This is a genomic window from Paenibacillus glucanolyticus (genome assembly GCF_037333485.1).
GTDB lineage: Bacteria > Bacillota > Bacilli > Paenibacillales > Paenibacillaceae > Paenibacillus_AQ > Paenibacillus_AQ glucanolyticus.
On record NZ_CP147845.1, the window covers coordinates 6,038,528 to 6,096,198 of the forward strand.

Here is a 57,671-nt window from a genome sequence, read left to right on the forward strand (position 1 = left end):
CACTTCAGCGGGACGGCTGTCCATCCACCAGTTCATGATGTCAAAGTGATGCGTGGACTTGTGCACCAGCAGTCCGCCGCTGTTCTTCATCTCGGCATGCCATCTGCGGAAGTAATCCGCTCCATGCCTTCGGTCCAGAAACCACTCCAGATCCATATGGTAGATCTCGCCGATCGCCCCTTGAAGCAGCAGTTCCTTCACGGCTGCAAAATATGGCGCAAACCGCAGGTTGAAGGTGACCGTCACCTTCTTGCCGCTCGCCTGCTCCGCTTGCAGAATTTCACGGCATTTGTCTTCATCAATCGTCATCGGCTTCTCGCTGATGACATCACACCCGGCGCTCAAAGCTTGCACGATATAAGTGTGGTGCGTATAATCCGTACTCGCCACGATGACCACATCCGGCTTCGCAGCCGCGATCATCTCGTGGAAATCGTCATATACGGGAATTCCTCCACACTCCTCGCTAAGAAGGCGCGCCCGCAGCGGATTGGCATCATATACGCCTTCAAAGGCCGCGATGTGACTCCAGTCCGTTACCATCGGCTTAGCAAACATATACAGCGCTCTGGATCCAGCGCCGACCAGCACGTACTTCTTCATGTCGTAAGTTCCTCCTTCAGCCCTTCATCCCTGTCGAAGCGATACCCTGAACAAATTGCTTCTGCGCGAACAGATAAACCAAGACAACAGGCAGTGTCGTAATGACGGCCCCTGCCATCAGCAGCGCTTGGTTGACATTCTCCGATTTCAGGTAGAGCAAGCCGAGCGGTAATGTATATAATTCCTTGTCTTGCAAGTAAATCAAGGGTCCCAGCGTGTTGTTCCACGCGCCCATGAAGGTGAATACCCCCAGCGCAGCCAGTGCCGGCTTGCACAGCGGCAGATAGATTTTGAAGAATATGCCCGGAGGGCTGCAGCCATCAATCGTAGCCGATTCATACAGCTCTTTAGGCAAGGACTTGATGAACTGGTGCATCAGGAAAATACCGAACGCCCCGCCCAGAAAGCTGGGCACAATCAAAGGGTAATACGAGTTCAATGCGCCAAATTCTTTCCAGATGAAATAGGTTGGAATCATCGTCACTTGAGACGGTATCATCAAGGTTGCCAGCATGATCATATAGATGAGACCCCGCAGACGGAAGGTGAACATCGCAAGCCCAAAGGCCACAAATGCGCTGGAGACCAAGGAACCCACCATCTCGATCGAAACGATGAAAAAACTGTTCATGGTGTAACGACCGAAGTCGATTTTGTTCCATATCGTCATATAGTTATCCCAATTCATCGGATTCGGGATTAACTGCGGCGGCATCTGCGAAATGGCGCCTACCGTTTTCAGCGACGTAGACAACATCCATATGAATGGGAACACCATGAACACCGAACCAACGATCAGCAGCAGGTACATAAGCACCTTAAGTAAGGGGTGAGTGGTCTTAGTCATAGTGCACCCACTTCTTCTCGAAATACTTCTGGAACAGGGTGAAGACTAGAATGATGACAAACAGCAGCCACGCCGTGGCGGATGCAGGGCCCATTTTGAAGAGCAGGAACGCATCCCGGTACACCAGCAGATTCGGAACCATATTCCGTTCCGGGATCCCCGTGGTGATGGACCCGAACAAACCGAGGAACACATCAAATGCCTGAAACGCCGATATGGTCGACAAAATCATCACGAGATACACCATCGGCGTTACCATCGGGAACACAACCTTCGTCAGCTGCTTCCAGCCATTGGCGCCGTCGATTTGCGAGGCTTCCAGCACCTCCTTCGGAACATTTTGCATGCCTGCCAGAATCATGATCATGGATTGTCCTACACCCTTCCAGACCTGAACGATTGCGATGCTGGAGATCACCATCAGCCAATTACTGCTATCAATCCATTTCACAGGGTCGAGCCCCATGGATTCCAGTGCCCAGTTGATGACACCGTATTGGTAGTTGAACATTCATACCCATACCACGCCACCGGCGATCCACGGGGTTACGACGGGCAGGAAGTAGAACAGGCGGAACAATCCCTTGGCCCGAATGGCCTGATTCAGCATAAAGGCGATCACAAACGCCATGATTGTCTGAATCGGTACGAAAATGAGCGCAAACACAAATACATTTCGGATGGACACCCAGAACTCATGTTTGTTCAAGACGCGAACCCAGTTGTCCAGCCCGATCCATCTTGGCGCGTTAAACAAATCCCACTCCGTGAAGGAAATATACGTGGAGAACACAATCGGAAATAAGAGGAATACCACGACGTTAACGACAAATGGCAATGTGAATATATAGCCCCAGTATCCTTGTTTCTGCATGACACACCTACCTTTCGATAGCGGGAAAGAGGTGCAATCCGCTACTTCGTCAAGACTGCACCGGCTCTGATCCCATGAAGCTATTTACTGGAGTCCAACACTTCCTGAACCTTGGTATGAATATCTTTCGCGCCGTCCTCAACTGAAACATTGCCTACCATGATTTCATTGACCACCTGCTGCACCAGAATGCGCCATTCGCTCCAGGTAGCATTTTCATCCAAGGTAACGCCGCCTTCATCAATGCCGTCCGTGAAAGCTGCCTTGTTCAGCGGTTTCGTTGTACTGTCCTTCAATTGATCCAACGCTGACTTCTTCACAGGCAATGTGGAACCCGTCTTGACGATCATGTCCTGTACTTCGTCGCTGAGGTAATATTTCAGGAACTCCCAGGCAGCACCCTTGGATTCCTGCTTCGCTCTGGAGGAGACAAGCCAGGTGTTGGCTACCATCGGAACATAACGCTTGCCGTCAACGCCTTTCGGAATTTTGACAACATCCCAGTTCGTATCCGCAAAGCTCTCGTTCATATTCACCTGCAAACTGTATTGGAGGAAATACATCGCCGCCTTGCCGCTTGCAAATACTTCGAGCTCGCCGCCGTTCGCTTTCAGAAAGTCGATGTCCGCAAAATATCCCTGGTCCAGCCCATCGTACAACTGCTGCAGCCCGGTTGCAGTCTTGGGGTCGTCAAACCGCGATTTCGTCAAGGTATCATCCAGTGCGGATCCGCCTGCCTGCTTGATCCAAGGGAACCATCCGTTGGTTATGGAGAACGATCCGATAAATCCGAATTGACTCGTTCTGTCTCCTTCCTTGACCGTCAGTGCCTTGGAGGCTTCGATCAGATCGTTATAGGTCCAGTCATCCGTCGGCACCGCGACGCCAGCTTTCTCGAAAACATCCTGGTTATACGCGAGTGCAATCGGATTAATGCCATGAGGCACACCCCAGACCTTGCCGTCGGGTGCCTTGGCCGAGAACAAACCGTCGATATATTCGTCTGCCTTCAGATCCGCTTCAATGTAGGAGGATAGATCCTCTGCTACACCGCGCTGTCCGTAGCTAAGTATGGTAGCGTTCTCTTGGAACCAGACATCCGGCATCGTGTTGCCTGCGATTTGTGTGGCGATCTTGGATGTGAAGTCCCCCCACGGCGCTTCTTGAATTTCAACGTTAATGTGCGGATGGGAGGTTATAAATCCATCGATAATTTCCTTGCTCGTCACCTCGTAGCTTCCAGGCAGCCCAATCTTCAGGGTCACTTTCTCTTTATTGTCTGTTGATTGATCAGGTGATGCCTCCCCATCGGTTGACCCGCCGGATGAGGAGCATGCGCTGAAAATCATCATAAACGCCAGCATCAGGGAGATCGCACTAAACTTCTTCGACATTGAAAACCCTCCTTTTTTTGTTTAAAAATAGGATTGCGTGTTTTCTGCTCCAGCTCATTCCAAATGTTTTAAAATTTATAGTAATCGATTTCTGTCCGAGTATAGCATGGAAGCCCTTTCTTGAATAGAGTTTTCTATTATCTAAATAATGATTTTTATTTCACAAGTCCGAGGTCAGGCTTTGTATAAGGTATTACGAGGTTTATTAGGCATAGTTTTCCACATGTTGTTACTGAATGGGATCAAGTCATTATTCAGTAATCGATATCTTTTTAACGCAAAAAATAAAGCCCGAGCAATACCTGCTCAGGCTTTATTCCGCTGCATCATTTCCCCTCGCCCCGGATATCCCGGATCGACTTTCTCTCCAGCAGCTTAGGTTGAAGCATCACGTCAAACATCGGGCTGTCATCGCCCTGCATCATATCCAGCAGCATTTTGCAGGCCATCTTCCCCATCTCATAATCTGGCTGCTTAATCGTCGTGAGCGGCGGATGAATCATCTGTCCCACGTCGATGCCGTCAAACCCCATAACCGAAACCTGCTCCGGCACCTGAATATCGCGCTGGGACAGCTCGTTGATCACACCGAAGGCCATCATGTCATTGCATGCAAAAATCGCCGTCGGCTGCGGCGAGTGCTCCAGCAATTTCTGCGTCAGCTGCTTGCCGGTATCGAATTCGGTGATGGCATTGTACACTTCCTCAGTCTGAGACTCGACCACCAGCGGCTTCAAACCCGCGTCCTTCATGGCCGACATGTAACCCTGGTGAATGCTTCGGCGGCTAGGACGATCCAGCTTGGAAGTAACATAACCAATGCGTTCATGCCCCTTCTCCTGCAGATGCTTGGTCGCCAGGTAGCCTGCTTTATGGTAGTCGAACTCAATCTGATTGACGTTGTCCTCATCGATCTTCTGGTCAATTGCGATGACATTCAAGCCAAGCTTCATCAATTGTGTCAGTTGACTCTTGTCCTTGGAAATCGAGGAGATAATCAAGCCCTTGACCTGTTTCTCCATGATCGTCCTTAAATATTCATCCTCCAGCGCAGGATCTTGCAAGGAATTGCACACGATAACGGTAAAGTTATTCTGCCGGGCTACCTCTTCGATCCCGAAAATGACGGAAGAATAAAACGGATTCACAATAGAAGGAATGATGACTCCGATCGTATTGCTGCTATTCTTCTTCAGCTGTTTACCCAGCATATTCGGGATATAATTGGATTCCTTCGCGATTTGCTGGATACGCTCCTTAAGCTCCTTGCTGACAGGATAGCTGCTGTTGCTCAACACGCGTGAAACCGTCGCCGAAGAAACGTTTGCCATCTTGGCTATATCATGTATCGTGGTCGGCTTCTTCATAGTATCCCTCACTTGTAGTAATCGTTTACTATAGTAAAGTATACAAATAGCTGACATAGAAAGCAATAGAAGCTGGAGGACTTTCGTTTGCCCATCAACTTACTCAGTCAAGCGGCAGCAGACTGATAAATTGAAATGGCGGTACAAGGATTACCCTGAGCACCGCCATTTCTCTATTTAACATTTTTCGGCAACTACTGCTTATCAAGTCCCTCTTTCAGAGCATCCCACATCGGACTGTCGATCTCTATTCGAGGCGGCTGCTCTCCCTTTTCAATTGCCTCCCAGTACTTCCAATTCGGCTTTTTATCTCCCATCTCGTAATCCATCCCGTCCCAAGTGTCTTCTCTGAATGCGTAGAACGCCCAATGCCAGCCATATTCGTTAAATATGGATATCAAATCGGCTAGATATTGATCTGCTCCGGTTACCATCCGGTTAATCCCGAACTCCTCGGCAATAATCCGATTGGCAGGAACGTTATGTTCAGCCGCCCATTTGGCAACGGGCTCCAGAAATTGTTTTAAAGTTTCTTTGTTGAATTCCTTTTCTGTTTGCTGTTCTCCAACCTTCACTTTTCCCGGATATTCAATTGCAAGGCCCTTTTTCTTGTTCTGACTTGTCAGTTCATAAGGCTCATACATATGGAAAGCGTATAACACGTTATCATCCTGCACCGGCTTCAAATATTGGAATGCCCACGGCGTGGCATATAGGCCCGAATTTAAAATAATGGGTGTGTCGGAATCCACCGTTCGAATGGCCTTGACGATAGTATCGTACAGCTTGTTCAAGTCTGCGGCTGTGCCCTCAACCCCCTTATACCATTCGGCATAATCCTCAGTCCAGAAATCGTGAAAGCCCGTCGCCGTTTCGGGATGCGGCTCGTTGATCAGATTGTAACCAATCACCGCCGGGTGATCCTTCAATCGGCTTGCAAGATCTCTCCAGAAAAGTGCTGCTTGTTCATGATAAGTTTCATCTTCCCATATCCGATCATCGTTCTTCTTGTTATTAAACTGCCTCCAGCGGTCTCCCGGGAGACTGAGGACAGTCAGCACTACTTTGGAGCCGCGAGCTTCAGCCGCATCCAGATCGCCCTTTAATTTAGCAAAATCCTCCTCCACCAAACCTTCATATTGATCTGCATTCCCGATAAGGAAGTCACGGTTCGGCTTCAAGTCCGGCTGGTCATTAAACAGAAAATCACGGTCCTTGGCCCATTTGTCCGGGGCAAGCCGAATAAACTCGATATTGCGTTCCTTGGCGGCTTCGTAATTCTCCGGCAGCGATTCGGAGTTCATAAAGTTTGTCCCTTTGCGCTGCTGGTTCCAAAATGTAATTTTGCCCTTGGGCTCCTCTTGTATTTGCCCAGATCCATTCTCCCCATTTACCGGGGGCTTGGTGTTAGGAGCGGGTTCACCGCATCCGGCTACGAGCATTACAATGGATGCCAGGAGGAGCAGCCGGGAGGCTCTCCAGCGCCTCTTCACCCGGTGCCTTACCGCACTTTGGGAACTAACGCGTTGCGAAATACCTCCTGCGTTTCTTTTTTTGAATTGTATTTTCATATCATCACCTCAGAACCTACTCTAACCCCGGTTTGTTACACGAATGTGACAATCCATCATGCCCATTGGTCTTACTGCTGTCTGCATGCACAAAAAAAGACCGCCAGGGTATCCCTGGCGGCAAAATATATGGTGGAGGAAGGAACTTCATCGTTCAGTAGGAATAAGGAGCAGCTAAAAAATGACTGAGATTACACTTCAGGCGTTCCGTAAGTTGCAAACCAGCCTTTGATGGTATTGAAATCATCTGTAAAGGACAGGGAGAGCTGCAGCAGCACACGCGCTTGTTGAGGACTCAGGTTGTCACCTGAAATGATGCCTTCCCCGCCGCCGTATACGCTACCGGAGCCTGTCCGGGTCGTTGTTACGAAAACCACCCCCTTCTCGATCGCTTCTTTACGGGCCGCACTCATCTCTCTCGAGATACCGCCTGCGCCGGTACCGGAAGTGACGATGCCTTTTGCTCCGTCGGCAACAAAGCCTTTAATCGCGCCGCCGCCAGCTTCCTGATAGGAAACCGCAATCTCAACCTTCGCCAAATCCGCTTTCGTGATTTTGCTCAGGTCAAATACCGGCTTCCCTTCTCCCTCTGCCTTCATTGCACGAAGCGGGGCACGATATATCCGGATATTCTCATCATCGATATATCCGACTGCGCCGAGCATCGGCGTTTCGAAAGTGTCGGTGCGGTAGTCATTGGTTTTGGTTACGCCGCGCGCCAGATGGATCGTATCATTCAGCATGAGCACGGTACCGAAGGATTCTGTGCGGCCGCTTCCGGCAAGCTTGATGGCATTGTACAGATTCGCTTGGGCATCGGAACCGATAACCGTCCAAGGTCTCATGGAGCCTGTAATCACCACAGGCTTATCGCTTTGCACGGTCAGATCAAGGAAGTACGCAATCTCTTCCATCGTATCTGTTCCCGTTGTGACAACAACGCTGTCATACCCCTTCAGGGCTTGGTCGACGGTCTGGGATAGATCATACAAATCCGCCATCGTATAGGCGCTGGATCCGGAGTTGCCGAACTGGAGAGTGCTGATATCCGCAATCTTGTCCGTGTTCGGGAGTTCACCCACCATGTCTTCAATCTTCAGCGTACCCGCCCGGTAAGATTGGAAGCTAGTGGCATCTGTCGATTGACCTGCCAATGTCCCGCCTGTCGCAACTACCAGAACGTTAGGTTTCGCCGACTGCTTGGAAGCTTGCGATAATGGAGGAACCGTCGTATTTCTCCCAGGCGCTGCAGGGGTCTGTGCAGGGGCTGGTGTACTAACCGTTCCCTTGACTTCCGTCACCGCAGCAGCGTGCGCCGCATAACTTCCGATCGGGGATAAGGAAATAACAAAAGCAGTTATTGCAGCGGTACTCCAGACGGCTATGGGACGTTTTGACTTTGGTTTCATCATTGCACTCTCCTTTGATGTAAGGTTATGTCATATTAACTGACTCAATAATATGTATTCGTTAGCGTTATTCTATTTAATGTTAGTTAATATAACAAAATTGACATGTAATAGAAAAAGCGTTTACAAATAGAGATATGAAACGATATTCTTATATTTTTAGCCATTTTCAACAAATTGAAAATATTAAATCCCAAGATTCGGGAGGGCTTCTTTTTATATATAAACCTTATCAATGTGTTATATAACATTACATATAAGGTGATGTATTTATCATTGAATAAAAAAAAGGATAGCCCACACCATCCGGTTGGACTATCCTTTTGCAACTCACTCTTTATCCATGTTAATCCGACAACATCGCAGGTTTGCTTCATTCAGCGAATACGCTTCGGCCTCAATCTGCCTGCCCCGGTTTCTCCATAGCCCCTTCCTGTGTCATCCGATACACCCTTATTCAAGTCCTTGCACGGAAGTGTCAACCGGAGGCTCTGCCAAAGGCGGTTTCATTGCTGCATCCTCCCATAACAAGGGCTGACACTGACGCTATCAACATCATTCTAATTTTATTCATAATCCTTACTCTTTATCGTCCTTTGTATTTGTATTCGAGGTAATATGGAACTCTTCCATCATGTTCCGGAAACGTACGCCGAAGCCTTCCGAGGCCTCCAGGAAATACTGCTGCTTCACAACAAAGCTGCCGCCCTGCCCGTTATCAAAAACATAATACCGCACTACCGGATCGTCCCACTCTTTACCGCCGGTTCCGCCAATGGCACGCACTTCCCAGCCTTGAACCGGTTCCTCGACCAGATTCGACTCTACCTTCGGATAGTCTTGCAGCTCACCCTGGATTCGCTCCGCTGCAGCTTTAGGGTCGATGCCCTCCTGCGAGATTTCCATGAACACTTCCGGATAGCGGCCATCCGTCGGCTTCTCCTTCAATTCAATGCGGTCAACGTCCGCTCCATGAACCATCTTAAACCGGCTCTCATCTATATAAATCACGTAATCCGCACCCTCATGCAAGGAATCCACACTCGTTTCCGGCATCCCTTCAAGCTCCTGCTCCACCGTTTTCTCTGGAGCAAACCATTCCTTCACCTGATCGATAAAAGCCTGGACAGGCACCGTCTGAAAACTGACGGCAAACACGATCGCTGCTGCGGCTGCGGTTCCCACGATCCAGCCGGCAGCTCTTCGCCGAGGCCGGCGCCTTACCTTCGACTCGCGCGGAGTGAATGGCGCTTCGGATTCGGCCTTTTGCGGCGCAGGCTCACTATGAATACGCTCTTTAATCGACGTCCATATCTCATCTTTATATTGCATCGCATCATCCGTACCCTTCTCTAAGCTGTCTTTAAGCTGTTTATCCAATGGATCACGTCCCATGCTGATTCCCTCCCCTTTTTTGCAGCATCCATTCCTTTAACTTCTTTCTTGCTCTGAACAATCTGGATTTCACCGTGTTGACGTTCAGCTCCATCATGTCGGCAATATCCTTCTCGGCAAAATCATTCAAATATTTCAGAATCACCGGGATCCGATGCTCGTCATCAAGCCGCTGTACCATCTCGTATACCTCACCATGCCGGTCGAAATCGTAGGTGTCGGTTTCCGAAGGAAGATCCCGCTCCTCCGAAATCTCGGAGGGCACCATCCTCGAATGTTTCTTCAAATACCGGTTGCACTCGTTATAGAGAATCCGGTTGAACCACGGATCGAAGGGCCTGCTCAAATCATAGGATCCCAGATTGCGGTAAACCCGGATAAAGGTTTCCTGGACCACATCGGCAGCGCTTGCCGCACTTCCGGTTACCGCCGTTGCCGTGCGAATCGCCCGATCCGCATATAACCGGTATAGCTCTTCAAAACCTTCATCGCTGTATTCTGTTTTTAGTCGTTGTATAAGGTCGTGTACCAAACCGTGTTTCCCTCCTTCCACTTGGCCAATCACTTATAATACCCTGCCATGTCGGAGAAAAGTTTTCGATATTTATTTTTTTAGTATCTCACAAAAAAAGAATACCTCGATGCCGCACGGCCGAAGTATCCTTTATCAATATTATACCCTGAAATTACACCTGTGCCGGTATCGGCTCGATTGGGATCGTGTGATGGTTCATCGGCTCTGCCTGCTGCTCTGCCTTGCGCAGGTACTTCTGATTGCGCCAGCGGAAGTAAGACAGCGCACCTCTCAGATATTCGTCAGCGATCATGCACGAATATATACCGATCAGTCCCCAGCCCATATGAACGCCGAGCACGTAGGACAGCACCGTGGCGACCAGCCACATCGAGCCAAGGGAAATATACATCGTGAACCTCGTATCGCCCACAGCATTGAGTGAGTTGCCTAGTGCCATGTTGAGCATTTTGCCCGGCTGAAGAATCAGGTTCATGCCCAGCAGAGAGGCCCCGATTGCGATGATGGTCTGATCATTGGTAAACATGCCAAGCAGCTGCTTGCCGAATACAAACAAGATAAAGCCGTTAACAACAACATAAATCGTGCCGAAGCCCAGCGCGCGGTAGGCGCTTCGGTAGGCCTCCTTCGTACGTCCTGCCCCGAACAGATGGGCAATTTGAATTTGGGCGGCCATCGCGATGGACGAGCCAAGCAGGAAGCAGAAGGATTCGAGTGTATTCATATACGTGCGGGCAGCGAGCTCCGCAGCGCCAAGCGTAGCAATGAAGGTGTAAATGATGAGCTGCGAGAACACCCAGCAGGACATATTCACCCCGAGCGGCCAGCCGATTTTTAATACCTCGCCAAACAGCGGACGGTCAAACACTCGGAATTCTCTCCACTTGACCCGGTATTCAAACGAACGCAGGAATATATAGAGCAGCAGCAGCACAGCAAGCAGACGGCTGACCACCGTCGAAATTGCCACACCGGTTAGCCCCCACTGCGGGAAGCCAAAGGCCCCAAAAATAAAGCCGTAGTTCATAATCACGTGGATAATGTTCATCCCAATGGCTACGTACATGGGGGCTCGGGTGTTCCCGGTATTGCGAATGACGGTGCTCATCGTCGCCATCATGGCAATCAGCACCATGCCGCCCCCAACAATCGAGATATAGGTGCCGGCAAGTGGAAGCAGGTTCTCCGGCAATTGAAGCACAGCGGCAATCTGCTCCGGCACAGCAAATAAGATCACGCTGCATACGATGCCGATTAAGGTAGTCACACTTAGTGCCATAATCGCGATCGTTCGGGCATCCCCTGATTTGCTGGAGCCGATTTTTTGCGCAATGAGGATACCGGCACCGCTGGCAACTGTCATAAACAGCGTTGTCATCGCCTGAAAGAGCTGATTGGAGAAGCCTACCACCGCAACCGCGTCATCAGATATACGGCTAACCATCAATGTATCGACTGCTCCAAGCAGAAACTGCAGGAACAGCTCAATAAATATAGGCCACGCAAGGACCCATAGTGTAAATTTGCTTGTGTTTTTATCCAACATTCCAACCTCCACCCATGATGTAAGGGTTAAACACAATTCATGATAAAACGGTCTTTAACCTTCTCAAATTATAGATGGTATACTGGAGTTATAATATCATTTTCCGAACGAAAAATATAAAAATTCAAACCTCGAGGATCACGAAAGGGCTTTCCTATGACCATCCTGAATTTCACCGTTCCGCCGCTTCCGGAATATATCAATAGCGGTCTCACCCGGGCTCCCATCCATGGTGGACATCCCAACCGCAAGAACATCGGCATTTTCGATCTGCTCGTTGTCATGAAGGGTCGGCTTGATGTTACAGAGAATGGCAATCCCTATGAGATCAAACCGGGCATGTATCTCATCCTGCGGCCCGATACGCATCATTTTGGTACAAACGGATGTACCGAAGAGACCGATTATTACTGGCTCCATTTCCAGACCTCCGGGGACTGGCATGCCGACGAGACCGTCCAGGCGCCAAGAAAAGAGGAGGTGCCGGAGCTGAAAGCGATGGCGCCGAACTATTTTACCGTCAAAATCCCCCAGTTCGGCACCCTGCCTCAACCGGAGAAAGCCATGGAGCTTCTGGCAACCATGTCCTCGCTGGTTCAGTACGGCCATCAGGCCAAATTTTTATGGCGGCAGCAGGTGGTTTTTCAAGAGCTCATTGAACAGCTGGCCGCCGCACTCGATACGCCGGTATCCTCGCCTTCGTCCGCTTGCGCCGAACGGGCCGCAGCTTATTTGCGGAAGCATTATCGTGAGGAATTCAAGGTGCAGGAGCTTGGTGACCGCATCAACTTTCACCCTGTGTATATTGCGCGCTGCATGCAGAAGGAATTCGGCTGCTCGCCTGTTGAATATTTGCAGCGCTACCGGATCGAGCAAGCCAAGATGCTGCTGATGCAGACGGATTTCAATATCAGTCGTATCGCAGAGGAGGTCGGATTCAACCATGCGGCCTACTTTACCTCCTGCTTCACGAAGCAGGAAGGCATATCTCCGCGGAAATATAGACAGCGGTTCTTTATGAATTAAAATCATTTTCGACAAATTCGAGAAAGTGACTTGCATCCCGTGCGGGAAGTCTTTATAATGAGAATTAGCCACATGATAATGATTATCATTACCGGACAAGTGAGAATGTGTTGAGAATCTATGCAACACTTGAGGTTACACCTGTTTCGCTTGGAGAGTCTATAGATAAAAGGAGAGCCGATTGACTTATGAAAACGACTTCCCGCCGCTGTTCTCTGCAAATGGATGACTATCTGGACCTGCTGAATCTCGCCATCCAGCTCGGAGACGTGAAATGGCAGAAAGAAATCACCCGCAAAATGGAAATGACGCTGTCCATGCTGGAAACAGCCGCCCAGTAAATATAGAAGACACAAGGATTACATAATCCTGTATATAGGAAAGACACCCATCGCTAATTCCAGGCATGAACCAGGAACCCCGATAAGGTGTCTTTTTTTGCTATGTATGAATGCCTTCTACTTGACCGAATAACCATGAAGATCTTGCTCCAAACGTTTGTTAAGCGCTACCAATCCATCGTAATTGGAGATATTCAGCGTCACCTCGGCACCCTCCTGCGACTCTGGTACATAGTATACCTCGCTCATAAGGGAGAGCAGCGCTTCCGAATCCCGCATGATGAGAGCGTACTTATCCTCGTCAGCTTCCAGGAAACGACCGTTCTCTGCGTAGCTGTCCCGAATGCTATCCGACAAGGCCAGCATCTTCTCCGCAATCGGGTTTAACAATGAAGAATGGACAGCCTTATCCGCCGTCCTGGAGTATGCTTCAATCGCCGCAAGCTTCAATCGAACCTCCGCCAGGCGCGCTTCATGAAGCGGCATCGACTTCAGCTCCAGGATGTCGGTATAGTGGCTCCATATTTGAGCAAGAGACGTCCCCAATACGCTTTGCAGGGTCATTCTCGCCCCCTGCTCCATCCTCTTCTGATGCTCAAGCACAACAACGGTACATACAACAATTAAGGCTATAATCCATACCCAGACCCATTTGGCCGATTTCGACATGACACACCTCCAACTCTATTTATTTTACCATAAAAAGGATAAAGCAAGAGGTTGGATATCTCCTCTCACTTAAAACATCCCGCCATTTTCCAAGCGCAGAAAACGGCAGGATGATAAGGGATGCACAGGAAATGGCAGCCAGGCTATCCCTGCTGCAGCCCGGCATCCGTCTGAACCTTAATCCGGAATTCATGCGGCGAGATCCCTTCAAGCTCCTTGAACACACGTGAGAATTGCTTGATGTTCTCAAACCCGACGGCTTTGCCTATGTCTGTAAGCTTCAGTGTCCCATCCTGGATTAGATCTTTGGCCTTGGCAATCCGCAGCTTCTTGAGAAAGACCACAAAGTTCTCGCCCGTATGAGCCTTGAACGCTTCACTGAAATAGGAATAATTCAAAGAAACATGATTGCTGACCATCGCCATATTAAGCGGTCTATGGAAATTCTCCTCCATGTAACTCACAGCGGCTTTGATCTCGGAATGCTCGCTGTGGGCGGAGCGGATGCCCTTGATGTATTCATTCACGTTAAGCAGCAGATGCTCCAGATTTCTGAAATACGCGTGAAAATGACGGTAATTGTCCATCGTGCCTACCTTGCGGTACAGCTTCAATACCTCCACCATAGACTCCCCGTAAATTCGAAACACTTCATCCAGTACCTGTTCATTAATCCGCTTGCTGACCTGCTCCAAATAATCAATGGCTACATGCGGCATATCCTCGATATGAAAAATATCCAGCAGCAGCGCCTTGATCTCACGCTCGCGTTCTGTACCCAGCATATTGCCCAGCTTGCGGATATCCTCCTCCGGCACCGGATAGGTATGCAGCGCTCCCTGAATATCGTCATGACTCATCAACTTAACGTTAGGATGTATGAACGTATAATTCATCGCGGTCAGGGCTTGCTTGTAGCAAGCCCGGATATCTTCCACTCGGAAACCCTCGCAGCTGATCCCTACGAAGAGCCCGTCCATCTCTCGCTCGGTAAACTGCCGTGCAAGCTCCTCGAATAAACCGTCCGGGCTCCCGATCAGCACAACCTTTCCTGTGCCGTCCAGGAAGCAAGCACTGATTCGCCCTTCGACAGAAGCCATTATATGATCAATCAGTTGCTTGAGCTCATTCTTGTTCATGGCATTGCCGTCTTCATACTTATACTTCATCACTGCAAGTCGGAACGGCTTCATAAACGTATCAAAGCCGATCTCTTTCGCCGCAGCTTCCATATCCTTGAGGGAACCTTCCGGCTGCTCTAACAGCTCCTTCAGGCGATGGGCCTGCAGCTGCTGAAAATACACCTCGCTGGCCGCCATTCGTTTATGCACATCCGCCTGCCAGAGCAACGCTTCTTCCGTCTTTCTCAGCGCGGCGAACAGTTCATCCCGGCGGATCGGCTTAAGCAAATACTCCTTCACCTGATACCGGATCGCTGCCTTCGCATATTCAAAATCATCATAACCACTTAAGATTAGCACGATGGGCTTAACCCCCAGTGTGCTCTCCAGCTCAGTAAATGCCTCAATCAGGCGAATCCCGTCCATGACCGGCATCCGGATGTCTGTAATTACGATATCGGCCGGCTGCTCATGAAAGGAATCCAGCGCTTCCTGTCCCTGTGCAGCTATCCGGATATCGTATTGATCCGGGAACTCCCGTTCAATCATCATTTTCAGTCCATGCCGGATATTCTTCTCATCGTCTACGATCATCAGACTTCTCATGTCCACTGCCTCCTCCTGTTAAAAGAACCTTAGGGAACGTCATGGTCACCTGCGTGAATATTCCTTCTTCGCTCTTCACTTCGAGTCCATAATCGTTTCCGTAGAACAACCGGATTCGCTGGTGCACATTCCGAAGTCCGATTCCTCCAGCCTGTGCCCCTCCCCTTCCGTAGTCCCCGGATGGAAGGTCTTCATTGTCAACCGTGCGCAGACTCTCACCCAGCCTGCCCAGTCGATACGGCTCAATACCGATCCCGTTATCCGTTACGTTAATCGTAATTCGGTCCTCTTCCCATGCAATCACGTTGATCTTAATCCGTTTCTCCTGATCCAGCGCCTCTGGCCAGGCATGCTTGACGGCATTCTCCACAATCGGCTGCAGTGACATCTTCAGCACCTCAAGCTCCATAAACTCAGACGGTATGTTAAGCTCAAGCCATATCGGTTCATCAAAACGGATATTCATCACATCAATATAATTGCGGATATGACGGATCTCATCCCTCAGCTTCACGTACTCTCCCGACCACTTAAAGTTGTAGCGCATCATCCCGCCGAGCGAGGTCAGCGCGTCCGAGATCGTCCGCTGCCCTTCAATTTCCGCCAGCATCTTAATATTCTCAAGTGTATTGTACAGAAAGTGGGAGTCAATCTGACTATGCAGCGTCCGAAGCTCTGCCTCCTTGGTCACCGCTTGCTTCCTTACCCCTTGGGCAATCAGTTCGTTAATGGTTCGGATTAATTTGTTAAAATGATGCGCCAGCTCTCCAACCTCGCCGCCGCCCTGTATGGTCAGGCCCGCAGTGACTTCCCCTTTGCGGACTCTTTTCATTGCCTCCGTTAAACGCCTCAAACTCTTCAGGATGATGGAATTCATGTAGTACGTAATGATCGACAGCAGAATGATCAGCAGGATATTGGCTGCTATAATCTGCCCCTGGGCTTTGGATACGTTATTCAGAGCCCCTTCCAGCGACACGACATTCAGCACGTAAGCATGAAGCCGCTCCACCGGCGTTGCAATCAGCAAGAACGAGGAACCATTCACGCTGAATTGCGCATGCACCGTTTTTTCCAGATCATCGGCCTGCTGCCTCAGGTTAGCGAATTGGACCTCGACCTCTTCCCGCAAGCCCTCATGGCCGGTCATGAACGATTGGCTTCTGTCCATGAACAGCTGCCCCTCCTGATCTACGATCATCATCTGTGAGCTTTCATCCAGGATACCGGCAAAGGTCTTCGGAGCAAAGTACTTGAGCAGCATGTCAACCTGGACCACTCCGCTGTAACTCCCGAGATGGACCTGACGGATCAAAGATACCTTTGGCAATTCCTCGGACACATCCGCTGCGTAACGCTGTAAAATATCAGGGTCACGGTGGTTGAACACCCATAGTTCCCCACCGTTTAATTCCTTGATTTTAGAAAACCAGGGCTCACCGACAATCCGGTTCTCCTGAAATATAATAGGCCACATCTCCGTAACGTTCGGATTATCCGTAAATAAACGAAGGTGGGTAATGTTAGGGTTGTTCGTCTGAATTCGCTGCATGTCCTTAAATGGCCCCCAAGCCAACTCAATCAGCCATGCCGGTTCGGGTTCTTCACTCAACCGCAGATACTCCTTGATTCCATCATCCGAAATCGACAGCTGTGCAGCCATTTCGATCGCCTCAATCTGGTTAAGCATGTTCATCTTCTCGATCTCCAGCAGGAATGAGTTCTGGTTCAGCGCATCGCTAATATAGGTCTCCCGAATCTGCTTGAAAAAATAGTTCGATACGATGATGCTCGGAATGAGCAGAATCAATATATAGGCCGCAACCAGACGGCTCTGCATGGACCTGCGGCCAAACCAATAAGTAAACGATTGAATAAGCGATGCCATTCGTTTCACCATGACTGTCACATCCCGTTTTATGTAATGAACATACCCTAATCCAGAATGGACAAGGACAACAGCATCAGCCGATCGGATACAAATCCTATATTATCTCGTGATGCGACAAAAGGCACCCTATTTCGACAAAATCGAGGATAGGGTACCTAAAGCCTTCATTCTGTTCATCTACCAGATCGTAAACGAAATCCTTATTGCAGGAATTCCTCAAGCTTCTTCACGTTCTCTTCGTATTCTTTCTGTCTGTATTCATGCACTTTGGCAAATCCGAGCGATTCGCGTTTTTCCAAATAACCGTTCCAAATCTGATCAAACTCGGCATCGGTTTTGGCAAAGATCAGTTTCGGCAGTATTTTACCCCACTCGTTCATGACCTTGTCATTTATAATGCCTTCCTCAGAACTTGCATCCGGGTCCAATTGGTCAAATTGCGAGAAGCTTTCCGTTTTGCCGCGTGTCCAGTCTTCCAGCTGCTTGAACGGCTCTACAGCCGGAGGTGCCCAAGCAGGCGTAATATTGGTATCCATCAGCATCCAGAAGGTATGGGATGCTCCGTACTTCTTGTCGAACGCTCCGCGGTCGCTGTTCAGCAGCTGCGCAACTTCAGGTAGGAACTGGTCTTTGCCGTCAATCGTATCCCATGTTACGCCTTTTTCGCCAAGGTAGGTGTCACGCTGTCCTTCTTCGGAGATCAGGTAATCCAGGAAGCGGATGGCACGTGCTTTGTCCTTTACGTTCTTGGAGATCAATGTAACCGTCCAGCCGGAAATCGATGGACCGGACAGGGTCGGCTGATCCAGATTGGAGTTGGCCGGTCCGTCAACCGCGATGTACACGGAGTTCGGATCATTAGCAAACAGCGCGTTCTGCTGGTTCGCCATATCACTGCGCTGGTAGAGCATCGCGAAGTAACGGCCCTGTGCCATTTTCTCTTCCATTTGCGGACGTTTATCCACAAAGATATCTTTGGACATCAGTCCCTTTTCATTAGCAAGACGCAGGGTCTTGAGCCATTTTACATATTCCGGATCTGTCGTGCGGTCATTCAGCTTTCCGTCTTTATCCTGTGGAATGGCCAGAAAGTTCTGCAGGTAGCCTTCCAACGAGCTGTTGCCTTTTTCATGGAAATCATGCAGACCAAACGGAATGAGCGGCTGCCCGTTCACATCCGGGAACATTTTCTTGGCGTCCTCAAGCGCTTTCAGGAAACCTTCCGGTGTGCGCATCTCCGGGCTTCCAAGCGCCTCATACATGTCTTTACGTACCAGGAACGTTTGGTTCGACGTGATGTTGTCGCCAAACTTCTCATAGTCCTTCGGTGATGAGGAAGCATTCGGATAACCGTAGATGTTGCCGTCATCCTTCGTGTACCATGACACTTTTGCAGGGTCGGATACTTTATAGAAATACGGATCATACTGATCGGCCAATTCGTTCAGAGGCAGGACCAGATCGCCTTCAATCATTTTTTTGACAGCGTCTTCATACCATCCCAGCGTAATAAAATCGGGCAAGGTACCGGATGCAATCATCGTATTCATCTTCTCGGCTTCGTTCCCCGCCGGTACGATCAGGTTAAGATTCACCCCGGTCTTCTTGGTTACGTATTGGGAAGTAATATCCTCGCCCCATTTGTTCGGGAACCAGGCAAAGTTGATGTACCAGTCAAACGTAATCGGTGAAGTGTCAACTTGCCACCCCGGCTGATCCTGAGTCAGTTTCACTTCTTCTGCCGGTTTTTCCTCCTCTTTTTCCGACGCGCTATTATCACCGCCGGACGAGCATGCTGTTGTAAAGGCCATGACCAGTGCGAACATCAACAACAGAAGGCTCTTTGGCTTAAGCATCTTGCTCATGTGTTTTCCCCTTTTCTTATTTAAAAATATGATTATATAGAACTCCCGCCGGATGTGGCAAGAGAAGCTACCGCCTGTATCTCTCTCTCCTCCCGGATTTCTCCGGAAGATGGGAGAGGAAAGCTGAACACCGACTTATCCCTTAATGGAACCAATCATCATCCCTTTGACGAAGTACCGCTGCAGGAACGGATATACGAATACAATAGGCGCAGTGGTCACCACCATGGTCGCCATTTTGATTGATTGCGATGTGACCGTCTTGGCAACACCGCCCGGAACCTGGGCCATCATCTGGTTGGAGCTGGATTGAGCCACAACCTTATACAAATACGTCTGGATCGGCTGCAAATCCGTATTGTTAATGTAGATAACCCCGGTGAAATAATCGTTCCACTGGAACACCCCATGAAAAAGTGCGATCGTCGCGATAACCGGCATAGACACTGGCAGCACCACCCGGAGGAAGATCGACCAGTCGTTGGCTCCGTCAATCTTCGCAGCCTCCTCCAGACCGTCCGGGATTTCCCGGAAGAACGTCATGAAGATGATGAGATCGAAGAAGCTGAACATTGCCGGAATGATGTATACCAGGAAGCTGTCCAGCATGTTTAAGTCCTTGATCAGCAGATAGGTAGGAATGAGGCCCCCGCCAAAGAACATGGTCACCGTTCCCATCAGAATATACAACTTGCCGCCAATCAAGCCTTTGCGGGAGAAAGCATACGCAACCATTGCCGTGAAGAGGACGTGGATCAACACGCCGATCACGGTTTTGGCCACGGTAATTCCCATGGCAGTCATGATGCCGGAGCTCTGAAACACCGCGCTGAAATTCTCGAAGCTGAATACCCGTGGCCACCAGTAGATACCTCCGCGCATGGCATCCTGCCCGTCGTTGAAGGCATTCACCAGCACGTACCAGATCGGGTATATCGTCAAAAAGCATACAATCAACATGCCAAAGTTGTTGAATATATCGAAGAAGGCTTCGCCTTTGGTTCTGCGTTTAAGCATGGAATTTCCGTCTCCCTTCCCGTTAGAATAGTGATGTGTCGTTCAGCTTTTTGGTAACCTGGTTCGCGATCAGCAGCAGGATAATGGCAATGACGGACTTGAAGAGTGCGACCGCTTGCGCGTAGGAGTAACGTCCGTTCTGCATCCCGGTGTGGTACACGAAAATATCGATTACGTTACTCGCGCTTTCATTAAGCGAGTTCCGCAGCACCAAAATCTGATCGAAGTTGGAATTGAGCACACCACCGACCGCCAGAATGAAAAGAATGGAGATGGTCGATTTGATACTTGGAAGCGTAATGTACCACATCTTCTGGAACCGTCCTGCACCGTCAATCGTGGATGCCTCGTACATTTCAGGAGAAATGCTGGCGATGGCTGCCAGATAAATAATCGCAGACCAACCAAGCTCCTTCCATATATCCGAGGTGATGATGATTCCCCAGAAATATTTCGGTTCGGCCAGATACGTGATCGGCGCATCAATGATATTCAGAGCCAGCAAGATATTGTTGATAATTCCGATGTCGGCAAGCCAGGTCATCAGAATGCCGCCCAGTATAACCCATGACAAGAAGTGAGGAAGATAAGAGATCGTCTGGATTGTTCTCTTGTAGCGAACAGACCGAATCTCATTCAGGAAAAGCGCAAAGATAATCGGAAGCGGAAAACCGATGAACAGCTTCAGCAAGCTGATGCCGAGTGTGTTCCGCATGACGTTCGTAAAGTCCTCGTCCGAGAAAAACTCCTTAAAATGCTCCAGCCCAACCCATGGGGCCTCGCCAATGGACTTCACAATGTTGAATTCTTTAAATGCGATGATGACACCGTACATGGGAATGTAGTTAAAGATGATCATCCACACAATGCCGAGCAGTGCCATAATTTGAAGATGCCGTTGACCGTAGAGCTTTCGGAGCCATCTTTTTCTATCAAGTTTCTTCTGATCCTGCGCAGAAGGTTCCCTCGATGGACCGACACCGGTTTCGGAAACGTCGGCATGAAGTTGATTTTGCATGGTTATGACCTCCAAGTTGATCCTATCAGATTGAAAACCCTTACATTCTCTATGTTTCTATTGTAGATCGTACTTTCCCTGCATGTAAGGTTTCAGATTTCGTTTCAAGGGGCTCATTTTTCGGGTAAACTCCCTCGATGAGAGCCCTTGTCCTCCCCATAACACAAAAAAAGGCATGAACAGCAGCTTCAAGAGCTGTCATTCATGCCTCAATCCTGCAAATGAATCCTGCTATCCGTGATCTAACCGATCACGTCAGCAGCATTATCCGCTTTTTTCCAACGTATATCAAACGGTTTCCCAGTTAATCCTCTTTGTTTTCCTCACGCTGTTCCTGTTTACTCTCGTGTTCCTGTTGATACTTCTCACGCATCAGCTTCTGCATGATGAATTTCTCCTGATCGTTCAAGCCGCCTTGGTTCTCCTGAATGATCATGTTGTCGATGTTTCGCTTCAGTACCTCGGTTTGCGTGTTCAATACATTTCACTCCTTTGAATTTTGCGACCCCTATGCTGCGAAATCACTCTGAGCTCAGAATGTTAAGGGTACACATATTACTAACCATTCTCCTTCCAATGAAACAGAAATAGACGGATTTACCATAAAATCCGAAGGTAGCTTCAAGAAGAATTCGTATTTGCCCAGCGCTTTCTCTAGGTATTAGCTGCTATTTGCGTTCGATCTGAATCCCCTTAGCCAGAGATTTCTGTTGTTTATTGGTATTAACAAGCTGCGGCAGACTTCTCGATTCCTTGACCATAGGGGAATGACACAAATGGCATACCGGTTCCGTGTCGAACGCAAAATCGTCCCGCATCCACCCTTTGCAGTCTTCCTTTGTGCATGCCCAAACTTCCGTTATTTCTTCAGGAATACTCTCCATCGAGTTTTTACGCGAATACATGAACGCTCCTCCTTATTTTCGTCTTAGAAAACAGAAACGCCGTATAAAAGAAAACTGCCCTTAATGTCTCACATTAAGGGCAGTTTTCAATTGTAATTACAATTTAACAACGTTCTCAGCTTGTGGTCCACGGTTTCCTTCAACAATGTTGAATTCAACGCGTTGGCCTTCGTCAAGCGTTTTGAAGCCGTCGCCTTGGATCGCGCTGAAGTGAACGAATACATCGTTACCGCCTTCAACTTCGATGAAACCAAAGCCCTTTTCAGCATTAAACCATTTAACAGTTCCTGTTTGCATGGGGGAATCCTCCTTGATATATATTTACATGACCTTTTTTCTTCGCAGACGGAATAAAAAAATTCACATATTGCACAAGGTTACCAGAAATGACAACCCTCTACAATATGTGAATTCAGGTCGATTTCGATATTCATATCTTAACACATCTGGCCGCCGATAGCAAATACCAAACCAAAAGATTCTGCGTAAAATTATAAGCTGCCTTATTCGGCATCATTCCGATTAACCACAGCGAGGCATATACAACTCCCGGCATATGCCGGGAGCCATATATAGAGCCTTTATTTCACAAGGAAACGTTTACTTGAGCAGTTCCTCAATCGTTTCCTTCCACCGCCCCAGCACTTCATCCGGGTCGTGGAGCTGGATCTTCACCGCCGAGAGAATGTCGGCATATTTCGCGATATCCTCGCGTACAGCCACCACTTCGGCGGCAAAACGCTGCCGCGGATGCCGGGCATCCGGCAGATCGGGAAGTGCCTGAAGCCGCAGCCGAACATAGTGGGCTGCTCCATCATGAATAGCCACCAGGGTTGCCTGACCTGAGCGCAGAAGGTTCCCGGTTGTCACCGTCCCCGGCCAGAGCGCAAGTCTAAGCCTGCTCCGGTCCAGAGCGACAATCTCTCCTACGCTTATCATCGCCGTATGCGGCCACAGATCTTCCGTTACACTAAGCAGCATCATTGCCGTGCCCTGCTTCGATTCCAGATCGGAGCCGTCCAGCCATTGGTACAGCCCTTCCGATATACCAGCCTGCTCTGTCACAGCCGCATCTCCCCTTTACCATCTAAATTCAACGGGATTCCGAGAACTCCAGCCAATCCAGCTCGATTACGCCTTTGTTCACCATCATCACCACATCGACCGGTCCTTCCTCGACCGGCATAGCCTCAGTCAGCTTATATATTTGCCACTGCCATTCACCGGACTCCGATAACGAGATAACCTCAGGCTCCCGCTCCCCTACCTGAAGCATGATGTCTACGGAACCCGTCGGAAGCTGCGCCCGAATGTCCAGATCGAAGACGCCTGCTGATGCGCTTAGCGCATCATAAGCGAGCCAATCCCCCTCCTGGAGCTGCACGCATACCAAGTTATCCTCTACCCATGGCTTGCCGCCTTCCGGTGCATAACTTGGTTTTTCCATCTTGCCTGTAATCATCCGCATCGGAACACCGTCACGAACCCGAAAGCCGATATCCTGCCTGGCCTTTGCTCCAACATGGTAAGAGAGGCCCTCACCACGATATCCGTAAAACTCTGCCGGGATCTGTATGGGCAGCTGGCGCAGCAGGGACCGGGACACGTTCGGATAGGCATCACATGCTTCCAGCGGAAGATGATCCAGGTATTGGCCCAGAATAGCCTCCGCTTCGGCAGGAGATGGCTTCGCTCCACCTTCCAGATAACCCGTCAGTTGATCCCAGCCCTCCGGCATTCTGATCGAGAACGGCGAGTTTTGAGTGTTCATCTTCTTCCAAGTCCAGAAGTTCCAGGATATATTATGGTCCTCGAACATCCGAAATGCCCCCGTGTACCACTGCGGGTTGTTCTCGCCGCCCTCCCCCATGAAGATCGGCACATTCCATTCCTCGCGCAGATCAAGATACTTCTGAATGCTCTCCGTATCGGGATTATTCCAGTACTTATGGAATTGCAACATGAGGTTGTCATCAAATTTATCGTCGAAAATACTCCAGTCCGTAGACCAGTGCACTCCTTCCAAAATAATCATATGCCGCTTGTCCACTTCGCGTATCGCTGCGGTGATCTCCTTGTACAGCGGCATCACCCGGTCATTGTACTCGCTGAACCAATCCGGCAGCGGCTCATTGAGCAGGTCGTAACCGGCAACGATCCATTCATCTTTATATCGCTCGGCCAGCATCCGCCACAGTGCCACGGTACGCGTTGCGTTCAGCGGGTCGGTGAACAGCTCCGGTAAATCCCGCTCGGAATCGTCTATATTCGCACCCGTCTGTCCGCCAGGTGCGCCGTGCAAATCCAGAATAACATACAGCGAATACGTCCTGCACCAATCGATGACCCGGTCGATCATCTTCAAATGACCTTCGTGATATGCAAAAGGCGGCCGCTGCCCCTCCTCCATAATGAACCTGGCATTGATGGGCACCCGAATCGAGTTGTAGCCCTCATGGGCTATTTGCCGAATATCAGCTTCGGCGATATACCGTTCATAATAGGTTTCCCAGAACGCCGATGCCTTCTCCTCTCCGATCAGATCTTTGACCATGCCTTCGATGCGCCGCGGACGGTCTCCCTGCTCCGGCAGCTTCCACATATATCCTTCCGGCAACAGCCAGCTTCCCAGTCCGACGCCCTGCAGCAAAATCTCCTGACCATCCCCATTAATAATCCGTTTGCCATCCGCCTTAATGAAACCGCTTACTATTTGATTTCTGCTACCACTCATATTGCCATTCCCTCGCTTTCATGTATGTAACGAATGTGGTTGACCTGTGTTTAAAACAAAATATAACATGACATTCGGACAGCTTAACCTCATTCCGAAAATCAGGGAGTCATTCTGAAATATCGCCACCTGAAGCCAAAAGAAAAAGGCGCTCTCCCCTGCCGAGGAAAGCACCTTATTAAATCCACAGATTTCTACGATGATGTCTCTGTAAGAGGCGGCGCCTGAACCGGTGACCCCGTAGCTCGTCCCGGCCGCAGGTTTCCCGGCAGCTTGCCAAAGAAGATCCATGTCCAGCGGCCAAGGCGGCTGATGCTGTATACCACCATGTACGAAACGGCCAGCGCACTGACCAGCCCCCCTGCATACCACGCCAGCAGCAGCCAGGAGTTCTCTGTATGGGGAGGGAAATCCCGGTAGATCAGCAAAACCAAAGGATGAACCAGATAAATACCGAAGGAATATACCCCGATCCGCCTGAATCCGTTCAGCCACCACGCACGCTTATTCCCGAAGCTCAGCGCTACTTGGAGCATAACCAGCGCGGTCGTTAATGTGTGTACATTCCAGAACGCATCGTAGAGCAGCGGGTGATATTCCATGCCCAGCAGCCGCTGATTGTATCGAAGACCTATATGCACCAGCGCGGCGCCCAGCCACACTGCCCAAAGCGCGACCCAGCCCAGCTTGCGCAGCGTTGGCGTTGCGGTCACCTGTGCTGAAGTCAGCCAATCTTTTACCCGGTCATAATAGATGCCAATCCATGCCCCGAGAAAATAATACGACAAAAATGACAGCGACCAGCTGTTGCGGTTGGTCACGTCCCACCAGGCATCATTGCCGAGATAGAACAGCCATTGCAGTACGATGCCCACCAGCACGCTCGACGCCGCGAAGCCGCGGAACCGCTTCAGCAGCATCAGCACCAGCGGGAACAGCACATAGAACTGAATGTTAATGAAGATGAAATATAAGTGCGTGTAAGATTTTCCCGTCAACAGCTTGGGCCAGAAGCTCTCTAGCATCGCTGCTAGATTCGACTCGCCCCCGCGATGATACCAGGCCACGGTAAAGAACAGAATCGAGAACAGCAGATACGGGACCAGAATATACATCAGCCGGTTCTTGAAGAACCGCGCAAGATCGCTGCCCTTGAACGGACGATGGTAATAGTTATAGAACAGCACAAAGCTGCTCAGGAAAATAAATGTTGTCGTTCCGACCTTCGAAAAAATGTTCAGGAAGTTATATAAGCCAAAAAAATCGTCCCCGCGCATCTGAACTGTGGCGAATGAAGTTGCATGCACCATCAGCACACCCATCATCGCAAAGCCCCGAACCAGGTCGATTTCGGTCAATTTTGCACGTTTATCCATGTTGCCTCCTTCATCCTAATGACGCACCCTATTATATCTCACTCCCCACCGCTTGGATACTAAATTTTCCTAAAAGTGGCATGGAACAAGCTCCCTTTGCCATACCAGTGTAAAAAGGGCCTGGCACCAAGACAGGACAAAAGCTTACATGCCTGCAGCGTCATTTTAAAGTGAATAGGAGGGGATTTCTACTGATCGAATTCAGCCGAGTCAACAAATTTTTCGGAACCTTCCATGTTCTGAAAGAAATCGACCTGACCATTTCCCAGGGGGAAGTCGTTGTCATCGTGGGGCCATCCGGCTCCGGAAAAAGCACGCTGCTGCGCTGCATCAACCGACTCGAAGGCATAAGCGATGGCGAGCTTGTTGTGAATGGAGTCAAGCTTCATGACCGAAAGATCGACATTAATAAATTCCGACGGGATATCGGCATGGTGTTCCAGCATTTCAATCTGTATCCGCACAGGAAGGTAATCGACAACATCATCCTTGCACCCATGAAGGTGCTGGGAATGACCAAAGCGGAAGCCACGGAAAAAGCGATGACGTACCTGCAGCGGGTCGGGATTGCGGACAAAGCGGACAGCTATCCCTCCCAGCTCTCAGGCGGCCAGCAGCAGCGGGTTGCCATTGCCCGCGGATTGACGATGAACCCGAAAATCATGCTGTTTGATGAACCAACATCCGCACTCGACCCGGAAATGATAGGCGAAGTGCTGGATGTCATGCGTTCGCTCGCTCACCAAGGCATGACCATGGCCGTGGTTACGCATGAGATGGGCTTCGCCCGTGAAGCCGCAGACCGGGTCGTCTTTATGGATGAAGGGCGCATCATTGAGGATGCCGCTTCCTCCGAATTCTTCAATCAACCGCGGGAAGAAAGAGCGCGGGCATTCCTGAGTCGTCTGCTGCACCACTAACCGCCGACCATGTTACGGCTAGCATAACCGCTTTCAGTAGAACCGGCTGTGAGAAATTATATCTTTGAGGGGGATCTGAAGTATGAAGAACAGGTTTACAAGGAAGTTCCGATGGAGCGCGGCGATTCTGTCGCTAATTATGATGCTGATCGCATCAGGATGCGGAGGCTCCGGCAATACAGACACCCTGGATGCCATCAAGAAACGGGGCAAACTGGTGGCGGGCGTGAAATATGATACGAAGCTGTTTGGACTTCAGGACCCGGCCACCGGCAATGTGGAGGGTTTTGATATCGACATCGCCAAAGCGCTTGCCAAGAAGATTCTTGGTGATGAAACCAAAGTCGAGCTGAAGGAGGTTACCTCCAAAACGCGGATCGATATGCTCAAGAACGGGGACATCGATATCATTATCGCCACCATGACCATTACGGAGGAACGCAAGGAACAGGTGGATTTCAGCGATGTGTATTTTGAAGCTGGCCAATCCTTGCTGGTGAAAAAGGGCAGCCCCATTACAGGACTCGAAAGCCTGAACAAGGATACGAAGGTACTCACCGTGAAGGGCTCCACCTCCGCGCAGAACATCCGTGAGAAAGCCCCTGACGCCGTAATCCTGGAATTCGAGAATTACCAGGATGCCTTTACCGCTCTCAAAGCAGGGCAGGGTGATGCCCTGACCACCGACAATTCAATTTTGCTCGGCATGCAGCAGCAGGACCCCAGCTTTGAACTAGTCGGCGGCAACTTTACGGATGAGCCATACGGCATGGCAATCAAGAAAGGGAATCCCGAGTTTGTGAAAACCGTTAACGAGCTGTTGAAGGAAATGAAGGATAGCGGCGATTACGACAAGCTGTACGAACAGTGGATGGGCGTTAAACCGGAATAACTGTCACATGTAATGGCCGGGTCGGTTCCAGAAGACTTGCTTCTAATGATAAGGGATCTCCCTTAGGAAGGGGACCTTCTCTTCCGACCGGCCCATCAATTTTAATCCCCAATTGGAGGTGAGGCATTTTGACCTTGTGGGATTTTAACATTCTGGTTGAGCATTGGGATCAATTCATGGCAGGCCTGGGCCAGACTATTCTGGCCAGCCTGTTCGGGCTGATTGGCAGCTTGGTGCTGGGCACACTCATTGCCATTCTGCGCATTGCCCCATTCCGCATACTAAAGGCCATCGGTGCCATCTATGTGGAGTTTATCCGCAACATTCCGCTCCTGGTGGTTGTATTTTTCTTTTTCCTGGGTCTCCCTGCTCTGGGTGTGCCGGTTGATCCGTTCACCTCAGGGACGCTCGGATTGATGGTGTATACAGCGGCCTTCATCGCCGAAGCCATTCGGGCAGGCATTCAGGCGGTACCGTCAGGACAGACCGAGGCCGCACGGTCCTCCGGGCTGAGTTATGTCCAGAACATGCGCTACATCATTCTTCCCCAGGCGGTCAAAATCGTACTCCCGGCTATCGGCAATCAATTGATTAATTTAGTTAAGAACTCCTCTGTTTTGGGCGTTATCGCAGGACTCGATCTGATGTATTATGCCGATCTTATTAATCTAAGCACCTTTAAGGGCATACCTGTCTACACGTTTGTAGCCCTGTTCTATCTTCTCCTGACCGTTCCGCTCAGTCTGGCCGTCCACTACATGGAGCGCCGATTTGCGAGAAGCAATTGACGTTAACACGAAGTTCGCCTATTAAACAGGAGGTGGCATGAGATGGATTTTATCGGTGCGTACTCCTGGCCGAATCTGCGATATCTCCTTCAAGGCTTTTGGATCACGGTGCAGGTTGCCGGCTTATCGATTATATTCAGCTTCATTATTGGAACCGTACTCGGGACTGTAAGGTATACGCGAACCCCCTTCCTATCACGGACAACGGCCTTTTTCGTGGATATAATCCGCAACCTGCCGCTGCTGCTGATCATTTTCTTCATCGGCATGGTGCTGCCGCAGACAGGGATTCGCATTCCAACCTTTTGGGCGGCTGTGGTCGGGCTGAGCATTTTCGAAGGGGCCATGATAGCGGAGATTGTCCGCAGCGGTCTTGTATCGGTAGATAAAGGCCAGATCGAGGCGGCACGGGCCTCGGGTCTCTCTTATATGCAGACATTGAGGCATGTGATTCTCCCGCTGGCACTGCGCCGAATGTCCCCGCCCATGGTCAGCCAGTTCATTTCGCTCATTAAGGATACTTCGCTCGCTGTCATCATCTCGCTGCCTGAGCTGATGCGTAACGTGCAGATTCTAAGCGGCTCCAGCTATTCCTACGTTATACCGGCCCTTGTCTTTGCATCGCTATTGTACTTCACGCTGAATTATCTTCTGTCCATCATCGCCAAACAGCTGGAAGCCAGGCAAATTTAACCCTGATTTCAGTTCTTGGGTCATACTATCGTTATTGACCACCAACCGATTTTCGGGAATGAACTCCATCCAGCTCCGCAGGCCGGCCGGCTTGCGGAGTATTTGGCTTATGCGTGAAACAGTTACACTCCCTTATCATTTTCATAAGGCTGCAACAATGCCCCTATCGGACACGTCTACATATGTATCCATCTCCCAAAAAAAAGGAGCACTCCAAAATGAAAAAGGGCATCCTCATTGCGGTCAGTCTGTCCCTCGTTGTCGGATTATGGCTTGGCATCGATAACACCGACGTTTCTGCGCTATCTTGTGCCGAGCCTAGAGAGGTTACCGAGGAGTTGAAAATATCAGACGCGGTATTTAGGGGCACCTTGACCTCATCTAACCCCGAAGCCGACATGTCCAAAACCCATTATGAGTTTCAGGTATCCGAATGGTGGAAAGGAGAGCATACCTCCTCCACCGTCAAGCTGTATTCCAATGGCTGGGAATCCTTCGAGCCGGGCAAAGAATATATCGTATTCGTGGACAAGAGCGAGAAGAGACTCACACCCCGTCTATGCGGAAATACCGGTCTTTTCTCATCCGTTGACGTTACGGCTTTGGGTGAAGGCATTCTGCCGGAGAAGCTCGTCCAATCATCCGGTAATCCAAGGCCCGACGGTCTTCTTCAAGTTTTCATGGAATGGATCCGCGATCTGCTGGGCAAAATCTAACCCCCTTCTCTCGCTAACCCATTCCTCGGAAATCCAGCTGTCCGCCTTTTTTACTAGGGAACCCCCAGCCTCATCCTTATAAAAAAATACAACCATTGTCTGAGTCATCCGTATACAACCTATAAGAACTTGCTGTTTATACAGGAGGATGAGAGATGATCAAAAGATTATTGTTAATTTCACTTGTTCTGGGTGTCCTCTCCGGCTGTTCATTGGTGGACAATGTGAACAATTCGCTGGATTACACTCAAGAAGCAACCACTTTTATGAATGAGGCTGCCCAGTTCGCCGAGTCCATTCCGGAGCTCGCACAACAGGCTGCAACAAATGCAGACGCTCAGGAAACGCTAACCAAGGAACTTGAAGCGATGAAAACCCGAATCTCGGAGTTTAACGGGATTGAAGCTCCTGCCTTTGCGAAGACGATCCATGAACAGCTTGTCGCATTAAACGACACTTTGCTGACGGACATTAACGGCTACATGGATCAAATCCAGAACGGGGTCACCGATTTCCAGAACTCCAACATCGCTCAGACCATCAATAAAATAAACGAAACCATGGATAAACTCCAAAATCTTCAGCCGTGATGGTGCCTTACATTAAGACATGGAACCCCTGCTCTTCATGAGCAGGGGTTCCTGTGCTGTACTCGATTATGTAGGTAGTTAGTCCATCATCTGAAAAATGATTCCAAATTGGCTGTAAGCGCCTGCCTCACCACATACCGGCTTTCGTCCCCGCCGGGAGCCATGATCCAGTATGTTCCCTGATAACTTGCTTCACCCTCCGAACCCCAAGCCACAATGAATTGCCAGGCTGAACCAAAACGCTTATCGAATTCCACTCTATAATTTTCGGCAATGTTCTCCTTCGAAACAGGTTCGATCCGGACATGCTGTACGCTCTCAAAAGACTTCATCCATTCCGTAAACTCCACCATGTCCTGGACATAATGACCGGAGAAATAACCTTCGGCACCCCCCGATATGGCGTAAAAGGTCTCCTGATCCTCGGCTTGAGCCGCCTGATACAGCAAAGAAACCGTCTGCACCGGGGTCAAGACAGGCATCTTCGCTTTCGCTGCCAGAAATGCCCTGTCTTCCGCGGTATGACGAATCTCCACAGCAATGAGCTCCTCCATCGCCGCCTCTCTGCCAAGCTCGTAAGCTCCCGGGTAAATCGTGGATTGCTCTACCACTTTAAGCCCATCCGTGAACGCCGTCACGAACCACAGGTTGTGGTCCCCCTGACTGAGCTCCTCCAGCACAATCTCGGCCTGACTGCCGTACGTAATCGCAAGCAGCTGGCGGCTTGCCTGATCCAGCATCTCTTTATCGAAAACCATGAAGCGTTCCGGCCGCACTTCCCGTTTGCCGGCCTCTTCGATTAATACCTTCAGCTTGGCCGGGGAAATCCGGACACTCGGAATGTCGGCATGCTGGAAATACGATTCGGAATCGTCAGCCTGAAGCGCCTCGTACATTCGGAGAACCGCCTCAATCGGATTCCTGTTGGTATCCCCTTTTGGCTCGGACCCTTGCTCCGCCTGGCGATCGACTTGTTCTTCTTGCCGGAATGCCGTACGCACCGATTCCTTAGCCGATGCTGACGTCTCCGATTCTTCTCTGACGGATTTCCCGGCATTCGGTATGGAGGCAGCGGACGTTGGCTGCACAGATGATGGCTCCTCCTTGCTGCAAGCAACTGTTAACAGGATCGTCAGTACAGCCAAAGCAAGAGTCAGTCCATACTGCTTATACAGCTTGCCGATATTCAATTCATTCACCCCCTATATATAGATAATGACCCCACTGTATTTAGGATTTGTACTGCCATCTATCTCTTTATATTCATCATCGTCATTCCGCAAGGGAATGTTTATTGTTATAAGCAAAAAAGCTCCCGCCTCAGATCTTGAGACCTTGAGTGAGAGCTCTTACGCGTACCCTGGATAACTTAAAACTGATTATAGCTTACAAATTCCAATACCGGCTTGCGATAGCCGCGGGGGCGGGGCTTTCTGGTATCCTCCTTGCCGATGGCAATCAACATCGCAGGTACGTAGGAATTCGGAACATTTAATGTCTTCCGCAAAACTTCAGGATCAAATCCGATCATCGGGCAGGTATCCCAGCCCTTGTCCTTGGCTACCATCATCAGCAGCATCGAGGACAGGCTTGCATTACGAATGGCCTCTTCCCTCATAAAAGAGTCTCCGCCCGCTTCATAGAAATCCGTCACCGATTCAACCGTCATATCAAACTCCAGTTTATCGATCACTCCGAGGTTCAAGAAACCCTCATTCATTCTTCCGATGTCCTCATAGGCGAGCTTGTTTCCAAACACAACGATGACGGCAGAGGCGGTGTGGATCTTGTACTGTTTGTGGGCCGCTTCGTAAATTTGGTGCTTGATATCGGGATCCTTCACCACAACATAATGCGTGTGCTGTAAATTAAACGCCGAAGGAGCGTATTTAACCTCATTAAATATTTCATTCAAATCCTTGTCCGGAATTTCGATTCCTTCAATAAACAGATTAGCCGACCTCCGGCTCTTAATCAACGATGTCAGATCACTCATATCTATACAACTCCTAATTCATCCTATTAATTATAAAAAATACAGCATCCATCAAATACAGTTCGAATTCATAACTATTCGCTGCAGCCCGGTGCAAGTTCGGTCTTCATATGCATGGGTTTCATCTGATCGCCAGTTCCCATTCTTATTATTTTCTACCTTTATCGTTTATATTGAAGTTATGTACATCACACTTGCCCTTGCTCTTTAGTTGCGTTAATTAAACCATTTACAAGGTTAACTATGAGGCATTCGCCAAAACTTACCACTTTCAATCCACTAACTTTTATATAGTTATTTATCTTGATTTAAAGATATATGATTATCCCCTATCTGTCAACCATTATTTAACTACTCATACCGGCTACCCCATCCGCTGTTTGGCAACCATGGAAGTCTGTTTCCTAATGCCTGGCAGCACTTCATCACCCGTAAATTCAAGTCAAAAAAAGCGTGCAGACATTGTCTGCACGCCATCAACTTGTAAAAAAGGAGATACCCCTTGGATAAGGATCATCGCCCCCTATTCCGCCAGCTTTTTGATCTCCTCTACGGTCAGGGCCTTGTTATAGATCCGTACCTCATCCAGACTGCCGTTAAAATAAGGATCGGCCGCAAACCGGCTTCTGCCCAAATAAACTTCCGTTGCCAGCAGCTCGTTCGGATTCAGCTTCATATGGTCTCCTGACGCAACGACTTGACCATTCACGTACAGCTTGCCTGTATCTCCTTGCAAAGTGACTGCAACATGAGTCCATTCATTGGTCGGCAATGGTACGGCAGACAAGAGGCTCTGATCTCCACCGCTTCCATGCAGCGTGAATTGCAGCACACCGGAGTGCTGGGATGGCGTCAAGAACATATGCCGGGCCAGTCCGTTCCCTGCATCCAGCACTCTCTGCCACGGAGCTCCTCCCTTCCAATATACCCAGGCCGCAAAAGTAAAGTCCTCGGTATCGGTCACCTGATTTGGCAGCTCAATATAGCCATCCGTGCCGTTGAACTCCATCCCGCCGCCTTGCCGGCTCTGCTCGTTCCACTGGACGCCTCCAACCACCTTGCCATGAAATCCATTAGCTGAGCTGTCTAACACCGCATTGCCCTTATTCTCACTGAATGGGTAGTTCAGCAGCAGCGGACCTGCCGGCTGCTGCAAGACGTTCACTTCAAAGGCTCTGGAAGCCTTTGATTTGCCCTTTGTAATTTGAGCGGTCAATGTAACCTTGGCATCCCCTGTCCCCGCAGCAGGGCGCTTCACCTTACCGCTTGCGGTTATAACTTCCGGATGAGAGGAACTCCAGCCAATGACCGTTCCACCCGAAGCCTGGGAAGGCAGGGTCAGATCGTAAAAAATACCGCTCACGTCCCCTATGGACAGATCCTTCTTCACTGCATTCACCGTCTCCTTATCACTCCGGTCAAGCTGACGCGCGCCCCACACGGCCGCTCCATCCGCTGAAAGAGCCGTAAAGGTCATCACCTGCCGCTTCGCATCAGGGTCCCACTGCTCGGCGAGCACCCCTGTATAACCCACTCCATCCAGCGTAAGCTGCACATCCCGTTTTCCGCTGATCTTCCATGTACCCGCTGCTCCACCCGTGACTTTGCCGTTCTTATGAAGCTCAATGGATACGGATTCTTTCATCGCAGCTGAGATATCTTTGCCGTGATGAATCAGCTTGTATTCTCCAGCCGCATCATTCGGCGTAATCTTATGGTTATGCTTCGCTTCCTCGCCCGCGTATCGGTATGGTGCCGCTACAGGCCAACCCTCCTCATTCATGTACAGTTCATGCACCCGAATCTCATGCTCTTCTCCCCGCAGCGGGAATCGGCTGTGAAAAATAAGAAATGTTCTTCCGCTCCGCTCATCATAATAAACGGAGTTATGTCCTGGGGATACGGCTCCCGTTCCGATTCCCGTTCCCGGATCACCAATCAAGCGTTGAAACAAATAGTTTCCCATCAGCTTCACGCCGTACGGTTCAATCGACCGGTCATCAAAAAGCGGAAGCGCAGGATCCGCCTTCACCTCTCTCATATCGTTGCCTTCTGCATCGTAGAAGGGACCATCCGGACTTTTTGAACGAACGACCCGCATATTGTAACCTCCAGCCGCATCCAAGCCGCCGTACGAAAGATACAGATAATAATAGTCCGTCTCCGGGTTGTAGAGCATGTACGGCCCTTCAATCCGGCTGTGATTGCCGCCGAGCAGCTTCTTGCCATATCCCTGTCCAGGCAGCGGCTTGCCTGTCTTGGCATCCATCTCCATAATGAAAATGCCGCCGGAGTATGAGCCGTATACCATCCACAGCTTGCCGTTCTTATCGAAGAATACATCCGGATCTACCACGTTCGGGTGCTTGGTGGCATCATAGACGGTTCCATCCTCACTGATCTCATCCCACATGCCGGATTTCAGAATAATGCCCGTGTCCTTATAAGGTCCCTCGATCTGGTCTGCAACCGCGACCCCCATAGCGGATCGCGGGGAATCTCCTTTGCAGGCGTTGTAATACATATAGAATTTGCCGTCAGCCAGTTGAATCACATCCGCTGCCCACAAGGTATCGCTCTGCGCCCAGGCGAGTGTCTCCTTCAGTTCCTCCGTTACATTCGGGATCAACGGGTTGCCGTTCGTGACTCCCGATGCAACCATATCCCAATTCAGCAGATCCTTCGATTTGGCCGCAGCCAGATGGGAACCGAACACATAATATGTATCCCCGGTCTTGATGACGGACGGATCATGAACGGACGCTTCCCGAAATACAGGCGTCTTATCTGCCTTCTTGCTTGCTCCCGCCTCAGCGTACACATCCGGACTACTCACCACCGCCCCCTGACCCATAGAGGTTAACCCCCCAATCAATAAGGCTGCAACCAAGCTTGCAGCAGCCGTCTTACGCAGCATGTTCTGGTGCATGCGATTCTCCCTTCACTTCGTTTTTTGTAAACCCTTTCACAAATAAAAACCAAGAAGCTGTGATTTTTGAATCTTTGTTCATTTGATTCATAATAATATAAAACGTTTTATATTTGATAAGATATTAACATTGCCTGTTATGGAATATCAATCCTAAATCTCATTATTTTTATTAACAAATATAATAATGGGAGGAAAGACCTAAAAAACCCTGATCTATTACGGATCAGGGTTTTATTTTATATTTTAATGAAATTAAATCAGGGAATCACTCAGTAGCTCCACCAGTTACCCGACATCACAATCATGGAGAACAGCTTGATGCTCTCCTCATAATATCCCTCTGCAGATGCGTTCGTTGTGTAACTCCACACAGAGTTCAACCAGCTCTGATGACTGGATGAAGTCATGGCGCTCACGCCGAACGGTGCATAGAAGGCTCCGCTGTTATAGGTCACCAGCGCGGTGCCGTTCAGATTATATCCTGCCTTAACATTAGCCGGATTGCTGCTCGTAGCTGATTTAATGAAGGTGTTCATTTTGTTCAATTGATTCAGTGCACGTGAATCGCCTGTCATCAGGTAATCGGTTGTTATCCGCCAAGGGGTTCGAGATGAATTGTAATAATATTTCCCATCGTTTGCTCCCTCCAGGAATCCCGCTGCAGCAGGCTGATAATTACTGCCTGACATGACAACGAAATCCGGCAGCAAGCCGGTATTCGAGCTATAACCGTTGTAGATCGAATTGATGATGGTATAGGTCTTGTTAATGACGTTATCCCAGCGAGCATCGCCTGTGGCCGACCGGAATGCCTTCATATGATTCAGCATGAAATCCGATGGGCGGGTGGCGGTGTTGTAGTTACCGCTCGTAGCCCAATCGCCAAGCCGCAGCGTCCATTGCGACTGGTTCACGTCGTTGCTCATAATCGCGTTAATGATATTTTTGGCCGCTTGCAGGTAATTGATCGAGCCGCTGCTTCCCCACTGCTTGTCCGCAAGCAGAAGGGCATAAGCAATGTCCATGTCGCCGTCCGTTGCCGAATTGGCTCCCTCGATATTCTGGAAGCTGCTGTTCTGTTTCCATGCCATTAAATACGGATTGTTATCACTAGGGTGCGCTTTATAATAACGATAAAGTCCATCAAAATACGTCTGTGCATTATTGTCATACCCTGCCATGAGAACGGTGAATAACATGCCGTAGCCATGAGCCTCGGACACCGTCTCCCCTGCGGAATTGTATTTCACATAATATTGTCCTGAAGCAGCCGGTTTCAAGAACGAGCCCTTCCAGCTGTTCCACTTGCTCTGAACCGCATTGTCCATCACAGTCTGTGTTACATGATTAGGCTTAATGGAGCCGCTCGTATAGGTTGTATGCTGAGGAAACGGCTTGTTGGCCGCCATAGACAATCCGGCTGGCAGAACCATAACCACGGCACAGAGCAATACCACAGATTTACGTATAATTGATTTTCGGAATAGCTTCATCAAATTTCGCTCCTTTGATTTTCGAATAGGAAATCTATTACCATGGCAACCTGGTAAACCGGTTTCGGATTCGACCACCACCCTTCCCAATTATCGCTGGAAACGAGGAGACTGATTATATGTATGCGCTACCAATAAAAACGGATATGTACCTTCTTTCATATAAAAAGAGTTCATATCCATATCTACTATTATTATAATATAACTGTATATTATTGTAAATTGATAGTTTGTGTATTCCCCTTATTCCGGGCAAGCAAAAAAGCTGTCCTCCCGCAGTGAAAACACGGCTTGAAGAGACAGCTATCCGCTACCACTCTCTATTCTTTGCAGATTGTTGCAAGGCATGGCTTGCAATGACAGCTATATCCATTCCACCCCGATATCGGCGGTTCCGCATTATGCTTCTGCACCCACTGGATCATCATCATATTTAAAAATCGTTCCCAGTGTTGCAGATCCCGGACCATACCGCTCATAAGCCTTGCCCGCTTCATCCACGGGGATTACATGCGAGATCAGCGGTTTAACCGTTATTCTCCCTTCGGCAAGGAGACGAATATATTCGGCGATGTTGCGCCCTTCCGTCCAGCGCACGAAACCAATCGGATAATCCGTATTGCGGAGTTCATAATCCGTTTCATACCGGCCAGGACCTCCTGCGCGCGATATGAGCACCTGTGCCTCCTTGCCAAACATCGCTTCCCTGGAATAGCTCATGGATAAATCGCCGACCATGACGATTTTGCCCTTATCCCGTATCCATCCCATCGAGGCGTTCATGAGCTCCTCCCCAGGTCCGCTCGCACACAGAATCACGCTGTCAACTCCATGTCCGCCGGTCATAAGCTGAATCCGCTCCTCAAGCAGCTCCTGACTGTCATACGCATAGGGAATATACCGCTTCATCTCCTTCACCCGTTCCGGGTTCAGATCTAGCCCCGCAACAGGGCAGGCTGACGCGTGGGCAATCTGGGCAATAATCTGCCCGAGTATGCCAAGACCAACAATCACTGCCGATTCGCCGAAATGCAGATCCGCTACTCGCAGGGCATGGATGGCAATCGCCCCAAGCCCGGCAAAGGCTGCCTCCTTCGGATCCACCCCATCCGGGACAGCAGCCGTCAGGTTGGAAGGCACTGCAAGCCACTGGGCATGACGCACGTAAGGCGCCCCATAACAGGCCACCCTTTGCCCGATGGCAAGCCTCTCCACGCCAGCGCCCAATGCCTCGATAATCCCGACAGCGCTGTAACCCATGATGACTTTTTGATCCGATGATCTTCGAATAAAAATCATTTCCGTACCCGGGCTGACCGCCGAATATTCGGTACGAACAAGCACATGACCTGCCGGCAATCCGGCCGGCTTGTCGATTTGATCCACGATAACTTCTCCAAGAATGGTAGCCACAGCTTTCATACAAACCCTCCCACTTCGCTTTATTTTCCTGATGCTTTTCGATATTCGCTCGGCGAGACGCCGCTATATTTCTTAAAGGTTGTTGTAAACGTGGATGAGTTCGAATACCCCGTCTTCTCTCCGATTTCGGCAATGCTTAAGTCCGTGTTCCGAAGATACTCCCGCGCATGCGATAATCGGACCTTGTTCAAATACTCCACGTAGTTCACGCCAAATGTTTTCTTGAAATAATTCGAAAAGTATTTCGAACTGGTATCCAGCACTTCAGCCATATGATCCAAATACAAATTCTCCATATAATGAAGTTCGATATATTGAGAGATGAATGCGGGATTCAGCTTGCTTCGCGGGTCATGGTTCCGCGTATTTGCCACCACGCGCATCACCTCGATCAGCGCCTTCTGAAGTTCTTCACAGGTAAATGCCTGATCGACCTTCCTGATGAAATCACTCTCCAGCCGGAACAGCTCATGGCGGTCGGCAGACGGCGAATCCGCCTGCTTCATGACAAGAAAGAACATACTCTTCGTGACGTGAACCATCTGATGATGATGGATCTGAAGATTCACATTGTGCTGAAATATGTCGTTCACAATCTGCAATCCTTCATCCACCTTGCCGCTGAGCATGCAATTGCTCAATTTCTCAATCTGCTGGAGGGGATAATAAAGATCCGGCACGTAGCGGATCTGCTCGGTATCCACCATATCCGTGTCCGCATTCACGTTGCGGTACAACTGACCGTCCTGAATGTTCCGATAGGCTTCACGGCAATTGCTGATCTTGGATTCATAGGTCCTGCTGACACATCCCCATGCCTTAAACGAATCGGCAAACTCCCGGTTGAACATATCGATGTATTCTTCGAACCCCCGTACCAGCTGCCTGCGCTCCGAGGGCTGGTCCAAGCCAATTAACGCGAGGAATTTCAGCTGTTCCACATGATAAACCACCGCATGCCCATAACGCTCCTGCAGGCTGCTGCGAATCTGAGCCGTCAGCTCCTCCAAGACAAATTCCGCCTTGACTGCCTCCTTACCCGACGCCTGCAAATACACAGCCGCCATCATAAAATGACGGCACTGAAAAAAGTGCGTGTAGTGCTTCTGCATCTGCATTTCCTGCTCACGTGAATGGTGATGACCATCCAGCGTCTGCAGGAATACGCTGCGGCGAATATCTTCATCCACCAGGTCCATCTGCTTCTTCAGGGATTCATTCTCCCGCTGCACCTTGATGATACCGCTTTGAATTTTCACAAAATCATTTCCTTTAAGCGAACTGCCCCCGAGCAGGTGCACAATGTTCTTCACCGGCCGGTACAGGTAAATACTCAGCAGCAAGGAGAGAATTGCGGCCAGCACAATCGCGCCGTACATGATCCACCGGTTGGCGTTTGTGACGGAATCGATATTCTGAAACTTATAAGGCAGCTTGTTTATATAGATGAAGCCGTTATAGTCCGATTTGTAGAAGTTGTATTCATAGTTGCCGTGAGTCAGGGAAGCCTCCTGGGAAGGATTGAAGTAGACATCGTTCAGGATATCCACCAGATCCAGATTCTCCTCCGTGCTCAGAATGACGTTCTTGTCCGCATCCATCACGATAAGCGAGGCGCCTGGCATCATCGAATGCAGATCGATCCCCTTGAGCAGCTTGTTCACATTAATCAGAACCATGAGGTTCTTATTCGACATCCTGACCTTGTTGCTGTCGACAGCGATCATCAGATTTCTTCCGAATCCGCTGGCCATATCCGCGTAAACCTCAGCGGGAAAGACCGTAAGCTCATGCTCCGACCGGGTGAAGGTCTTCCAGAACATGGAGTTGAACTTCTGGGACTTGTACCTTCTGTCGAACAAGGCATCCAAATTGCTGGTCCCGCGGCTCGTAATCGCCAGATCATGATCGTCAAACGAAACGATCACATCCTCCACGATATCCATGTTCGAAGCAAAACTTGCGATGCTGTCCCGAAGCGAGATAACCTTCTCCATGTCCATCGAGCCGTTATCCAGCTTCACCCGGTCCGAAGGAAGCGAGTGAATGTTAAAAATCAGATTGTTTACAGAGGAGAAGTGGGTGTCGAACGACTGAATTATATTTTTGATCACCATCCGGTTGTTCTCGCTCACCTTGTCATAAATTCCGTTGATGGAATTTTTGTACACAATGTAATTGAATATGAACATGATGCCGATGACGAGCTGCAAAGCGAAAAAAATCTGAAGCAGCCCCCTGCTCGCGATCAATCGATTCATTCGGAATCACCTCTCTTGGATGTCATTCCTTCATATTCAACAAGCGCGGTCCTTGTCCCTTCCTGTCATCCCTTCTCCGAACCCAGCATAACCCCTTTCGCAAAATACTTCTGGGCAAACGGATAGATGAGCAGCACCGGAATCATGGACAACACAATCGTAGCGTTCTTCATGGCCTGCGGCGCCAATGCCGAGGAATCGACCAGGCTTGCATTATTGCCGCCTTCACTGAATATCAGCATGTCCCGGAGCACCACCTGCAGCGGATACATGTTGGCATCATTCAGATAAATCATGGGGATAAAGAAGCTGTTCCAATGCCCCATGAAATAAAACAGCCCGATGGATGCCAGTGCAGGCTTCGAGAGGGGAATCACGATCTGGAACAGGATACGGTATTCAGACGCTCCATCCACAACGGCCGCTTCACGCAGTGATTCAGACATATTTTCATAAAAGCTTTTTAAGATCAGAAGCTCAAAGGTCCAAATCGCATTCGGAAGTACAAGTGCCCATACGCTGTCAATCAGCCCTAGTTCCGACACAATGAGATAATTAGGGATAATTCCCGGATTCAGAAACATGGTCAGAATGATGGCCATCAAAAAGAAATTGCGTCCGAACATATCCCTGCGCGCCAGCGGATAGGCTGCTATGGCTGTCAGCAACAGATTGATTGCCGTTCCGAGCGCTGTGTACATCAACGTGTTCAGATAAGCCCGCGGAACCCGATTATCCGTAAGAACCTGGGCGTACGCCTCCAGATTGAACCCTCTGGGAAACAACGTAACATGGCCTTGCACAACCTCCGAGGTTGAACTGAGTGAAACCGCCGTAATGTAAATGACCGGATACACCGTCACGACGGCCAAACTGAGCAGAATCAGTGTATTGATCACATGAAACAGGGAGATGTTTCTGAGTCTGAACCGCTTGCTTACCATAGTCCGCTCCCTCCCAATCTCTTGCTTAAATAGTTGGACGACAGGAGCAGGATCATAGCCACCAGCGCCTCGAACAGCCCAACGGCAGTCGCATAACTGTAATTCGCTTCCAGAAGTCCTTTGCGATACACATAGGTGGAGAATACGTCCGCCACCTCATAGGTCATCGGGTTGTAGAGCAGCAGCACCTTCTCATAGCCGATGCGGAGCATCGATCCGGTCTTCAGAATGAACATGATAATGATGGTAGGCATTATGGCCGGTATCGTAATCTTGAATATCATATGGCGCCTCTTCGCACCATCGACTTTGGCTGCTTCGTACAAGGAAGGACTGATCCCGGCGATGGCAGCCATATAGATAATCGCTTCGTACCCGACGTTAGCCCAAATATCCGAGGACACATAGATGGTCCGGAACCAATTCGGATCGATAAGGAAATATTTCTTCTCAAACCCGAGGGAGGCCAGAAGCTGATTCAGGATGCCTTGATTGGGCGAGAGAAAATCGATAATCATGCTGCTGATAATGACCACGGACAGGAAAGAGGGAAGGTAGCTTAGCGTCTGAACCGACTTCTTAAACCATTTGATCCTCACCTCGTTCAGGAGAATTGCCAAAATGATCGGGAACGGAAATCCGAAGATCAGATTGTATACGCCAAGCAGCAGGGTGTTCTTGAACAGCATCCAAAAATCAGCGCTGCCGAAAAATTTCTCGAAATGCTTCAGTCCCACCCAATCACTCTCCAATATGCCGGTGAACACGCTGTAGTCCTTGAAGGCAATGATCATGCCGTATAGCGGTCCATATCGGAAAATGAGGTAAAAGAGCAGGCAGGGAATCAGCAATATCAGAAGCTGTCTGTCGCGTTTGATACGCTGAAAAGCTGCAGTCGTTCGCTTGGCAAATCCGGCACGCGGCCGGGCATTACTCGTTTTGGTGCCTGCACTGGCCATGGGGTAACCTCCTTAAAGCTGAAGGGGCAGCATCGGTATAAGAACGGATGCTGCCTACGAGCAGCTTTATTCTGTCTTCATAACTTGGATGCATTTGCCTCATCAAATCGCTTCTGTGCGTTGTTGAAAATTTCGACCAATTGGGAAGCCCCTTGCTTCTCGGCCGCTGCCTGCCATTGCTGCCACTCGGCATCTCCATAATTCTTGTTCAGAATGTATTTGGAATTGAACTCATTCGCCGATTTGTTGAGCGCGGTATGAAGCTCGGCAATCTTCGATGTTTCCTCATCCGTAAAGTTCAGGATGGGATCGTACGGCTCAAAGTTGCCTGCATTCAGGCGCTTATCCTGCGCTTCCTGCTCCTTCTCCGTAAAGTTGTAATACACACTGCGTTTGTCGGAGTTTACATACATCCCCTGCAGCCACAATCCATAACGGTCCTCCAGCACTTTAATGTCCACGAGCGGTACATCGGTAAGCTCCGGATAAACCGCCTTATCGCCTTCGATCTTGAATGTCTCTCCTTCAACCCCCATCGTGACAAGGGTCGCACCCGACGGGCTTGTTAAATAATCAAGAAGCTTGAGCGCTGCTTCCTTGTTATCGTTGTTGGCTACAGCAATACTGAAACTGTTGTCGATCTTGGGCAGCGTAGCCCCGTTGCCTGTCGGTCCAACCGGCGTGCCGTAACGGAGATTATAATTCGGGTTCTGATCCTTAATCTGGTTGTAGAACAGGTCGAGTCGGCCGATCCAGTCAAAGGTTACGAAGGACTTGTTGCCGGATGTCATCTTGGCTGTCCAGGACTCATCCGTATCCGTCAGAAATTCAGGGTCCATCAACCCTTCGTTGTACAGCTTCTTCATGAAATCAATCATCTCTTTATGTTCCGGCTGGATGGAGGCATACTTCCACTGCTTGGATGCCTCGTCATAATAAGTAGGATAATCTTTGCCTCCAAGCCCCCATCCGTAAGACCAATCACGGAAGATGAACTCTTTGGTTTTCGAAGCGTAGGGATAGGAGTCCGGATGGGCTTCTTTCAGCTTTTTCAAAGCTTCATAGAATTCTTCCGTCGTGCTCCATTCTTTTATCCCAATTTCATCAAATACATCCTTGCGGTACAGAAAACCGTGATTGACGTCGCGGTTGATGTTGGCAATCGGCCAGGTGTAAATATTGCCCTCTTGATCGCCGAAGGACGATATGACCCACGGATTCTCCTCGACATACAATTTCTTGAAGTTTGGCAGCATATCGATGTATTCATTGATAGCCACGACCGCATTTTGCTGACCGATCTTCTTGAGTTCCGATGGCGTAAGCCCGTGGAATACGTCCGGGAGCTTGCCGGAGGCCACCGTCACTCTCAATTTATCAGCGAAGGTTGCCGGTGAATATGCTTGAAAGTTCACCTTGATTCCCGTCCGTTTCTCTATTTCTTTGGCAATGAGGGAATCATTCAAATTGGTCTTCTCGCTCGCAACCATCCACGTAATCGTGGTTGGTTTATCCACGAGCGGAAGCGCAAGCCCGCCGGTATCCCCATATTGGTCAGGATTTGCCGGTACCGAAGGAGACGGTGCCGTTTCTTCGCCCGCTTTCGGAGCGGCCCCTTTGTCTCCCCCGCTGCATGCTGCCAGCATCGAAACGATGAATGTGAACACAAGTACCATACATAGCCATTTTTTTGTCATGTGCTTACCTCCTCTAAATCTATTCTTTGTCATTGAATTCACTGACTGAACCTGTGTGCAATCGCTATTCTACCCCCGTCATTCTTCTCGTCTTTTCTCGCCTGCTGTATTCTGCTGACAACATGTTCAATGCAAGATACTCCCTATCACTCCTCCTCAAGTTGTGAACTCCCTATCCCAAACAGGGAATATTCTAAAATGGTTCAGGCAGCTGCTGCCGATTCTCCGGCACGTCTTTTTCCACCCATCCACATCATAAAAACGCTTCCATCATTCGTAAAGCAGTGTATTTCTGCGAGATGCTGTTTTTTTCCGCTTTTTGAGGTCCGAGCGCTGAAAACCCGCACAGCATCAAGCTTTATTAACATGTGGAAAATGCTAAAGCGGTAGAAATAGATAAAAAAATAGAGGGATTTCATAACGAAATCCCTCACGGAGCATGTTAAATTTCTTCTCTTCTTCATCGTACATTTACGGGGCAGAACACTTAGGGAGTTCTATTGCAGCGGGTCACAGAGGATGTAAGTTCACTCAGCCGGTAGATCTTTTTTTGCTTTGGCACCCTTTTCCCTCAGTTTCTTGCCTTCCTTGCCGTACAGGTCCTTCAGGATTTTTTTCCCTGTCGGTGTCTGTGCAAGTCCGCCCTTCGCCGTTTCCCTATGCTTGGACGGCATGGCCGTGCCCACTTCCAGCATCACGTCAATCACTTCATCGGATGGAATGACACTGCGTACGCCGGCAAGCGCCATGTCTGAAGCTGCCAGTGCCGTCACGGCACCGAAGCCGTTGCGCACGATGCAGGGGATCTCCACCAAACCGCCGACCGGGTCACAGATAAGCCCGAGGGAATTCTTCAGTGCGAGGCCTACAGCATGAACGGCCTGCTCAGGCGTGCCGCCCCGCAGTTCTGTCAAGGCTCCTGCTGCCATGCCGATGGCCGAGCCGACTTCCGCCTGACAACCGCCCTCAGCACCGGAAATAAAGGAATTGTTGGCAATCACATATCCGATCGCTCCTGCACTGAACAGCCCCATAACCAGGTGCTCGTCATCCCAGCCGAACCGCTCCTGGGTACTGACAAACACTCCGGGAATAATGCCGCATGACCCCGCAGTCGGTGTAGCCACGATGCGTCCCATTGAAGCATTCACTTCCGATACAGACAAGGCATAAGCCAGTGCCGTACAAGCATCGGTGCCCAGCGCGGGTACGCCGCTGCTCATATACTGATGAACACGAACCGCATCCCCGCCGGTCAGCCCGCTTTTGGAAGGGACCGGTTCATGAATTCCCCGGTGGACCGCTTCCTTCATGATGCCATAGTAGTCGGCCATCTGCTTGAATGTCTCTTCCTCGCTCTTGCCGGTCTCCTTGATCTGCTCCTTCAGCATGAGCTGGCCTATCGTAACCTGATCCTCCCGGCAGCATGCGATAATCTGCTCCAGTGTAGAGAATTTCATGACTGTACCTCCTCTGCGGTCAAATCCGCAACTACGACGCGATGCACACTCGGCAGTCCTTCAATATGCTTCATCAGCTCAACAGGAACCGCCTCATCCGACTCGACTACCGTCATGGCATCGCCGCCCCTTCCCTTACGATCCACATCCATATAGGCAATGTTCACGCCGCCGCCATCCAGGAGTCTGGTAATATGGGCGACCATGCCCGGCGTATCATCATGGAAGACGAGCAGCACCGGATAATTCATCGTAAACTTGACGTCAAAACCATTCACGCGCAGCATCTCCACACTGCCTCCGCCAATGGAAGCGCCTGCAATGATATCGGTATGCTCCCCGTCTTTCAGTCTTAACTCCACGGTATTCGGATGAAAGGCCACATTCTGTGCGGTCCTGAACTTGAGTTCGATGCCTGCCGCTTCGGCAAGTTCAATGGAATTCCGGATGCGCATATCGTCCGTGGCAAAATCGAGCAATCCGCCCACGACAGCCAGATCGGTGCCGTGACCGCGGTAGGTTTCAGCAAAAGAACCGTAAAATACAATTTCCGCCTGATCGGGGAACGCTCCAAATACGCGCCGCGCAGCTCTCCCGATCCGCACGGCCCCTGCGGTATGAGAGCTGGACGGCCCTACCATACTGGGCCCAATAATAGAAAATACATCTTTAAACCGCATGCGCGATTCCCCACTTTCGACTATTCTGCCCTCATTGTATCAGTCCGCGAGCCATCTTTCCAAGTGCTCTTGAATAAATTCATCATCGTTCAAATGCGGATAGTCCCGGTAAACTCTGTCAATCTCCGCGGATTGGCCCGAAGACAGCGTTTCATGCGGATTCAGGCACCATGTGCCTCGCAGCAGCCCCTGTCTGCGGAGCACCTCATGAATACCTGGAATGCAGCCTGCAAACTGATGCGCAGGATCGAAGAAGGCTGCATTGGAATCCGTGACCTCGGCATTACGGGTCAGCCATTCCTTGGCAAGGTGGTCCTGTCCGCGGGCTTCCTTGATCTCTTCCAGCAGCTTCACCGCTTTATTCGTCCAAACCGCCCAGTGACCAAGCAGGCCGCCGACAATCGGCTTGGTGACCATCGTTCCGTTCACCCGGAACCGATACGTTGTCAGCAGATCGTTAACGATGTTGTCATCGTTCCCCGTATATAGCGCAATATCCTCGCTGCGGCTTGAATAACAGACGGCACGAACGACGTCAATCGTCTGATAGCGGTTGAAGGGAGCCATTTTGATAGCAACGATATTCGGAATTTCAGCGAATGCTCGCCAGAAGTCGAACGAGAAGATATTGCCGCCAACCGATGGCTGAAGATAGAATCCGATCACCGGCATGATGCTCGCAATTCTCTCCGTGCGCTCCAGAATGTCCTCCTCGCTCCAGCCATTTAAGCCGCCCATACTGAGAAGAACCGCATCATAACCAAGCCTGCGAGCAACCTCCGTCTCCTCCACCGCCTGTTCCGTCGGACCACAGACTCCGGCCACCATGATAAAGGGTCGAGCAGGCGCAGCCTTGCGAATTTCCTCTGCTGCAAGACGCAGCACCGGTTCATACAGATCGATGCCTTTGTCTCGAATCTCGAATTGAGTGGAATGAACACCAACCGCAACACCTCCTGCACCGGAGGCGGCATAATAGCGGGTTAATGCCCGCTGGCGACGTTCATCCAGCCTCCGGTTCTCATCCAAGGCAAGCGGGTGCGCCGGAATAACGAGTCCTTCATGAAGGGCCTTCAGCTTCTCGGGCGCCAGCTGCTGGGCTGTAGGGACCTGTCCGCTCATTAGAATTTCCCCTTTCTCTCTTGGAAGTGAGTCGGCTTATTCCAGCTTTCGCCGCCGGATAATACCCATTCAGCGGTCCAGTCCAGCATTTGCAGTAAAGACACCCTCGGATAACCGAACAGCTGGTGAGATTTCGAAGCATTGTTCAGGAGCGCCGTCTCGGACTCGGTACCCGTAAAGCTCACTTCCTTGCCCATTCGTGTGGCCAGTTCCTGCGCCGCCCAGCGGATCGACATCGTCTCCGGTCCGGTAATGTTAATGATTTCGGGCGGCGTGCTGCAATGCAGGAGTGAGCGGAGCGCCATTTCGTTGGCATCCCCCTGCCATATCATATTCGCATGCCCCATCGCAAGGTGAATCGGACGATCCTCATGGATCGTTTTGGCCAATTCATGAAGAACGCCATAGCGCATATCAATCGCATAATTCAAACGGTACACCGCCATCGGAGTTCCATTCTTGTGAGAGAAGTACTCAAAGACGCGCTCTCTTCCCAGGCAGGACTGCGCGTACTCTCCGACCGGCTCCGGTGCCACGGATTCGTTGACTCCGCCGCTGCTCACCACTGAGAACGGATACACATTTCCCGATGAGAACACCACCATGCGGGATGTCTTGAATTTCTCGGCCACCCGGCCCGGCAAATAGGCATTCATCGCCCAGGTAAAATATTCACGGCCCGTTGTGCCGAATTTATTCCCTGCCATGTAGACCACATTGGCAGCTTCTGGCAGCTGCTGGAGCTCATCATCGTTCAGCAGATCGCATGAAATGGTCGCTACGCCCGCCTCTTCCAATTCGCGTCTGGCTTCGGCATTGCTAAACCGGGACACCCCGATGATCCGCTTGCTGCCACCGCCTTCACGAACGGCATTAGCCGCAAGTCTCGCAAGGCTTGGGCCCATTTTTCCGCCGACGCCCAGCACAAGGATATCGCCCTCCAAAGACGCCAGATCGGTAACAAGCTGCTCTGATGGCGCAGCCAGCTTTGCTTCTAATTCCGCAACGGTTAACATCAACAATCTCCTCCTCCGATATGTGATTCCCCTTCATCATACGGCCCTACTCAATATAAAGACAAATCTTTTAATCGTCTTTAAATAAGATTGGTTGATGCGAGATGATCTCCGGTTGTCTCCTTCTCGGGAGAGGTTTTATCGTTAGGTTCTTCGCAACAAGTACAGAACCCCTTATCCATGCATGAAAAAAAGCTCCCTGAGCTCAGGGAGCAAACGAAATGTTCAGCACAATATATCGAAGTACAAAGAAGGCAATAATGAAGGATGCTGCCAGTCCCAGCAGCGTAAAGATAAAGATTTTCTCAAAGCGGGAAAACTTAGCTTTCGTTCTCGTACTCTTCAAAACCATCACCTCATCTACCATTATAGCGCATTTATGATAGCTTATTCCAGAAAGGTGAACCGGAAGATTTGTCTGGGTCTCCCCCGCGGCACCTTCTCGATCCCCGCGATTTTGACCAGATCATTGTCCGTCCACAGCTGGAGCAGCCGGTGTGCACTCCGAACGGTAATGTCCAGCAGATGGGCAAGCTCATGGACCTTGTATTCGTATTTACCCGAGCGTGCGCGCTGGTTCAGCAGTTTACTTAAATAGGCGCTGGTCATGCCTGCGTCCTCTGCCCGCTTGATCAGCTCCGCATCGGTAAAAGACAACACCTCCTGCACCGGATCGGCCATCTCCAGCGGTCCAATCAGCGTTCCATCTTCCCGTACGATGAAGCAGGCGTTGCCGCCCACCTCCTTCGCTTTGCGCATCGCGATGCGTGCGTTAGTCCCCGCCAGACTGGCCGATTGGCCGAAGCCCATGCCGATGCTGAGCGAAATGCCGTAGGTTTTGTTCACGTCTTTGGCCAGGGGAATGGTTTTGTAGCCGCCGGTTTCCCGTTCGAAGATGCCCCGCGTTGTAAAAAACAAATACTCATCCCCGCCCAGATGGGTCAGATAACCATCAAGCGACTCCACATAATCCAGCACCATTCGGTGGATGTCCAGCTTCAGCTTCTGGACTTCATGCTCATTATTCCTTCGCAGTGCCTGGGCGCCGAAATCATCTATATTGATCATGCCGACCACAATCTGGCCCTCCCGACTCCGGCGGGAGGCCGTAGACAACAAAGCCCGTTCCAGCGATACCACAATATCCTGATCGGAAGGCAGCAGCCATTCATTCGGTATCCCGAGCTGTGTCAGCTCATCGGCTACAGACTCAACCCCGGTAAACGCAACAGAACTCGTGCCGGATTCATATTGAGACCGGTGAAAGGCAATCAGGCTCTGCTTCGGGGCATAGGCAGGCCCATCGTATATGACAGCCTGTACAGCAGGAATGCCCAGATCCTTCATGGTCCGAACCACCATCGCCTCTGTTAACGTATCCACCGATATTCCTCCTGCAAGCCTTCCCCTCTGTCCGGCATAAAACAGGGCTTTATACAACCCCGCGTCCGTAACGGGTACATAATGAACCGGAATTTCGACTTGGCCGAGATCCTTCACCTTGCGCTGTGACAACGGATCCGAGAGGAACATTACCTCGACCTCGCTTCCGATTCGTTCAGCCAGGGCAGGTGCTTCAGCCTCATCCTGAAATACAAGCGGCACAGGGTCAAAGGAAGGAAAGGTTTCAATGACCTTCAAAATCTTGTCAACGATCGTCTGGGTTCCAATAATGCCGATACGGATTTGCTGGACAGGGGTACGGTTACGCTCTGTCATGATTCCTTCACTCCCATCATTCCCATTTCCGAGAAGCCGCATGGGGCAGGCAGGCACGGATACCTAAATCATACCCACAATCGGAAATTTGGCAAGTGAATGCAGCCCCCCATTCGTAAACTCACCCCTGCACCAATCTGGTGATTCAGTCTAGGCGAACACGATAAGGAAACAACAAACAGCGCTGCCATGCTTGTCCCCCAAGTTTCAAGTGGACCAACATGATCAGCGCTGCTTTTATGGAATCAACCTATATTAAGTTTGTTCTTCGTGCATGACAAATTGAGCAATGTTTTTGCTGTGGTCCCCGACACGCTCCAGGTTGCTCAGAATATCCAGATATACCGCTCCGGAGTTGCCTGTGCACAGAGTCTGGTTCAGACGCTGAATGTGACTCTTGCGGAATTTGACCTCCATCTCATCCAGTTCCCGCTCATAATCCAGTACCTCCTGCGCCGCAGTCACATCATTATGCTCCAGTGCGGCAAGTGCCCGTTCCACCGCCTTGTCGGCAAGGGTGAGCATCTCTTTCAATTCACGCCCGGCTTCTTCCGAGAATTCAACCTTTTTATTAATGCTGAATTCAGACAGCTCTACGATGTTTTCCGCATGATCGCCAATCCGCTCAATATCATTCACAAGCTGGAACCAGCCGGAGGCTTTCTCCGATTCACCCTCGGGCAGGCCGTTCTGCTGCTGGATTTTCACCATATAATCGGTAATTTTCCGATTCAGTTCGTTAATGAGCTCTTCCTTCTGCAAGGCAAGCTCCCCCACTCGGGATTCCCTGCTGAAAAAGAAGGTTGACGCATCATTAAGCGTCTCACGGGCATACTGCCCCATGCGTAAAATCTCATGCTGGGCTTGTCCAAACGCAACCGCCGGCGTCGCCAGCAAGCGTTCATCCAGATAAATCGCCTTGAATTCAATCTCCTGCATTTTGCCCGGAATAATATTGGTTACCAGCCATGCCAAAGCCGGAATTAATGGCAGGAAGATCAAGGCATTGGTTGTATTAAAGATTCCGTGTGCGTATGCAATCTGCATCCGGATATTGACGCCTTCGCCAAGCCACAGGACCAGGGAGTGCACGGGGACCAGCAGAATCATAAAGATAATGGCTCCAATGACGTTAAAAATAACGTGTACCAGCGCTGTGCGCTTCGCTGCAACCGTGGCCCCGATGGAAGCCAGCACCGCTGTGATCGTTGTGCCGATATTATCGCCAAACAGGATCGGCAGCGATCCCTTCAGACTGATCATGCCTTCATCAGCAATCGTTTGTAATATACCGATGGTTGCGCTGGAGCTTTGGACAATCATCGTGAATACAGTACCTACAATAAGAGCCAATAAAGGCTGGTCCTGCAGCTGGATCATAAAGTCCGTAAACGCAGGAAGCTCGCTAAGCGGCTTCACGCCGCTGCCCATGGTCGACAACCCCAGGAAAAGGGTCCCGAAACCAAAAACGACTTGGCCAATATATTGAAATTTCTTCTTGTTAAAGAAAAATAAAAAGAACGCACCTACTGCAATAATAGGCAAAGCATATTCTTCAATCTTGATTCCGACGATAAAAGCAGTCATGGTTGTTCCGATATTGGCTCCCATGATCACGCCGATTGCCTGCTTAAGCGTCATCAATCCTGCATTAACCAACCCGATGGCCATAACGGTTGTTCCCGATGAGGATTGGATAAGAATCGTAACCCCGACCCCAACCAGCACGCCCAGCACCGGGTTGGATGTATATTTCTCCAGCAACCCGCGCATCTTGTCTCCTGCCGACTTCTGCAGCCCGTCCGACATATATTTGATGCCGAATAGAAAAATACCCAAGCCGCCTACAAACTTAAATAGGATGTCTTGCCAATCCAAGAGATAAATCCTCCTTCTGATGTTACACACGTAGTAAGGTTATAAAAAACCCTCTAATAATTTAGCACAATTTCCAGATAAGATATACCTATCTAAGTATCGACATATTACGGGAGGGGCAGACCTATTTCGACCGAGGTACCCCGCTCTTCCTCGCTCCGAATGACAATTCGGCCATGATGGCTCTCCATGATCCGATGGACAATCATAATGCCAAGACCGTTACCGTCCGGCTTGGTTGTATGAAACGGCTCCCCGATCCGCTGAAGCACTTCCTCCGTCATGCCGGAGCCGTTATCTGTAAAGATCACGCGCTGATAACCCTCCTGCACATCCAGACGAATATGAATATTGCCGCCATAAGGCAGGGCTTCCATCGCATTTTTCAGAATATTAAGAAAGACCTGCTTAATCTGGTTCCGGTCACACAGAATCACTGCATTCTGCACAAAACATTGGGTCATCTCAATCCCGCTGAGTTCCGCCTGAATCGCAAACAGATGGAGCACCTCTTCCAGGATTTCGCCGCAATCCTCCTGCTTCAATACCGCAGCCTGAGGTTTGCCCAGAATCATGAATTCCCCGACCATCAGATTAGCGCGCTCCAGCTCGGACATGATCAAGTCATAATGGCGGAGCCGAGCATCCTTATTGGCCAACTGCAGCATTCCCTTCACGGTTGTAAGCGGATTGCGCACTTCATGGGCAATACTTACGGCAACCTGACCGGCAAACACCAGCTTTTCCGTGTTGCGCAGCACCTCCTCGGTTCGCTTCATCTCCGTAATATCCCGAAGGGAACCCACAACCCGCATGATCTGCCCCTTCCGGTCATACGCCGGCTGGACGTCGAGGATATAGTGGTTCACATTCCCGGATATTTCGAGCGAGAGCTCCTCTCCGATGCAGACTTCCTGCCTCTGTATCACCCGCTCATAATACTCGCCAATCGGCTTGATTCCGAACACCGAGCGGCTCACATAGTTCGACCGGTCCCGGTCACTCCGATCTGGGCACAGCAGACTCAGACAGTGTTCGTTCATCTCCAGAATCTGACCCTGGGCATCCGTAATAATGACACCGTAATGGTTCGTGCCAAGGAGCACTTGGTTCAAGGTCTGCAGCTGTGTATTCTGTTTGCGGGTAACCATCTCCCGCTCCAGGGAATCGGCCATGGTGCACAGCAAGGCATGAAGATGCGGGTGAACAAATTCCTTGTTTGTCATCAAAGAGATGGTCCCTATAATCTCCTTGCCGCTCTCGCCATGAAAGGGTGCCGAATAACAGGCCATGCCGTGAAGAATCTGATGAAAATGATCCTCTCCAATTAACGTAAACGGCCGTTTGTAGTTAAGGCACAGATCGATCGAGCTTGGGCCATCTTCCGCGCAATAGCCGCTGCCCTCGACGATACCCAAATACCGGGCCGTTTCAATGATGGTCGGGTCCCCGGCAAAATCAAGAATGAATCCTTCATTATCCGTAATCGTAATCAAGACGGGGTTCCCGGATCCGGAAGAAAGAAACTTATTTACGAATGCTTGTATCACTTCGATGTATTCACTATATTTTGCACGCCTGACGGCCAATGCTTCATCATTCAACCGATGAGTATGTGTTGGAACAAGCTCCGGGTTCATCCCCTTGTCTATACACTGCTGTTTTGCCTGCCGAATGATCTCCTGATCGGTTATTTCACCAAATGGTTTGTCCAAAATCACATACCCCTTTTTATCATACTGCCACTTTAATGTCATTTCCGTCTATTCTATCACTTTTATCGGCAAATGGAGCCCGGCAGTAAACCCAAGAACATCACACCCATGCCAAGCCTTCATCTTAGCACTATCAGGACTTGCTGAACAGGCAGTCCCGTATGTCTGTCTTCAACCACGAAAATATAAGGAGCCGACCAAGATATGAATCTTGATCGGCTCCTTGTTATTGTATAGGTCACATGATCCTTATTGGTTCAAGAGGAACTCTTCACCGGCAATGCCAGGGGAAGTCATATGATACGGGTCCAAGATGACCCGGATCTGATCCTCTGTCAAAAGCCCCTGCTCCAGAATAATCTCCTTGATGCCTTGGCCCGTCTTCTGCGCTTCCTTCACCAGCCTGGATGCCACATCGTAGCCCAGATGCGGATTCAATGCCGTAATAATGCCGTAGCTGTTATCCACGAAGTACTTGCAGCGTTCCTTGTTCGCTTGAAGGTCGACTATCAGGTTCTTGTAGAATACATCCATCCCGTTCTTCAGGATTTTGAGGGAATGCATCAAGTTGTTGGCCGCGACCGGAACCATAACGTTCAGCTCGAATTGTCCGGCCTCGCATGCCAGACTGATCGTGTGGTCGTTGCCGATCACCTGGAACGAAACCTGGTTCATGACCTCGGCCATAACCGGATTGACCTTGCCCGGCATAATCGACGAGCCCGGCTGTCTTGGAGGCACGTTCAGCTCGTTCAAGCCCGCTCTCGGCCCGGAAGCCATTAACCGGATATCGTTGCACATTTTCGAGAAATTAACGGCACATACTTTAAGCGCAGCCGACAATTCCATGTACGCATCCGTGTTCTGGGTAGCATCCACCAGATCCTCGGCTTGCTTCAGGGAGAAGCCCGTCTGCTCAATCAAATGCTGGACGACGCTGTGCATATAGTCCGGTGTAGCATTCAGCCCCGTTCCCACAGCCGTGGCACCCATATTCACAACTAACAAGCCTTGTGCCGCCCGGTCGATCCGGTTGATGTCACGTGTCAGCACATTGGCATAAGCCCCGAATTCTTGTCCAAGGCGGATCGGTACCGCATCCTGCAGATGCGTGCGCCCCATCTTGATGACATCGTCAAATTCCTTGGCCTTGTCCTGAATCCCGGCAACCAGTGTGCGGAACACCCCCAGCAAATCCTGAGTCAAGCGGTAGGACGCAATGCGAATGGCTGTCGGAATCGCATCATTCGTAGACTGTGACATATTGACATGATTATTAGGATTGCAGTAGAAATACTCGGCCTTCTGTTTCCCCAAGAGTTCCAATGCGCGGTTCGCCAACACCTCATTCATATTCATATTGATCGAAGTGCCCGCCCCGCCCTGAATGGAATCGACAATGAATTCGGAGCGAAGATTGCCCGCAATAATCTCATCTGACGCCTCGATAATGGCGCTTCCTATCTTTTTGGGAAGCAAGCCAAGCTCCATGTTGGCCAGGGCCGCTGCTTTTTTTACTTCTCCGAGAGCAGAGATAAGCTCGGCGTGAATCGGTACCCCGCTGATCGGAAAGTTCTCTACCGCCCTGACAGTATTAATGCCGTAATAGGCTTCCACAGGAAGCTGTTTTTCCCCCAGAAAATCCTTTTCAACCCGAAACTGCATATCCATGGACAACATCACCATCGCCTTTTGATTATTTTGTATCGTGCTTGTCACCTGTTATCATCCAGCTTGCCCGGATATATACAGAATTCTGCCTTCCCACTGGAAATCCTCTATAGCTTACGCGTTTTGTTAGAGAACATTGAATAATATGTGTAAGTGCGCAAAAAAAGAGGCTTTCTCTAAGTAGAAATACCCAGAAATCGCCTCTCTTACCCATCATACCTCTTATTCGGTTGATGGACATCCATACGAAGCCACACAGACTACACAAGGGAGGCCGTTCGATACGGGGGAAAACCAAGCGAGATCACCGCCCCTCCTTCTTTACGATTGCCTGCCGTAATCAGCCCACCGCAGCGCTCCACGATGGCACGGGCAATCGCCAGCCCCAGGCCGGATTCGCCGTTCTTCCCTTTAACAAACCGGTGGAACAGGAACGGAAGCAGCTCATCGGATATGCCCTCTCCGTCATCGGAAACGGTAAGCACCACCTGGCCTTTTTGGATGCCGGCTTGAATGTAAATATGTTTGCTTGCATGTCTGGCCCCATTCGAAACAATGTTAAGCAGCGCTTGCAGCAGCTTGTCACGGTCAGCGCACACAATTAACGATTCGTTCTCCCCATAAGAAGGATGCACAAACAGCCCTTTTTTCACCAAGACCGGATTGATTCTCTCAATGGTTTCCTCCACAAGCTCCCTCAGGTTGACGGCTGTAGCCTTGAATATGTCATCCTCGCTGTCCAGCTTAGCCAGAAGTGTCATCTCGGTCACGATATTTCTCATCCGGCCGCTCTCGCTCATAATGATCTCCAGCCCTTTGCGGATGTCCTCCCCTTCAAACACCCCGTCCCGAATTCCTTCCGCATATCCGGAGATGGACATAAGGGGCGACTTCAACTCGTGCGAAGCGTTCTGGAAAAATTGCTTCTGGACATGGTTGTACCGCTCGAGCTCACCTGCCATTTCGTACAGAGAGTCTGCAACAACGCCGATCTCTCCGCTTGCCGTAACACGCTCTACTTCGGAGAACTGGCGCTGCTTCACCTTCTTCAATTCTTCCCGAAGCAGCATGAGCGGCTTAATCAGCCGTTTGGTAATGAATAAGCTTAAGATAAACATCATCACAGCCCCTACGCCAAAGACCAGCATTAAACGGCCAAGCAGCGCCTGCTCAATCGCCTTGATCTTGCTGACGGGGGTAAGCAGCGTTAATGTTCCCTGAGGCACCGTCGTGACCTCCGTGAGATACGCATCGTTGTTCATAGCGGCTTGAAAGGATACCGTCGAGAATTCCACCGGTCTTATCGGTGCAGCGTCATACGGATAGGCTGTGACCGTTTCCCGTGGAATCACTACATTTCCTTGAGTATCCTGAATAATAACTTCCACATTCGCCATCCGGCCAGCCGTATAACCTGTAACGGCTATCGGCGTACTATCGATCGGAAGACTCTGGGCGGCAGCCGTCTCCAGCTTGGCCGAGAGCTCGGCGCCAATGGACTGCATGTCCTTGCGCTGCGTTCCGATAAAGTGATCCAGCAGCACGTAATGAATGACAACGGCTGTAACGGAAAGCACAAGTATTAACGATAACGCAAAAGCAAGATTGATCTGATGCACCAGCTTCATATCGATGATTCCTCCCCATCCGCTCTCATTCGGTATCCATGTCCCCATATCGCCTCAATCGGCAGCTGCTCCACCTTCTTGCGAAGACGTTTAATGAGATGATCCACCGCCCGGTCGCTTCCGAAATAGTCGTCGCCCCACACGGAGGTCAGCAGTTCATCTCTTGTAAACGCACGATTGGGATGCTCTACAAATACTTTCAGCATCTCGAATTCTTTGTTGGTCATCTCCACTTCTCCCCCGTTCCAGAACACACGTCTCTCTTCCAGCATCAACTGCAGACGGCCGTTGCTAAGCTCCGGGGACCCTGCCGCAATCCTGGCATTACCCTCTACATGATTGAATTTATACCATCGGTTGAGCTGCCGT

At 50.1% G+C, this 57,671-nt stretch carries 51 protein-coding genes (2 of these 51 running past the window's edge); 8 read left to right on the forward strand and 43 right to left on the reverse strand.

Translation table 11 applies throughout. The features are described from left to right. The 11 genes from WDY75_RS27940 to WDY75_RS27990 form a co-directional block, all read right to left on the reverse strand. Positions 1-603: the start of a Gfo/Idh/MocA family protein gene (locus WDY75_RS27940; RefSeq protein WP_063478462.1), read on the reverse strand. Its footprint begins 639 nt before the window's first position; only the first 603 of its 1,242 coding nucleotides appear in the window; it begins with the start codon at positions 601-603; its stop codon lies off the left edge, out of view. Positions 604-619: 16 nt separating this feature from the next. Beyond that, on the reverse strand, positions 620-1,450 hold the full coding sequence (locus WDY75_RS27945; protein ID WP_063478461.1) for a carbohydrate ABC transporter permease: 831 nt from the start codon (positions 1,448-1,450) through the stop codon (positions 620-622). Next, positions 1,443-1,961: a carbohydrate ABC transporter permease gene (locus tag WDY75_RS27950; protein WP_231887990.1), complete on the reverse strand. Its 519-nt coding sequence runs from the start codon at positions 1,959-1,961 to the stop codon at positions 1,443-1,445. The genes WDY75_RS27945 and WDY75_RS27950 overlap by 8 nt, the downstream gene beginning before the upstream one ends. Continuing rightward, positions 1,962-2,324, reverse strand: a complete 363-nt coding sequence (locus WDY75_RS27955; protein WP_231887989.1) for a carbohydrate ABC transporter permease — start codon at positions 2,322-2,324, stop codon at positions 1,962-1,964. Positions 2,325-2,404: 80 nt separating this feature from the next. Beyond that, a complete protein-coding gene (locus tag WDY75_RS27960) occupies positions 2,405-3,718 on the reverse strand; it encodes an ABC transporter substrate-binding protein (protein ID WP_006207912.1) in 1,314 nt (437 codons plus the stop codon). A gap of 326 nt (positions 3,719-4,044) precedes the next feature. After that, entirely contained in the window at positions 4,045-5,085 is a 1,041-nt protein-coding gene (locus WDY75_RS27965; RefSeq protein ID WP_006207911.1) for a LacI family DNA-binding transcriptional regulator, read from the reverse strand. Positions 5,086-5,279: 194 nt separating this feature from the next. Continuing rightward, on the reverse strand, positions 5,280-6,656 hold the full coding sequence (locus WDY75_RS27970) for a glycoside hydrolase family 5 protein (protein ID WP_063478460.1): 1,377 nt from the start codon (positions 6,654-6,656) through the stop codon (positions 5,280-5,282). Between the two features lie 191 nt (positions 6,657-6,847). Then, positions 6,848-8,068, reverse strand: a complete 1,221-nt coding sequence (locus WDY75_RS27975; protein WP_063478459.1) for an asparaginase — start codon at positions 8,066-8,068, stop codon at positions 6,848-6,850. Positions 8,069-8,644: 576 nt separating this feature from the next. After that, entirely contained in the window at positions 8,645-9,460 is an 816-nt protein-coding gene (locus WDY75_RS27980) for a hypothetical protein (RefSeq protein ID WP_006207908.1), read from the reverse strand. Continuing rightward, positions 9,450-9,992: an RNA polymerase sigma factor gene (locus WDY75_RS27985; protein WP_006207907.1), complete on the reverse strand. Its 543-nt coding sequence runs from the start codon at positions 9,990-9,992 to the stop codon at positions 9,450-9,452. The genes WDY75_RS27980 and WDY75_RS27985 overlap by 11 nt, the downstream gene beginning before the upstream one ends. 154 nt (positions 9,993-10,146) lie before the next feature. Next, entirely contained in the window at positions 10,147-11,541 is a 1,395-nt protein-coding gene (locus WDY75_RS27990) for an MATE family efflux transporter (RefSeq protein WP_063478458.1), read from the reverse strand. 156 nt (positions 11,542-11,697) lie between these two features. Between WDY75_RS27990 and WDY75_RS27995 the strand changes: the two genes are divergently transcribed. Continuing rightward, positions 11,698-12,567, forward strand: coding sequence for an AraC family transcriptional regulator (locus tag WDY75_RS27995; RefSeq protein WP_036643905.1), 870 nt, complete (start codon positions 11,698-11,700; stop codon positions 12,565-12,567). A gap of 188 nt (positions 12,568-12,755) precedes the next feature. Continuing rightward, positions 12,756-12,908 carry a hypothetical protein gene (locus WDY75_RS28000; protein ID WP_006207904.1) on the forward strand — a complete coding sequence of 51 codons (153 nt, stop codon included), beginning with the start codon at positions 12,756-12,758 and terminating at the stop codon, positions 12,906-12,908. Positions 12,909-13,025: 117 nt separating this feature from the next. On the opposite strand, the gene WDY75_RS28005 is transcribed toward WDY75_RS28000, so the two are convergent. The 12 genes from WDY75_RS28005 to WDY75_RS28060 all read right to left on the reverse strand — a co-directional run bounded on the left by WDY75_RS28005 (position 13,026) and on the right by WDY75_RS28060 (position 26,110). After that, a complete protein-coding gene (locus WDY75_RS28005; protein WP_063478457.1) occupies positions 13,026-13,577 on the reverse strand; it encodes a hypothetical protein in 552 nt (183 codons plus the stop codon). Positions 13,578-13,720: 143 nt separating this feature from the next. Continuing rightward, the gene (locus WDY75_RS28010; RefSeq protein ID WP_036643910.1) at positions 13,721-15,304 is read right to left on the reverse strand and encodes a response regulator; all 1,584 of its coding nucleotides are present in this window, start codon (positions 15,302-15,304) and stop codon (positions 13,721-13,723) included. Next, positions 15,276-17,204 carry a sensor histidine kinase gene (locus WDY75_RS28015; protein ID WP_231887988.1) on the reverse strand — a complete coding sequence of 643 codons (1,929 nt, stop codon included), beginning with the start codon at positions 17,202-17,204 and terminating at the stop codon, positions 15,276-15,278. The genes WDY75_RS28010 and WDY75_RS28015 overlap by 29 nt, the downstream gene beginning before the upstream one ends. Positions 17,205-17,395: 191 nt before the next feature. Beyond that, positions 17,396-19,060, reverse strand: a complete 1,665-nt coding sequence (locus WDY75_RS28020) for an extracellular solute-binding protein (protein WP_006207900.1) — start codon at positions 19,058-19,060, stop codon at positions 17,396-17,398. A gap of 135 nt (positions 19,061-19,195) precedes the next feature. Then, a complete protein-coding gene (locus WDY75_RS28025; protein ID WP_006207899.1) occupies positions 19,196-20,077 on the reverse strand; it encodes a carbohydrate ABC transporter permease in 882 nt (293 codons plus the stop codon). Between the two features lie 22 nt (positions 20,078-20,099). Then, positions 20,100-21,095, reverse strand: a complete 996-nt coding sequence (locus WDY75_RS28030) for an ABC transporter permease (RefSeq protein ID WP_036643917.1) — start codon at positions 21,093-21,095, stop codon at positions 20,100-20,102. Between the two features lie 304 nt (positions 21,096-21,399). Further along, a complete protein-coding gene (locus WDY75_RS28035; RefSeq protein WP_006207898.1) occupies positions 21,400-21,573 on the reverse strand; it encodes a hypothetical protein in 174 nt (57 codons plus the stop codon). 190 nt (positions 21,574-21,763) lie between these two features. Continuing rightward, positions 21,764-22,000: a cold-shock protein gene (locus tag WDY75_RS28040; protein ID WP_006207897.1), complete on the reverse strand. Its 237-nt coding sequence runs from the start codon at positions 21,998-22,000 to the stop codon at positions 21,764-21,766. Positions 22,001-22,096: 96 nt separating this feature from the next. Further along, positions 22,097-22,297: a cold-shock protein CspD gene (gene cspD / locus WDY75_RS28045; protein WP_006207896.1), complete on the reverse strand. Its 201-nt coding sequence runs from the start codon at positions 22,295-22,297 to the stop codon at positions 22,097-22,099. A gap of 303 nt (positions 22,298-22,600) precedes the next feature. Next, on the reverse strand, positions 22,601-23,065 hold the full coding sequence (locus tag WDY75_RS28050; protein WP_006207895.1) for a hypothetical protein: 465 nt from the start codon (positions 23,063-23,065) through the stop codon (positions 22,601-22,603). A 28-nt stretch (positions 23,066-23,093) separates the two neighbouring features. Beyond that, positions 23,094-24,734 carry a cellulase family glycosylhydrolase gene (locus tag WDY75_RS28055; RefSeq protein ID WP_063478455.1) on the reverse strand — a complete coding sequence of 547 codons (1,641 nt, stop codon included), beginning with the start codon at positions 24,732-24,734 and terminating at the stop codon, positions 23,094-23,096. A gap of 194 nt (positions 24,735-24,928) precedes the next feature. Continuing rightward, entirely contained in the window at positions 24,929-26,110 is a 1,182-nt protein-coding gene (locus tag WDY75_RS28060) for an acyltransferase (protein WP_063478454.1), read from the reverse strand. 170 nt (positions 26,111-26,280) lie between these two features. Here WDY75_RS28060 and WDY75_RS28065 point away from each other — a divergent pair, with 170 nt between their 5' ends. The 6 genes from WDY75_RS28065 to WDY75_RS28090 all read left to right on the forward strand — a co-directional run bounded on the left by WDY75_RS28065 (position 26,281) and on the right by WDY75_RS28090 (position 30,709). Further along, positions 26,281-27,030 carry an amino acid ABC transporter ATP-binding protein gene (locus WDY75_RS28065; RefSeq protein WP_036643923.1) on the forward strand — a complete coding sequence of 250 codons (750 nt, stop codon included), beginning with the start codon at positions 26,281-26,283 and terminating at the stop codon, positions 27,028-27,030. Between the two features lie 82 nt (positions 27,031-27,112). Next, a complete protein-coding gene (locus WDY75_RS28070; RefSeq protein WP_006207891.1) occupies positions 27,113-27,922 on the forward strand; it encodes a glutamate ABC transporter substrate-binding protein in 810 nt (269 codons plus the stop codon). Positions 27,923-28,050: 128 nt separating this feature from the next. After that, the gene (locus WDY75_RS28075; protein ID WP_006207890.1) at positions 28,051-28,710 is read left to right on the forward strand and encodes an amino acid ABC transporter permease; all 660 of its coding nucleotides are present in this window, start codon (positions 28,051-28,053) and stop codon (positions 28,708-28,710) included. Positions 28,711-28,752: 42 nt separating this feature from the next. After that, a complete protein-coding gene (locus WDY75_RS28080) occupies positions 28,753-29,403 on the forward strand; it encodes an amino acid ABC transporter permease (RefSeq protein WP_006207889.1) in 651 nt (216 codons plus the stop codon). Between the two features lie 218 nt (positions 29,404-29,621). Next, complete coding sequence (locus WDY75_RS28085; RefSeq protein ID WP_063478453.1) at positions 29,622-30,119, forward strand: hypothetical protein; 498 nt, start codon at positions 29,622-29,624, stop codon at positions 30,117-30,119. A gap of 155 nt (positions 30,120-30,274) precedes the next feature. After that, a complete protein-coding gene (locus tag WDY75_RS28090) occupies positions 30,275-30,709 on the forward strand; it encodes a DUF6376 family protein (protein WP_006207886.1) in 435 nt (144 codons plus the stop codon). A gap of 86 nt (positions 30,710-30,795) precedes the next feature. On the opposite strand, the gene WDY75_RS28095 is transcribed toward WDY75_RS28090, so the two are convergent. From WDY75_RS28095 to WDY75_RS28190, 20 genes are all read right to left on the reverse strand, one after another. After that, complete coding sequence (locus WDY75_RS28095) at positions 30,796-31,899, reverse strand: hypothetical protein (RefSeq protein WP_006207885.1); 1,104 nt, start codon at positions 31,897-31,899, stop codon at positions 30,796-30,798. 179 nt (positions 31,900-32,078) lie between these two features. Further along, complete coding sequence (locus WDY75_RS28100) at positions 32,079-32,705, reverse strand: nitroreductase family protein (protein ID WP_006207884.1); 627 nt, start codon at positions 32,703-32,705, stop codon at positions 32,079-32,081. Positions 32,706-33,228: 523 nt separating this feature from the next. After that, positions 33,229-35,634, reverse strand: a complete 2,406-nt coding sequence (locus WDY75_RS28105; protein ID WP_063478452.1) for a LamG-like jellyroll fold domain-containing protein — start codon at positions 35,632-35,634, stop codon at positions 33,229-33,231. 272 nt (positions 35,635-35,906) lie between these two features. Further along, positions 35,907-37,130: a glycosyl hydrolase family 8 gene (locus WDY75_RS28110; protein WP_063478451.1), complete on the reverse strand. Its 1,224-nt coding sequence runs from the start codon at positions 37,128-37,130 to the stop codon at positions 35,907-35,909. A 399-nt stretch (positions 37,131-37,529) separates the two neighbouring features. Next, positions 37,530-38,552: a zinc-binding alcohol dehydrogenase gene (locus WDY75_RS28115; RefSeq protein WP_063478450.1), complete on the reverse strand. Its 1,023-nt coding sequence runs from the start codon at positions 38,550-38,552 to the stop codon at positions 37,530-37,532. A 20-nt stretch (positions 38,553-38,572) separates the two neighbouring features. Then, entirely contained in the window at positions 38,573-40,813 is a 2,241-nt protein-coding gene (locus WDY75_RS28120) for an AraC family transcriptional regulator (RefSeq protein ID WP_063478449.1), read from the reverse strand. 65 nt (positions 40,814-40,878) lie between these two features. Then, on the reverse strand, positions 40,879-41,757 hold the full coding sequence (locus WDY75_RS28125; RefSeq protein ID WP_006207879.1) for a carbohydrate ABC transporter permease: 879 nt from the start codon (positions 41,755-41,757) through the stop codon (positions 40,879-40,881). Continuing rightward, positions 41,751-42,716, reverse strand: coding sequence for an ABC transporter permease (locus WDY75_RS28130; protein WP_063478448.1), 966 nt, complete (start codon positions 42,714-42,716; stop codon positions 41,751-41,753). The genes WDY75_RS28125 and WDY75_RS28130 overlap by 7 nt, the downstream gene beginning before the upstream one ends. A gap of 77 nt (positions 42,717-42,793) precedes the next feature. After that, on the reverse strand, positions 42,794-44,413 hold the full coding sequence (locus tag WDY75_RS28135; protein ID WP_063478447.1) for an extracellular solute-binding protein: 1,620 nt from the start codon (positions 44,411-44,413) through the stop codon (positions 42,794-42,796). Positions 44,414-44,940: 527 nt separating this feature from the next. Beyond that, the gene (sdaAA, locus tag WDY75_RS28140) at positions 44,941-45,873 is read right to left on the reverse strand and encodes an L-serine ammonia-lyase, iron-sulfur-dependent, subunit alpha (RefSeq protein WP_063478445.1); all 933 of its coding nucleotides are present in this window, start codon (positions 45,871-45,873) and stop codon (positions 44,941-44,943) included. Continuing rightward, a complete protein-coding gene (gene sdaAB, locus WDY75_RS28145; protein ID WP_063478444.1) occupies positions 45,870-46,553 on the reverse strand; it encodes an L-serine ammonia-lyase, iron-sulfur-dependent subunit beta in 684 nt (227 codons plus the stop codon). Before sdaAB ends, sdaAA begins: the two co-directional genes overlap by 4 nt. Positions 46,554-46,592: 39 nt before the next feature. Beyond that, on the reverse strand, positions 46,593-47,675 hold the full coding sequence (locus WDY75_RS28150) for a dihydrodipicolinate synthase family protein (RefSeq protein WP_006207872.1): 1,083 nt from the start codon (positions 47,673-47,675) through the stop codon (positions 46,593-46,595). Further along, the gene (locus WDY75_RS28155) at positions 47,675-48,691 is read right to left on the reverse strand and encodes an NAD(P)-dependent oxidoreductase (protein ID WP_063478443.1); all 1,017 of its coding nucleotides are present in this window, start codon (positions 48,689-48,691) and stop codon (positions 47,675-47,677) included. The genes WDY75_RS28150 and WDY75_RS28155 overlap by 1 nt, the downstream gene beginning before the upstream one ends. A gap of 205 nt (positions 48,692-48,896) precedes the next feature. Next, complete coding sequence (locus WDY75_RS28160; protein WP_006207870.1) at positions 48,897-49,037, reverse strand: hypothetical protein; 141 nt, start codon at positions 49,035-49,037, stop codon at positions 48,897-48,899. 41 nt (positions 49,038-49,078) lie between these two features. After that, complete coding sequence (locus WDY75_RS28165) at positions 49,079-50,410, reverse strand: hypothetical protein (RefSeq protein WP_063478442.1); 1,332 nt, start codon at positions 50,408-50,410, stop codon at positions 49,079-49,081. Positions 50,411-50,665: 255 nt separating this feature from the next. After that, positions 50,666-52,288: a Na/Pi cotransporter family protein gene (locus WDY75_RS28170; protein WP_063478441.1), complete on the reverse strand. Its 1,623-nt coding sequence runs from the start codon at positions 52,286-52,288 to the stop codon at positions 50,666-50,668. Positions 52,289-52,395: 107 nt separating this feature from the next. Beyond that, a complete protein-coding gene (locus tag WDY75_RS28175; protein WP_100086467.1) occupies positions 52,396-54,009 on the reverse strand; it encodes an ATP-binding protein in 1,614 nt (537 codons plus the stop codon). Between the two features lie 243 nt (positions 54,010-54,252). Next, complete coding sequence (locus tag WDY75_RS28180; protein ID WP_387799728.1) at positions 54,253-55,683, reverse strand: aspartate ammonia-lyase; 1,431 nt, start codon at positions 55,681-55,683, stop codon at positions 54,253-54,255. Between the two features lie 251 nt (positions 55,684-55,934). Next, complete coding sequence (locus WDY75_RS28185; RefSeq protein WP_063478440.1) at positions 55,935-57,302, reverse strand: sensor histidine kinase; 1,368 nt, start codon at positions 57,300-57,302, stop codon at positions 55,935-55,937. Beyond that, positions 57,299-57,671 carry the 3' portion of a response regulator transcription factor gene (locus WDY75_RS28190; protein WP_063478439.1) on the reverse strand. 347 nt of this gene lie beyond the right edge of the window, so only the last 373 of its 720 coding nucleotides appear in the window; the start codon falls outside the window, past its right edge — the gene reads right to left on this strand; its stop codon occupies positions 57,299-57,301. Before WDY75_RS28190 ends, WDY75_RS28185 begins: the two co-directional genes overlap by 4 nt.

What these genes read in the sequence shown, in the direction of transcription:
- WDY75_RS28155 (WP_063478443.1), bottom strand. Translation starts at nt 48,691, where the DNA reads ATGTTAACCGTTGCGGAATTAGAAGCAAAGCTGGCTGCGCCATCAGAG.
- WDY75_RS28040 (WP_006207897.1), bottom strand. Translation starts at nt 22,000, where the DNA reads ATGTATTCGCGTAAAAACTCGATGGAGAGTATTCCTGAAGAAATAACG.
- WDY75_RS28120 (WP_063478449.1), bottom strand. Translation starts at nt 40,813, where the DNA reads ATGAATCGATTGATCGCGAGCAGGGGGCTGCTTCAGATTTTTTTCGCT.
- WDY75_RS28185 (WP_063478440.1), bottom strand. Translation starts at nt 57,302, where the DNA reads ATGAAGCTGGTGCATCAGATCAATCTTGCTTTTGCGTTATCGTTAATA.
- WDY75_RS28100 (WP_006207884.1), bottom strand. Translation starts at nt 32,705, where the DNA reads ATGAGTGATCTGACATCGTTGATTAAGAGCCGGAGGTCGGCTAATCTG.
- WDY75_RS27970 (WP_063478460.1), bottom strand. Translation starts at nt 6,656, where the DNA reads ATGAAAATACAATTCAAAAAAAGAAACGCAGGAGGTATTTCGCAACGC.
- WDY75_RS28005 (WP_063478457.1), bottom strand. Translation starts at nt 13,577, where the DNA reads ATGTCGAAATCGGCCAAATGGGTCTGGGTATGGATTATAGCCTTAATT.
- sdaAA (WP_063478445.1), bottom strand. Translation starts at nt 45,873, where the DNA reads ATGAAATTCTCTACACTGGAGCAGATTATCGCATGCTGCCGGGAGGAT.
- WDY75_RS28150 (WP_006207872.1), bottom strand. Translation starts at nt 47,675, where the DNA reads ATGAGCGGACAGGTCCCTACAGCCCAGCAGCTGGCGCCCGAGAAGCTG.
- WDY75_RS28015 (WP_231887988.1), bottom strand. Translation starts at nt 17,204, where the DNA reads ATGGTGAAACGAATGGCATCGCTTATTCAATCGTTTACTTATTGGTTT.
- WDY75_RS27965 (WP_006207911.1), bottom strand. Translation starts at nt 5,085, where the DNA reads ATGAAGAAGCCGACCACGATACATGATATAGCCAAGATGGCAAACGTT.
- WDY75_RS28115 (WP_063478450.1), bottom strand. Translation starts at nt 38,552, where the DNA reads ATGAAAGCTGTGGCTACCATTCTTGGAGAAGTTATCGTGGATCAAATC.
- WDY75_RS28060 (WP_063478454.1), bottom strand. Translation starts at nt 26,110, where the DNA reads ATGGATAAACGTGCAAAATTGACCGAAATCGACCTGGTTCGGGGCTTT.
- WDY75_RS28025 (WP_006207899.1), bottom strand. Translation starts at nt 20,077, where the DNA reads ATGCTTAAACGCAGAACCAAAGGCGAAGCCTTCTTCGATATATTCAAC.
- WDY75_RS28135 (WP_063478447.1), bottom strand. Translation starts at nt 44,413, where the DNA reads ATGACAAAAAAATGGCTATGTATGGTACTTGTGTTCACATTCATCGTT.
- WDY75_RS28070 (WP_006207891.1), top strand. Translation starts at nt 27,113, where the DNA reads ATGAAGAACAGGTTTACAAGGAAGTTCCGATGGAGCGCGGCGATTCTG.
- WDY75_RS28130 (WP_063478448.1), bottom strand. Translation starts at nt 42,716, where the DNA reads ATGGCCAGTGCAGGCACCAAAACGAGTAATGCCCGGCCGCGTGCCGGA.
- WDY75_RS27955 (WP_231887989.1), bottom strand. Translation starts at nt 2,324, where the DNA reads ATGCAGAAACAAGGATACTGGGGCTATATATTCACATTGCCATTTGTC.
- WDY75_RS28085 (WP_063478453.1), top strand. Translation starts at nt 29,622, where the DNA reads ATGAAAAAGGGCATCCTCATTGCGGTCAGTCTGTCCCTCGTTGTCGGA.
- WDY75_RS28125 (WP_006207879.1), bottom strand. Translation starts at nt 41,757, where the DNA reads ATGGTAAGCAAGCGGTTCAGACTCAGAAACATCTCCCTGTTTCATGTG.
- WDY75_RS28055 (WP_063478455.1), bottom strand. Translation starts at nt 24,734, where the DNA reads ATGAGTGGTAGCAGAAATCAAATAGTAAGCGGTTTCATTAAGGCGGAT.
- WDY75_RS28105 (WP_063478452.1), bottom strand. Translation starts at nt 35,634, where the DNA reads ATGCACCAGAACATGCTGCGTAAGACGGCTGCTGCAAGCTTGGTTGCA.
- WDY75_RS28010 (WP_036643910.1), bottom strand. Translation starts at nt 15,304, where the DNA reads ATGAGAAGTCTGATGATCGTAGACGATGAGAAGAATATCCGGCATGGA.
- WDY75_RS28090 (WP_006207886.1), top strand. Translation starts at nt 30,275, where the DNA reads ATGATCAAAAGATTATTGTTAATTTCACTTGTTCTGGGTGTCCTCTCC.
- WDY75_RS27950 (WP_231887990.1), bottom strand. Translation starts at nt 1,961, where the DNA reads ATGTTCAACTACCAATACGGTGTCATCAACTGGGCACTGGAATCCATG.
- WDY75_RS28165 (WP_063478442.1), bottom strand. Translation starts at nt 50,410, where the DNA reads ATGACAGAGCGTAACCGTACCCCTGTCCAGCAAATCCGTATCGGCATT.
- WDY75_RS27980 (WP_006207908.1), bottom strand. Translation starts at nt 9,460, where the DNA reads ATGGGACGTGATCCATTGGATAAACAGCTTAAAGACAGCTTAGAGAAG.
- WDY75_RS27945 (WP_063478461.1), bottom strand. Translation starts at nt 1,450, where the DNA reads ATGACTAAGACCACTCACCCCTTACTTAAGGTGCTTATGTACCTGCTG.
- WDY75_RS27960 (WP_006207912.1), bottom strand. Translation starts at nt 3,718, where the DNA reads ATGTCGAAGAAGTTTAGTGCGATCTCCCTGATGCTGGCGTTTATGATG.
- cspD (WP_006207896.1), bottom strand. Translation starts at nt 22,297, where the DNA reads ATGCAAACAGGAACTGTTAAATGGTTTAATGCTGAAAAGGGCTTTGGT.
- WDY75_RS28110 (WP_063478451.1), bottom strand. Translation starts at nt 37,130, where the DNA reads ATGAAGCTATTCCGAAAATCAATTATACGTAAATCTGTGGTATTGCTC.
- WDY75_RS28020 (WP_006207900.1), bottom strand. Translation starts at nt 19,060, where the DNA reads ATGAGCAAGATGCTTAAGCCAAAGAGCCTTCTGTTGTTGATGTTCGCA.
- WDY75_RS27990 (WP_063478458.1), bottom strand. Translation starts at nt 11,541, where the DNA reads ATGTTGGATAAAAACACAAGCAAATTTACACTATGGGTCCTTGCGTGG.
- WDY75_RS28080 (WP_006207889.1), top strand. Translation starts at nt 28,753, where the DNA reads ATGGATTTTATCGGTGCGTACTCCTGGCCGAATCTGCGATATCTCCTT.
- WDY75_RS27975 (WP_063478459.1), bottom strand. Translation starts at nt 8,068, where the DNA reads ATGATGAAACCAAAGTCAAAACGTCCCATAGCCGTCTGGAGTACCGCT.
- WDY75_RS28000 (WP_006207904.1), top strand. Translation starts at nt 12,756, where the DNA reads ATGAAAACGACTTCCCGCCGCTGTTCTCTGCAAATGGATGACTATCTG.
- sdaAB (WP_063478444.1), bottom strand. Translation starts at nt 46,553, where the DNA reads ATGCGGTTTAAAGATGTATTTTCTATTATTGGGCCCAGTATGGTAGGG.
- WDY75_RS28030 (WP_036643917.1), bottom strand. Translation starts at nt 21,095, where the DNA reads ATGCAAAATCAACTTCATGCCGACGTTTCCGAAACCGGTGTCGGTCCA.
- WDY75_RS28180 (WP_387799728.1), bottom strand. Translation starts at nt 55,683, where the DNA reads ATGTTGTCCATGGATATGCAGTTTCGGGTTGAAAAGGATTTTCTGGGG.
- WDY75_RS27995 (WP_036643905.1), top strand. Translation starts at nt 11,698, where the DNA reads ATGACCATCCTGAATTTCACCGTTCCGCCGCTTCCGGAATATATCAAT.